The organism is Kitasatospora sp. SC0581 (assembly GCF_048159585.1).
Lineage (GTDB): Bacteria > Actinomycetota > Actinomycetes > Streptomycetales > Streptomycetaceae > Kitasatospora.
In genome coordinates this window covers 57672-115342 of the sequence record NZ_JBLRWA010000025.1, presented here as the reverse complement: position 1 = coordinate 115342, position 57671 = coordinate 57672, and the positions used below count along the sequence as shown (strand labels likewise).

Sequence of the window (57671 nt, the reverse complement as noted above, 5' to 3'; positions counted from 1 at the left end):
CGGGCTGCGCGCCGGACTGCTGTCCGACCTGGCGCTGCGCACCGCGGGCCGCTTCCCGGGCCTGCGGCCCGAGACCCCGCTGGTGGTCACCTCGCACCACGCGCTGCTGGCCACCGGCATGGAGCGCCGGCTGCAGCGGCTGATGGAGCGCCGGGTGGCGCGCGCCGCCGACCTGGTCCTCGGCGCCTCCTCCGACCTGGTCGCCCGGGCCCGCGAACTGGGCGCCACCGACGCCCGGCTGGGCCCGGTCGCGGCGCCGCCGATGCCCGAGGGCCTGCTCGGCCGCGCCGAGGCGCGCGCCGCGCTGCTCGGCGACGGCCCGGACCGTCCGCTGGTGCTGGCAGTCGGCCGGCTCGTCCCGCAGAAGGCCTTCGGGCTGCTGCTGGACGCCACCCGGGAGCTGTCCGCGCTGGACCCGGAGCCGCTCGTGCTGCTCGCCGGGGACGGCCCGGAGGCGGGCGCGCTGCGCGAGCGGGCGGCCGCGGAGAAGCTGCCGGTGCGGCTGCTCGGCTATCGGACGGACGTGCCCGACCTGCTGGCCGCCGCCGACGTGGTGGTGGTCTCCAGCCGCTGGGAGGCCCGCTCGCTGGTGGTGCAGGAGGCGATGCGGGCCGGCGTGCCGGTGGTCGCCACCGCTGTCGGCGGCATCCCCGAACTGGTCGGGGACGCCGCCGAGCTGGTGCCCCCCGGCGACCCGGCGGCGCTCGGCCGCGCGGTGCGCGCCCTGCTGGTCGACCCGGCCCGCCGCGAGCGGCAGGTGGCGGCCGGCCGGCAGCAGGCCGACACCTGGCCGGACGAGGCCGCCACCGTCGCCCAGGTGCTCAGCACCTACGACGAGCTGGTGCAGCGCGGCTAGACCGTCTCCCGGGCGGCGGACCTAGACCGTGGCCCGCTCGGCCCGGTCGGTGGCCGGCCCGTCCGGCTGGGCGGACAGGTACGCCGCGCCGCAGGCGGTCAGCCGCAGGGCGGTGTCGATCAGCGGGACGTGGCTGAAGGCCTGGGGGAAGTTGCCGACCTGGCGCTTGAGGCGCGGGTCCCACTCCTCGGCGAGCAGGCCGACGTCGTTGCGCAGCGCGAGCAGCCGGTCGAACAGCTCGCGGGCCTCCTGGACCCGGCCGATCATGGCGAGGTCGTCGGCCAGCCAGAACGAGCAGGCCAGGAAGGCGCCCTCGTGGCCGGAGAGGCCGTCCACGTTGTTGCCGGACTCGTCGTGGGTGGGGTAGCGCAGGACGAAGCCGTCCTCGGTGGACAGTTCGCGCTGGATGGCCTCGATGGTGCCGATGACGCGCTTGTCGTCGGCGGGCAGGAAGCCGACCTGGGGGATCAGCAGCAGGGAGGCGTCCAGTTCCTTGCCGCCGTAGTACTGGGTGAAGGTGTTGCGCTCCGGGTCGTAGCCCTTCTCGCAGACGTCGGCGTGGATGGTGTCGCGCAGCGCGCGCCAGCGCTCCAGGTGGCCGCCGGTGGGCTCGTCCTCGGGGGTCTGCTCCAGGAGCTTGATGGTGCGGTCGACGGCGACCCAGGCCATGACCTTGGAGTGGACGAAGTGGCGGCGGGGGCCGCGGACCTCCCAGATGCCCTCGTCGGGGTTCTGCCAGTGGTCCTCGAGGTAGTCGATGAGGCGCAGTTGGAGCTGGTGGGCGTGGTCGTTGCGGACGAGGCCGGTCATGTGGGCGAGGTGGAGGGCTTCGACGACCTCGCCGTAGACGTCGAGTTGGAGTTGTCCGGCGGCGCCGTTGCCGATGCGGACGGGCTGGGAGCCCTCGTAGCCGGGCAGCCAGTCGAGGGAGGACTCGGTGAGCTCGCGCTCGCCGGCGATGCCGTACATGATCTGGAGGTTCTCGGGGTCGCCGGCGACGGCGCGCAGGAGCCATTCGCGCCAGGCCTTGGCCTCGTCGCGGTAGCCGGTGCGCAGCAGGGAGGAGAGGGTGATGGCGGCGTCGCGCAGCCAGGTGTAGCGGTAGTCCCAGTTGCGTTCGCCGCCGATGTCCTCGGGCAGGGAAGTGGTGGGGGCGGCGACGATGCCGCCGGTGGGGGCGTAGGTGAGGCCCTTGAGGGTGATCAGGGAGCGGATCACGGCTTCGCGGTAGGGGCCCTGGTAGGTGCACTGGTCGGCCCAGTCGTGCCAGAAGTCGGCGGTGGCGTCGAGCATGCCCTCGGCGTCCGGGGCCTTGGGCGCGTCGAGGTGGGAGGCCTGCCAGGTGAGGGCGAAGGCGATCCGCTCCCCGGCGGTGACGGTGAAGTCGGCGTAGGTGGTGAGGTCGCGGCCGTAGGTCTCGGCCCTGCCGTCCAGCCAGACCGAGTCGGGGCCGGCCACGGCGACGGTGCGGTGGCCGCCGTCGGCCTGCTCGACGCGGTGCACCCAGGGCACCACCCGGCCGTAGGAGAAACGCATCCGCAGTGCGGAGCGCATCCGCACGGTGCCGGAGACGCCCTCGACGATCCGGATCACCTGGGGGACGGCGTCCTTGCCGGCCAGCGGGCGCGGCGGCATGAAGTCGATCACCCGGACGGTGCCGCCCTGGGCGTCCCACTCCTGCTCCAGGATCAGCGAGTCGCCCCGGTAGCGGCGGCGGTCGGCGGGCACGGCCGGGGCGGCGGCGGTGGGCGGGGGCACCCGCAGGTCGGCGGTCTCGGTGATGCGGACCCGTGCGGGCGAGGGGGCCGGGGCCGTCGCGGGGAGGGGGACCGAGGTGACGACGGCCTCGGCCGGGCCGATCCGCCAGAAGCCGTGTTCATCGGTGCCGAGCAGGCCGGCGAACACGGCCGGCGAGTCGAAGCGGGGAAGGCAGAGCCAGTCCACCGCCCCGTCCCTGCTGACCAGGGCAGCGGTCTGCATGTCCCCGATGAGTGCGTAGTCCTCGATACGGCCGGCCACGTGGATCTCCAGTTCGCAATGTGGTCAGGGCATCGGCGAGCGGAGGGAGCGAGCGGTCTGCGGGGCCGGAGGTCCACCCCGGGACGTCCGGCCTGCCGGGGGTGGTGGCGGGCCTTGCTGGAGTGTCCGCGGGGCTCGGTCGAGCCCCTGGAGTGGGTGGGGATGAGCGGGAATACGGGGAGGTCCGGTCGCGCATCGGGGACCGGGAGTGTCCTGACCCTCCCACGCCCTCCGCGTGCTCGTGCTGTCGGCGATGCGTCCGAGCAGCTTACGACGGACGAAAGGGGCGAAGCACGCGGACGCAGCCCGGTGTGGCGCCGCAATTCGGCGGAAATGCCGTGCATCGCGAGGGCGCGGCGCAGGATGGTCCGGAAGGATCACCTCCGCCTGGCCCGGCAGGGGGAGCCGGGATGGTCCGGACGGACACCGCGCTCTGGCCCGGTCCGGGGGGTTGTGCGACCGGTGTGAAACCTGTGGCGTGTGATGCGCCGGTCGTGCGCCCCGCGCGCGCTCCCGGCGCGGTGCGCGTGCCTCGATCGGCGTCCGGGTCGCGTCACTGATACCCTGGTATCCCGTGGACCGGCGGGATCAAACGCCCCGGACCAGCCGAACCGACGACCCAGTGAGCGCCGCGCACCGAGCCGGCCTCCCGTCACGGCGAACCCCGAGCCTCCCGCCCACGTCTGCTTCGACACGCGACCCACGGGAGCCCCCTCTTGGCACAGCCCCATTCCGGCAAGGCAGCGAACGGCCGCGCCGTGACGACCAAGCACCTCTTCGTCACCGGGGGTGTCGCCTCTTCGCTCGGAAAGGGGCTGACCGCCTCCAGCCTCGGCGCGCTGCTCAAGGCCCGCGGCCTGCGCGTGACGATGCAGAAGCTCGACCCCTACCTCAACGTGGACCCGGGCACCATGAACCCGTTCCAGCACGGTGAGGTGTTCGTCACCGACGACGGCGCCGAGACCGACCTGGACATCGGTCACTACGAGCGGTTCCTGGACACCAACCTGCACGGCTCGGCGAACGTCACCACCGGCCAGGTGTACTCGACGGTCATCGCCAAGGAGCGCCGCGGCGAGTACCTGGGCGACACCGTCCAGGTCATCCCGCACATCACCAACGAGATCAAGTCCCGGATCCGCCGGATGGCGACCGAGGACGTCGATGTCGTGATCACCGAGGTCGGCGGCACCGTCGGCGACATCGAGTCGCTGCCGTTCCTGGAGGCCGTCCGCCAGGTCCGCCACGAGGTCGGCCGGGACAACGTGTTCTTCGTGCACGTCTCCCTGCTGCCGTACATCGGCCCCTCGGGCGAGCTGAAGACCAAGCCCACCCAGCACTCCGTCGCCGCGCTGCGCAACATCGGCATCCAGCCCGACGCGATCGTGCTGCGCGCCGACCGTGAGGTCCCGCAGGCGATCAAGCGCAAGATCTCCCTAATGTGCGACGTGGACGAGGAGGCCGTGGTCGCGGCCATCGACGCCAAGTCGATCTACGACATCCCCAAGGTGCTGCACGGCGAGGGCCTGGACGCGTACGTGGTGCGCCGTCTGGACCTGCCGTTCCGCGACGTCGACTGGACCACCTGGGACGACCTGCTGCGCCGCGTCCACGAGCCGCAGCACATCGTCAAGGTCGCCCTGGTCGGCAAGTACATCGACCTGCCGGACGCGTACCTGTCGGTGACCGAGGCGCTGCGCGCCGGCGGCTTCGCCAACAACGCCCGGGTCGAGATCAAGTGGGTCACCTCGGACGACTGCGAGACCCCCGAGGGCGCCCGGGCGCAGCTCGGCGACGTCGACGCGATCTGCATCCCCGGCGGCTTCGGCGACCGCGGCGTCAACGGCAAGGTCGGCGCGATCACCTTCGCCCGCGAGAACAAGGTGCCGCTGCTGGGCCTGTGCCTGGGCCTGCAGTGCGTGGTCATCGAGGCGGCCCGCAACCTGGCCGGCCTGCCCGAGGCCAACTCCACCGAGTTCGACGCCGCCGCCAAGCACCCGGTCGTCTCCACGATGGCCGAGCAGCTGGCCATCGTCGACGGCAAGGGCGACCTGGGCGGCACCATGCGCCTGGGCCTGTACCCGGCCAAGCTCGCCGAGGGCTCGATCGTCCGTGAGGTCTACGGCGGCGAGCAGTACGTCGAGGAGCGCCACCGCCACCGCTACGAGGTCAACAACGCCTACCGCGCGGACCTGGAGAAGACCGGCCTGGAGTTCTCCGGCCTCTCTCCCAAGGGCGACCTGGTCGAGTACGTCGAGTACCCGCGCGAGGTGCACCCCTACCTGGTGGCCACCCAGGCCCACCCGGAGCTGAAGTCCCGCCCGACCCGCCCGCACCCGCTGTTCGCGGGCCTGGTCAAGGCGGCCATCGAGATCAAGACCGCGGTCTCCGAGTAGTCCTCCCCGGTCGTTCACCGAACGGCGGCTCCGCGATTCCCGCGGGGCCGCCGTTCGGCGTTAGATTGTGTCGTACTGACGAAAAGGGGAGAGCGATGGACGAGCAGAGCCGCCAGGGGATCGCCGACGTGGCCGAGGAGTGGGAGGTCCGGGCCGGCGGGACGCCCTTCCAGGGCAAGGTCACCGGGGTCCGCAGCGAGGAGGTCCGGATGCCCGACGGCAGCTGGGCCCGCCGCGACTACCAGACCCACCCCGGCTCGGTCTCGGTGCTCGCCCTGGACGACGAGCAGCGGGTGCTGGTGCTGCGCCAGTACCGCCACCCGGTGCGCCAGCGGCTGTGGGAGCTGCCCGCCGGCCTGCTCGACGTGCCCGGCGAGAACCCGTGGCACGCCGCGCAGCGCGAGCTGTACGAGGAGGCGTACTGCAAGGCCGGCACCTGGCGGATCCTCGCCGACTACTACACCTCCCCGGGCGGCACCGACGAGGCGCTGCGGATGTTCCTCGCCACCGACCTGGCGCCGGCCGAGGGCGAGCGCTACGCGGCCGAGGGCGAGGAGCAGGAGATCGAGGTCGCCTGGGTGCCGGTGCCGGAGCTGATCCGGCTGATCCAGGCCGGGAAGCTGCACAACCCGACCCTGGTCACCGGCACCCTCGCCGTGCACGCCGCGCTCACCGGCCCGGACGGGCTGGACGCGCTGCGCCCGGCGGACTCGCCCTGGCCGGCCCGCCCCTTCGAGGCCTGAGTCGGCCGCTCGGGGGACGGCCGGCCGCCGGTCGTTGAGTCGTTGGGGTGATTTGCGGATTCGTACGACCGGATGTCACCTCGGCTGAGCCGGACGGTCGAACTACGCTTCGCAGACAGGGCGCCCGTCCCGGGCCGCCTCCGCTGAACTCCGGAGGCCGGGCACCGGAAGCCGGGTGTCGGATGCCGAGCGCGGGATGACGTCGGGAGTGGCACGGGTGGCGAGGAAGACGGCGACGATGGACCCCGGCCCCGGCGCGCCCGCCGGGGCCGTCCCGGGCCTGGAGCGGCTGCCGGCCGCACCCACGCTGTTCGTCGGGCGGCGCGCCGAACTGGCCGCGCTGCGGGCGGCCGCCGCCCGCCCGGCGAGCGGGCGCTGCCCGGTGCTGGTGCTGGCCGGGCGCCCCGGCTCCGGACGGACCGTACTGGCCGCCCGCTTCGCCCGTACCGTCGCCGCCGACTACCCGGACGGCGTGCTGTTCGTCCGGCTGTCCGCCCCGGACGGCGGCCGGGTGGCGCCCGCCCGGGCCGCCCGGCTGCTGCTGGAGCAGCTCGACCCGCAGACCGCCGTGCCGCTGCCCGGGACGGGCGAGGACGGGCGGGACGAGCCGGGCTGCGTGGCGCTGCGCGAGGCGCTCGCCGGGCTGCGGGTGCTGCTCGTCCTGGACGACGTCCGGGACGCCGGGCAGGTGTGGCCGCTGCTCGCCGACGAGCCCGGCTGCCTGGTGCTCGCCACCACGGCCGGGCCGCTCACCGGGATCGAGGACATCGACCCGGTGATCCTCGGCGGGCTGGACCGGCAGGCCTCCGGCGAGCTGCTGGCCGACCTGGTCGGCGGCACCCGGATCTCCTGCGACCCGGTCGGCGGGGCGGACCTCGCCGAGGCCTGCGCCTCCCGACCGGCCGCGCTGCGGCTGATGGCGGGGTGGCTGCGCGGGAACCCGAAGATCGCGGTCACGGAGGCGGCGCGCGAGCTCAACCGGGTGGTGGGGGAGGAGACGGCGGTCACGGGGGCCGTCGCGGAGCCGGCCGCGGGCGGCGAGGCCGCCGCGGTTGCTTCGTCGAAGGAGAAGGAGAAGGAGAAGGGGAGGGCGCCGAAGAAGAGGGAGGGGGAGCGGGCGGCCAAGGCCTCCGGCGCCCCTTCGGCCGGGCCCGCCGGAGCGGCCGGGCCGGGCGGGGCCGCTCGGGGCCCCTCGGGGAAGGCGGCCCCGGGGAAGCCGGCGGAGGGCCGGGCCGGTGAGCCCGCCGCGGCCGCCGCCGCGGTGACCGAGTCGGCCGGTGACCCGGCGGCCTGGGTGAAGCCCGGCCCGGAGCCGGCCGAGCCGGTGCCCGTCCCCGACAACGATCCGCTGCTCGGCGCGTTCAGCCTGCTGTACCGCGGGCTGCCGGCCGCCCAGGCGCGGATGCTGCGCACCCTCACCCTGGCCCCGGCGCAGACCGCCGACCCGCGCACCGCCTCCGCCCTGGTCGGCTGCCCGGTGCCGGACGCGGCCGCGACGCTGGCCGCGCTGGCCGAGCGGGAGCTGCTCGGCGAGGAGGCGCCGACCGCCGACGGCACCCCGCGCTACCGGGTGCCCGGGCGGCTCTACCCCCGACTGGTCCGGCTGCGCGAGCAGGAGGACCGGCCCACCGAGACCGAGCTGGCCCGGGCCCGGCTGCTGGAGCGGCTGGTCCGGCTCACCGAGTCGGCCCGCGCGCTGCTCGACCCGGCGGCCGGCCCCGGCTCCGGCCAGGACCCGCTGCCCGCCCCGCTGCGGCTGCGCTCGGCCGCGCACGCCCGCGAGTGGCTGCTCGGCGAGCGGGAGCTGCTGCTCGGCGCGGTGGCCGACGCGATCGGCCAGGGCGACCTGGACGGATCGGCCGGGCGGCTGGTCACCGCGCTGCTGCGGGCCCTGCCGCTGACCGGAGCCGCCGCCCCCACCGACCTCTACCGGCTGCACGAGCTGGTGCTGACCGTCGCCGAGCGCAACGGCCGGCCCCGCCGGGCCTCGGCCGCGCTGCTCAACCTGGGCGACCTCCAGGCCTCGGCGGGCCGCTGGGAGCAGGCCGCCGCCCACTACCGGGCCGCCCTGGAGCACGCCCGGAGGGCCGACGACGAACCGCTCTGCGCCCGGGCCCTGGAGAGCGCCGCCAACTGCCACCGGGCGCTCGGCGACGCGGTGCGGGCCGCCGACTGGTACGGCCGGGCGCTCGGCCTGCGGCAGGCGCTCGGGGACCACGCGGCCGAGGCCCGGCTGCTCGCCCGGGTGGCCGAGGCGCACACCGCGCAGCGCCGCTTCGACGAGGCCGACCGGGAGTACCGGGCCGCGCTCGCGGTGCTGCGCCGGCTGGGCGACGAGCGGGGCCTGGAGGCCGTCGGGGGCGCCCTCGCGGACCTGCGGGAACGCGTCGACGCCGGGTGGTGATGGGCCTTTCGGAGGTATTGTCGGAAGTGCCCGGTTACGACGTCTTTGGTGGGTAAGTCGCAGGGGAAGCCTACGAATCTGCCAATGTGTTCGGAAAATTTATTCACTTTGGAAGGCTGACACGCCGCCTGGGCTTCATTACACTCGAACTCAGTCGCGCAGCGATCCCGGCCCCGGGCTGTCCCGGAGGCTTCCCCACGTGCGCGTCGCCCACCGGTCTTCTCCGGTCGGGACCCCCATGGCAAGAGGACGTGTTTAGCCGTGAAGGTCGGCATCCCCCGCGAGGTCAAGAACCACGAGTACCGCGTGGCCATCACGCCCGCCGGCGTGCATGAGCTGGTCCGCAACGGACACGAGGTCTACATCGAGGACAACGCCGGTGTCGGCTCCTCGATCCCGAACGAGGAGTACGTGGCCGCCGGCGCCACCATCCTCCCCACCGCCGACGAGGTGTGGGCCACCGCTGACCTGCTGCTGAAGGTCAAGGAGCCCATCGCCTCCGAGTACCACCGGCTGCGCAAGGGCCAGACCCTCTTCACGTACCTCCACCTGGCGGCCGACCGGGCCGGCACCGACGCGCTGATCGCCTCGGGCACCACCGCCATCGCGTACGAGACCGTGCAGCTGTCGAACGGCGCGCTGCCGCTGCTCGCCCCGATGTCCGAGGTCGCGGGCCGCCTAGCCCCGCAGGTCGGCTCGTACCACCTGATGCGTCCGGCCGGCGGCCGCGGCACCCTGCCGGGCGGCGTGCCCGGCACCCACCCGGCCAAGGCCGTCGTCATCGGTGGCGGCGTCTCCGGCTGGCACGCGGCCACCATCGCCGTCGGCATGGGTTACGAGGTGACCCTGCTGGACCGCGACATCAACAAGCTGCGCGAGGCCGACCGCATCTTCGGCACCAAGGTCAAGACCATCGTCTCGAACTCCTTCGAGCTGGAGAAGGCCGTCCTGGAGGCCGACCTGGTGGTCGGCGCCGTGCTGATCCCGGGCGCCAAGGCCCCGAAGCTGGTCACCAACGAGCTGGTCTCCCGCATGAAGCCGGGCTCCGTGCTCGTCGACATCGCCATCGACCAGGGCGGCTGCTTCGAGGACTCGCACGCCACCACGCACGACGACCCGACCTTCAAGGTCCACAACTCGGTCTTCTACTGCGTGGCCAACATGCCGGGCGCCGTCCCGAACACCTCCACCTACGCGCTGACCAACGCCACCATGCCGTACGTGCTGGAGCTGGCCAACCGCGGCTGGAAGGACGCGCTGCGCCGCGACGCCGCGCTCGCCAAGGGCCTGAACGTGCACGAGGGCCAGATCACCTTCCCGGCCGTGGCCGAGGCCTTCGGCCTGGAGTCGGTCTCCCTGGAGAGCGTGCTCGCCTGAACCCCCTGACCGCCTGGCGGTCGTTCGCCCCCGACCCGATCCCTTCGGGCCGGGGGCTTCGCCGTGCCCGTGAACGGCGGGTGGATCGGGTAGGTCGCTCTGTCGTCAATATCTGTCGGTCACGTCACCCGCCCGCAGAAACGTTGGGGCCGGTGACCCGCTCATCCCTTGACAGCAGCCCGCTCGATAGTCGACACATCCTGCCCACTACCGTGGATTGTGTTGCTGCGAACGCCTTGAACGGCCTAGAGTCGCAAACCGTCGGCATGCTGCCACGCTGACGAATCGACATAGAGTCCTGGATGCCCAAGGAGGTAAGACGACTTGTGAATGAGTCGACAATTGCTCCCGGGGGTGGTCAGCCAGGACTGGCGGCGCTCACCGCCGGCCAGCCGAGTGAGGAGCCCGGGGCCCGGCAGCCCTCCGTGGGCTCGGCCGAGGTCGGCTCGGTCGCACTCCGTACTTTCGAAGCACGCCAGAACACAGCACAGGTGACCACGGTGACCGATCACGACGCCGACTTGGCGGCCTACGGCCTGGCCTACGGCGAGTTCGCCTACGGCGCCTACGACGACCCGGACGCCGAGTACGAGCCGGACCCGGAGTACGCCGCCACGCTGGCCCCCGACGCCGCGCGCCAGCGCCGCGAGCGGGTCGGCCCGACCGGCCGTCCGCTGCCGTACTTCCCGATCCCCGCGCCGGTCGCCGAGCACGGCCCCGCCCAGATCATCGCCATGTGCAACCAGAAGGGCGGCGTCGGCAAGACCACGTCGACCATCAACCTGGGCGCGGCGCTGGCCGAGTACGGCCGCCGGGTGCTGCTCGTCGACTTCGACCCGCAGGGCGCGCTCTCGGTCGGCCTCGGCGTCAACCCGATGGAGCTCGACGTCACCGTCTACAACCTGCTCATGGAGCGGGGCCTGACGGCCGACGAGGTGCTGCTGAAGACGGCGGTCCCGGGGATGGACCTGCTGCCGTCCAACATCGACCTCTCCGCAGCCGAGGTGCAGCTGGTCAGCGAGGTGGCCCGGGAGTCCGCGCTGGCGCGCGCCCTGAAGCCGCTGCTGCCCGACTACGACTACGTCATCATCGACTGCCAGCCCTCGCTGGGCCTGCTGACGGTCAATGCGCTGACGGCCGCTCACAGCGTGATCGTCCCGCTGGAGTGCGAGTTCTTCGCGCTGCGCGGTGTCGCGCTGCTGACCGAGACCATCGAGAAGGTCTGCGAGCGGCTCAACCCCGACCTGCGCCTGGACGGCATCCTGGCCACCATGTACGACTCGCGCACCGTGCACAGCCGCGAGGTGCTGGCACGCGTCGTCGAGGCGTTCGGCGAGCACGTCTTCCACACCGTCATCGGGCGGACCGTGCGCTTCCCGGAGACCACCGTCGCCGGCGAGCCCATCACGACGTACGCGACCAACTCGGTCGGTGCCGCCGCCTACCGCCAGCTCGCCAGGGAGGTGCTCGACCGGTGCCGCCCCGCCGAGTGAGTCTCCCGGGTGCCGACGAGCTGTTCCGGACCACGGGAGGGATGGCGCTGTCGCCCTCCCTCGCGCCGCGTCCGGCCGCCGAGGCATCCAGACCGGAGACCGCGCGGACCGTCAACGGCCGACCGGACGGCGCCGAGGGCACCGAGGCCGCCCAGGGCGCCCAGGACGACCGGCAGGTGACGCCGGAGCAGCAGGCGGGCGCCTCGGTGCCGGCGCCCGCGCAGCGGTCCGGAGCGGGCGTCGGGCCCGCCGCAGGCGTCGCCGCGGCCGGGCAGGCCGTCCAGGGCGGCCGCAGTGCCGCCCCGGCGGCCCGCACCCACCAGGGCGCCGCCGAGGAGCCGTCCGGTGCCGCCGGCCGTGCCCGGCCGCGCGGCCGCGCGCCGCGCCGGCCCAGCGGGCGCGAGCGGCACGACGAGAAGATCACGGTGTACGTGTCCGCCGAGGAGCTCATGGACCTGGAGCACGCCCGGCTGGTGCTGCGCGGCGAGCACGGCCTGGCCGTGGACCGCGGGCGGATCGTCCGGGAGGCCATCGCGGTCGTCCTGGCGGACCTGGAGCAGCGGGGCGAGGCCTCGATCCTGGTGCGGCGGCTGCGCGGCCGGTAGGCGGCGCGGAAGGGCGGTCGGCGGTTGCGCCGGGCGTCGAGGGGGGCCGCGGGCCCGGCGTGGGGAGGCCGCCGGAGCCGTGTCGGGCGCCGCAGGGCGCCGCAAGGGTGGCAGGAGGCCCGCGGGAGGCGGGCCGGAGGGCCGGCGACGTCCCGAGTGCCGGAGGGCCGTGTCGGGCGCCGCAGGGGCGTTCCCGGGGCCCGGGGGGACCCACCGTGGCCTGTTCGACGGGACGGGTGCGTGCGGAGGGGCTCGTACGGGCCGGTGAGCGCCGGCGGAGCGCCGGGCGGGCGCCGGTCCGGGGCGCGGATGGCACGGCGTGTCGGTCGGCCCCCGGGCCGGACCGGAGGCGGGGACGGGTGAAGATGGACCGTCATGCCCAGAACCGCCGGACCAGCCGCCACCGTCACCGCCAGCACCACCGCCGCGAGCGCGACCGAGAACGAGTCGCGGGGCGGCTTCCGGGTACGGCTGGACAACTTCGAAGGCCCCTTCGACCTGCTGCTCAGCCTGATCGCCAAGCACCGGATGGACGTCACCGAGGTGGCGCTGGCCACCGTGACCGACGAGTTCATGGCGCACATCCGGGCGATGGGCCCCGACTGGGACCTGGACGCGGCGACCGAGTTCCTGGTGGTGGCCGCAACCCTGCTCGACCTCAAGGCCGCCCGGCTGCTGCCGGTGGCGGAGGTCGAGGACGAGGCCGACCTGGCCCTGCTGGAGGCCCGTGACCTGCTGTTCGCGCGGCTGCTCCAGTACCGGGCGTACAAGCGGGCGGCGGCGCTGTTCGGCGAACGCTGGGCGGCCGAGCTGCTGCGCCGGCCCCGGACCGCCGCCCTGGAGCCCCGGCACGCGGAGCTGCTGCCGGAGGTCGTCCTCGGCATCGGGCCGCGGCGGCTGGCCGAGCTGGCGGCCAAGGCGATGGAGCCCAGGCCCGCGCCGGTCGTGTACGTGGACCACATCCACACCCCGCCGGTGAGCGTGCGGGAGCAGGCCTCCCTGGTGGTGGGACTGCTCACCGAGCTGGGCGAGGCCTCGTTCCGGCGGCTGGTGGAGGACGCGCCGGACGACCTGGTGGTGGTCGCCCGCTTCCTGGCGCTGCTGGAGCTGTACCGGGAACGGGTGCTCGCCTTCGAGCAGCCGGAGGCGCTCGGCGAGCTGCTGGTGCGCTGGGTGGCCGAGGAGGGGCGGAGCGCGGTCGAGGTGACGGACGAGTTCGACCGGCCGGCCGGTGAGGCCGGTGGAGACGGCGGGGTCGGCGGAGACGGCGGGGTCGAGGAGGGTCGGCGGCGATGAGCGGACGGGACGAGGGCGGGCGGCCGGTGCGGCGCCCGCTGGGGATGCCGGGGCGGCCGAGGGCCGAGGAGTGGCTGGAGCCGGCCTTCGCGCTGCTGCCGGACCCGGTGGAGCCCGCGGGGCCGGTCGGGCCGGTGGAGCCGGCCGGGGCGGTCGTCGTGCACCAGAAGTCGGCCCCGCCGGCCTCCGGTGCGGAGGGGCCCGCCGACGCCGGTCTGCGGGCCGACCTGGAGGCCGTGCTGATGGTCGTCGACGAGCCGGTGGCGGAGGAGCGGCTGGCCGGGGTGCTGGAGCGGCCCCGGGCCGAGGTGGCGGCCGCGCTGCGCGAGCTGTCCGCCGAGTACACGGCCCACGGCCGCGGTTTCGACCTGCGACTGGTCGCGGGCGGCTGGCGGTTCTACAGCCGGGACACCTGTTCCGCGGCCGTCGACCGCTTCCTCCTGGACGGCCGGCAGGCCCGGCTCAGCCAGGCCGCACTGGAGACCCTGGCGGTGATCGCCTACCGGCAGCCGGTGTCCAGATCCCGGGTTTCCGCCGTCCGTGGTGTGAACTGTGACGGCGTGATGCGTACCCTGGTACAGCGAGGACTGGTGGAAGAGGCCGGATCCGAGCCCGAAACAGGTGCGATCCTGTATCGGACGACGAACTACTTCCTGGAACGGATGGGGCTCCGCGGCCTGGACGAGCTGCCGGAGCTCGCTCCCTTCCTGCCCGAGGTCGACGACGTGGAAGCGGAGTCCCTGGAGGGCACGATGATCGCGGAGGCGGTCGCCGCCGCTGCCGCGCAGGCCGCGGACGGCAGTGGCGAGGCCGGTCGGGCCGGGCCCGATCGGTAGGGGGCGGTGAGGTCGGCCGAAACGACCGCACATCCCAGACGGAACGACGTACGGACACTTTGATGCGTAGCAGTGGCAACGGCAGGAACAGCAGCGGCGGCGGTAGCGGTCGCGGCGGACAGGGCGGGGGCCGGGGCGGCGGCTCCTCCTACGGCAGCGGCAGCGGCGGCGGCGGTAGCCGCGGCGGCTCGGGCTCGCGCGGGGGTTCGTACGGCGGCAGCGGTGGCGGCTCCTCCTACGGCGGCGGCCGTGGCGGTTCGGGCTCGGGTTCGAGCGCGGGTTCGCGCGGCGGCTCGTACGGCGGCGGCAGTGGCGGCGGCTCCTACGGCGGCCGTGGCGGTTCGGGTTCGAGCGCGGGTTCGCGCGGCGGCTCGTTCGGCCGTGACGACCGGCGCGACGACCGCCGTCGGGACGACCGTCGGGACGACCGCCGCTACCCGGACCGCCCGCTGCGGCCCGAGGAGCGCCGGTACGACCGCCCCGAGTACGGCGGCGGCCCCAACGCCACCCCGGCCCGCGGCGGCTACGCCGGCCGGCGCCCCAGCCCGGCCCCGCGCCCGCGCCGTGAGGGCCAGGGCGCCCCGGGCGACCCGCGCCGTCAGCCGCAGCGCTCCCGCGAGCTCCAGGCCAAGATCGAGGACGCCGTCCTCGCCCGGCACGACAAGCCGGCCGTCAAGCTGCCCAAGACCTTCGGCGAGCCCGAGGGCGAGCGCCTCCAGAAGGTGCTGGCCCGGGCCGGCATCGGCAGCCGCCGCGCCTGCGAGGAGCTGATCGAGCAGGGCCGGGTCGAGGTCAACGGCAAGCGCGTCACCGAGCAGGGCAAGCGGGTCGACCCGCAGAACGACGAGATCAAGGTGGACGGCCTGACCGTCGCCACCCAGTCGTACCTGTTCTTCGCGCTGAACAAGCCGGCCGGCGTGGTCTCCACCATGGAGGACCCGGACGGCCGCCAGTGCCTGGGCGACTACGTGACCAACCGGGAGACCCGGCTGTTCCACGTCGGCCGCCTGGACACCGAGACCGAGGGCATCATCCTGCTCACCAACCACGGTGAGCTGGCCCACCGCCTCACCCACCCGCGCTACGGCGTGACCAAGACCTACCTGGCCGCGATCCAGGGCCCGATCCCGCGCGACCTGGGCAAGCGGCTGGCCCAGGGCGTGGAGCTGGAGGACGGCTACGCGCGCGCCGACAGCTTCAAGGTCATCTCCAACATCGGCAAGAACTACATGGTCGAGGTGACCCTGCACGAGGGCCGCAAGCACATCGTCCGCCGGATGCTGGCCGAGGCCGGCTTCCCGGTCGAGAAGCTGGTGCGCACCCACTTCGGCCCGATCGCCCTGGGCGACCAGAAGTCGGGCTGGCTGCGCCGCCTGACCAACCCGGAGGTCGGCCAGCTGATGCGCGAGGTCGGCCTGTAGGCCCCGTCCGCTCCACCGGAGCCCCCGGTCGCACGTGGTGCGGCCGGGGGCTCCGGCGTTCCCGCGGCGGGGTCGGGTCGGCGTGCGGGCGTCCGTGCGCGGACGCCCGGTGCGGATGTGCTGTGGGGATGTCCGGGGGCGGATGTCCACGTTTCGGACGGGTCGTGTGAGCCGGGACGCAACCGCTGGTCACGGCCTTGTCAGCGCCATGATCCGTGGCCGAGGATGGCCACCGGAGCGCCGCCCCGCCCGGTGGCGGGACTGCGCCAGCACGGGGTGCGCGGGTCGGGGCGGGAGCGGCCGACGGAAACGGGCGAGCAGGGGGAGAGGGCGTCGTGTCCGATGCAGCACTGGGGCGGGCCGGCGGACAGGCCCTCGGCGCGCTGGGACTGGCGGAGCCGGACGGGCAGGTCTACGCGGCCCTGGTGGCCAGCCCGCAGTCCACGGCGGAGGAGCTGGCGGAGAGCTGCGGGCTGACGTTCCAGCAGAGCGTGCGGGCCCTGGACCGGTTGGCGCAGCAGGGCATGGCCACCCGGGCGCCGGTGGACCGGCACCGCTACCTGCCCGTCCCCCCGGACGTCGCGATCGGCACCCTGATCGGCCACCGGGAGTCGGAGCTGCGCTACGCCCGGGCCGAGATGCACCGGCTGATGGACGCCTTCCGGGAGGCCTCGCGGTACACCGACCCGGCGCACTCGGTGGAGGTGCTGACCGGCGGCGAGGCGATCGCCCAGCGGCTGGAGCACATCACCGAGACCAGCCAGTACCAGGTGCGCGGCTTCGACCGCCCGCCGTACATCCAGGACCCGGTGGCGCCGTTGACCCTGCAGCGGCGGCGGCTGCGCGAGGGCGTGAAGTTCCGGACGGTCTACGACCGGGAGGCGGTGGCCTGGCCGGGGCGGCTGGAGAAGAACATCCTGGTCGGCGTCGAGGACGGCGAGGAGGCCCGGGTCCGGCCGACGCTGCCGATGAAGATGATCATCTCGGACGACCGGATGGCGATCATCCCGATCAGCGTCGGCGACAGCGTGCTGGACGCCGCGTACGTGATCCACCCCTCGGCGCTGCTCCAGGCGCTGGACACGCTGTTCGAGGCGGAGTGGGAGCGGGCCGTCCGCCTGCAGGCGGCGGTCGGCACCGAGGACGCCGGGTCGGAGCCGGAGACCGACCACCGCAAGCTGCTGGGCCTGCTGGCGGCCGGGCTCACCGACGAGTCGATCGCCCGGTCGCTCGGCTGGAGCGCCCGGACCACCCAGCGCCGCCTCCAGAGCCTGATGCGCTCGCTGGGCGCCACCACCCGCTTCCAGGCCGGGATGGCGGCCCGGGAGCGGGGGTGGCTGTAGCGGGGACGGGAGGCTCCGTCAGCTCCAGGGGCTGAGCGAGGCCCAGCGGCCGTCCGGGCCGCGCTCGACCTTCTCCAGGCCGACCACGGCGGTGCGGTTCAGCCGCCCGTAGATGTGCGGGAACAGCACGCCCGGAGTGGCACCCGGCGGCGGGGCGCCGTGCGGGGCCTCCCACTTCACCATCGGCTCCACCAGCGACTCCTCGATCAGCAGCGCCATCAGCGGGTCGGGGGTGTCGGAGAAGAAGGCGTTGGCCACCGCGAGCGCCGTCCGCTCGTCCGCCGAGCAGTGGATGAACCCGTCGGTGAGCAGCGACGCGGTGGCGTACGGGCGGCCGGGGTCGGACAGCCAGTCGTCCAGGGGGGCGAGGTGGAGGATCATGGTTCCTTTTCTACCCGTTGTCTCCGGATTGGTCCTGGGGTGCCGCCCGCGGCGGTCAGAGCCCGGCCACCTTGGCGGAGGCGGACACCTCGTACACCAGGGTGAGGGTGCGCCGGGCGCCGGGGGCGAGCGGGACGTCCCAGCGGACGATGCCCTCGGCGTCGAAGGAGTCCGGCGCCGGGGAGCACTCCTCCTTGCGCAGCCGCACCTCGACCGCCGACACCTCGGAGACCGGCACCCGCTCGCGCACCGTGACGACCCGCTCGTCGCGCTCCTCCGGGCCGGAGAAGCGGGACAGGTGCAGCCGGACCGTCCGGGTGGTGGTCTGGCGGCCGGTGAGGCCGGCGGTGGCCTGGCGCTCCTCGCTCTCCCGCACCACCCGGTAGCCGTCCGAACTGCCGAAGGACAGCTCGGCCTCGGCGCCGGCGGCGGTGAAGCGCAGCTCGCCGCGGCCGGTGAAGCCGCTGCCGCGGACCAGCTCGACCGGGCCGGACAGCAGCGGGTGCCCGGCCGCGTTGCGGAACCGGACCACCTGGGTGACCAGCGGGGACAGCTCCGGGGCGCAGGCGTACTCGCTGCCCGCCGGGCCGGTGAAGGCGCCCAGCGGCACCCGGTGCGCGCGGCCGTCGGAGGGCACGGTCGCGGGGGCGGGGGCGGGCAGCACCCGGACCTCGCCGCCGTCGTCCACGCCCGGCACCCGGGAGGCCGGGCCCAGGACGGCGACCGCCTCCTCGCGCAGCTCGACCTCGACCGTGCGGCGCTCCTCGTCGGTGCGCTCGCGCAGCACCAGGACGTCCTCGGCCACCGCGGGCGGGGCGGTGGCGAGGGCGGAGCGGGCGGTGGAGAAGGTGAGCCGGGCGTTCGTCCAGTCCTCGCCGGTGCGCTGCCAGACCACCGCCTCCGATTCCAGGCGCAGCTCGCCGCCGTCCAGGGTCGCCCGGTAGGAGGGCCGCCACAGCGCGCAGGGCACCAGGTGGGAGACGGTCAGCTCGGCGGGGCCGGGCCGGGCCGCCTCGACGGTGAGCTCCAGGTGGGCGGTCAGCTCGGCCGGGTCCTCCTCGGCCTCGTCCAGGGCGGTCAGGGCCTGCGAGCGCTCCTCCTCCAGGCGGCGCAGCCGGGAGTGGGTGGCGCGCAGCTCCTCGCCGTAGCGCTCGCGCTCGGCGTCCACCCGGTCGAGCTCCCGGGCCCAGCGGTTGGGTTCGAGCTCGCCGAGGCCCGCCGCCTCGCCGATCTCGCGCAGCAGGTCCGCGGAGAGCTGGGCGAGCAGGGCCAGCCGGGCCTCCAGCCGGGCCCGGGCCTGGTCGGCCAGCCGGCTCTCGGCGTCCAGCCGGTGCAGCCGGTGGCGCAGGTCGGAGTCCTCCGGGCCTGGCGGCAGCGGGGCGCGCGGGGCCCAGCCGCGCACCAGCCGGGACTCCAGCACCCGGACGCCGTCGGTGCCGGACTCGACGCGCAGGGTGCGGTCGACGGCGAGGGCCGTGAGCGGGCCGAGGCGCAGCCGCTGCACGCCCGCGGCGAGCGCGACCGTCGTGCCGCGCTCGACCTGGCCGCGGTCCTCCAGGCAGGTCACGGCGGTGACGGGGAGGGGAAGGGTAACGGGGAGGGGACGGGTCTCGACGGTCATCGCTCAGTTCCTCCGGTTTCCGCCGACGATGGCCTTTCCGGCCGGGATCTTGATCAGGTAGCCGCCGTCCAGCTCGGTGCGTCCGCCCGGCGGCAGGTCGACCCGCCAGAGCCGGGTGCTGGGCGGGCAGTCCGGCGTGGAGACGGTCGGGGCGTGCCAGTCGGCCCGCTCCTCGATCCGGATCTCGGCGTCGGAGCCGACCGGCACCCGCTCGCGGACCTCCACCGTGACGGCGCGTCCGAGCCGGTTGGCCAGCTGGACGTGCACCCGGTGGTCGAGGACGGTGCTGTTGCCCTTCAGCATGCCGGTGGTGGACTCGTGCAGCTCGGTGCGGCGCGCCACCTCGATGCTCTCGGCGACACCGATGCCCAGCCGACGGGTGCCGCCGGGGGCCAGCGTGGGCAGGGCGGCGGTGAGCAGGAACTCGTCGTCCACGGTGACCTCGGCCGGGCCGGCCAGGACGGCCTGGTCGGTGCGGTTGGCGAGCACCAGGGTCGCGTACACCTTCTCCTCGACGGCGGGGACGGTGACGTACTCGGGGCGGACGGCGAGCGGGATCTCACCGACGGTGACGGTGTGCCAGGTGCCGTCGGACGGGATGTCGGCGGGGGCGGCGGCGTCGAAGCGGTGGTCGAAGGAGCCGGCCGACTCGCGGGGTGGGACGGCGTGCCGGGGGAGGGCGAGGGTGCGGAGCTGCGCGGTGCTGCCGGCGCCGGGTGCTGTCCAGGCGGGCTCCTCGTACTCGAATCGCTCGAACTGTGCGGGCCGTGTGATGTGGCCGGTCCGTTCGGGGCGGGGGTGCAGGGTGCCGCGCCGGGTGGCGGGCTCCTCGGGGCCGGCCAGGACGAGGTCGGGGTAGTCGAGCAGGGTGGCGTCCAGGGCGAGGCCGGGTGGCGGCGGGGGCGGGGCGGCGTGGCCGACGCGGCGGCGGGCCTCCCCGGGCGGGAAGCCGCCCGGGCCCTGCGGCGGCGGCGCGGCGGCGGCGACCGGGTAAGGGGTGGGCGGCGGGGCGCCGTAGCCGGCGAAGCCGCCGGGGGCGATCGGGGAGCCCGGCTCGATCGGGGCGCCCGGTGGCGCGGGCATCGGCTGGTCGGCGTTCAGCAGGCCGCCTCCGCCGTACGGGACGGTGGGAGCGAACTGCTCCTCGGCCGCGAAGGCCTCGGCCCGGGAGCCGCCCGGACGGACGCCGCCGAGGCGGGCGGAGCGGGGCGCCACGGCGGCCGACACCGCGATCGGGGTCTCGCGTCGCGGGGCGGGGCGGTCGGCGCCGGCCGCGTCGTAGCCGGTGAAGAGGTCGGCCAGGCCGGCCGGGGGCTCGCGCCAGCCGGAGGGCGGCGGGGCGGGTTGGCTGCGGCCGATCCGCAGCGAGGCGAGCCGGGGCAGGTCGGTGCGGCGGTCGAGGTCGGCGGTGGACAGGGCGAGGCGCACGCCCGTCCAGTCCTCGCCGGTGCGCTGGGCGACGGCGGCGCGCAGGACCAGGTGGGCCGTGTCGGCGCCGGTCCGGTAGGACAGCCGGTAGGCCGGGACCCAGCGGGCGGCGGGGACGCCGTACTCCAGTTCCAGCTCCATGGCCTGGTCGTGGTCGTGGTCGTGGCCCTGGTCCTGGTCGGGGTGGGTGCTCGCAGTGGTGAGGGTGAGCAGGACGGTGGTGCTGGTGCCGACCGGTTCGGTCCGGTCGGCGGTGGACGCCCGCTCCAGCCGGTCGGCGGCCAGGTCGCGCTCGTGGTCGGCGAGTTCCAGCTGCCGGGTGAGCTCCTCGGCGCGCTCCTGGAGCCGGGCCAGCCGCTCCTCGACGAAGTCGGCGAGCTCCAGCCAGGCGTCGGCGGGCGTGCGGCGCAGCGGTTCGTCGCGTCGGCGCTGCGGGGGGACGGCGCGCAGCGCGGCGGTCTCCGCGACCGAGGCCTGGACCAGCCGCAGGCGCTCGCCGAGCGCGCTGCGGCGCTCGTTGGCCTCGTTCAAGTCCCGCTTGAGATCCGGGAGTTCGTCCGGTTCACGGAGTTCGGCGAGCAGCTCCAACCGGGCCTCGGTGACGGCGGCGCCGGCCGGTCCGGCGAGCACCCGGGCGCGCAGCGAGCGGCCGTCCAGGGCGGCGGGCAGGCCGGTCAGCCGCAGCCGTCCGCCGGGCGGGACCGGGACGGTCGCCCGCCGGCGGCACACCGCGCCCTCGGCGTACACGACGACGGAGTCCAGGACCGACGGGTGGGCCGGTACGGCCGGCGGTTTCGACTGTCCGCTCCGACCGCTGTGCTGATCGTCCATGCGCAACCCCTTCGTTCGCGTGTCGCCCGCCGCGTGGCGCTCGTCGTGCCGTCCTGCTGTTCCCGCGGTGCTCGCCCGTGCCTTCCCCTTTCCCGGGCGGCCAGTCTGCCCGGCTTCGGGGCGGACGTCGCAGGATTTCCGGGTGCGGCGCGTGCACTGTGTGGGACGGGGGCGGGCGCGTGGCGGTTGCCGGTGCCGGAAGCTGCCGGGGCCGCCCCCGTGGTTGCCGGGTGGCGGGTGGGGACTTGGGCGGGGCGGATGAGGGAGGATGGGGCGCGGGTGCTCCCGGACGGTTCCGGCACCTGTCGAGAATCGTGATGAGGAGAGCGACCCGCCATGCGCACTGCCGTCGTCGTCGGCACCGGACTGATCGGCACCTCCGCCGCGCTCGCCCTGACCGCTCGCGGGCTGACCGTCCACCTGGAGGACGCCGACCCGGACGCGGCCCGCACCGCCGAGTCGCTCGGCGCGGGCATCACCGACCCGGTCGACGGCCCGGTGGACCTGGCGATCATCGCCGTGCCGCCCGCGCTGGTCGGCAAGGTGCTCGCCGACTGCCAGCGCCGCAACCTGGCCCACTGGTACACCGACGTCGCCAGCGTGAAGGCCGGCCCGGGCAGCGAGGTCGCCGAGCTCGGCTGCGACACCGTCCACTACATCGGTAGTCACCCGATGGCCGGCCGCGAGCGCTCCGGCCCGCTGGCCGCCCGCGCCGACATCTTCGAGGGCCGCCCCTGGGTGCTCACCCCGACCGCGGACACCGACACCGAGACGCTCAATGCCGCGCTGGAGCTGGTCGCGCTCTGCGGCGCGGTGCCGATCGTGATGGACGCCGCCGAGCACGACCGGGCGGTCGCCCTGGTCTCGCACGCCCCGCAGCTGGTCTCCTCGCTGGTCGCGGCCCGCCTGGAGAACGCCGACGAGACCGCCATAAGGCTCTCCGGCCAGGGCGTGCGCGACGTCACCAGGATCGCCGCCTCCAACCCCGGTATGTGGGTCGACATCCTCTCCGCCAACGCCGGCGCGGTCGCCGACGTGCTGGAGGGGGTCGCCCGCGACCTCGGCGAGACCGTCACCGCGCTGCGCGCCATGCAGGCCGACGAGGAGGGCGAGCGCCGGGTGGGCGCGGCCGGGATCGAGGCGGTCATGCGGCGCGGCAACACCGGCCAGGCCCGCATCCCCGGCAAGCACGGCGCGCCGCCCACCCGCTACGAGACCCTGGCGGTCGTCCTGGGCGACCAGCCGGGCGAGCTGGGCCGGCTGTTCGGGGAGGTCGGCGAGGCCGGGGTCAACATCGAGGACGTCGTCATCGAGCATTCGACCGGGCAGCAGGTCGGCTTCGTCCAGCTGTCGGTGGCGCCGACGGCGGTGAAGCGGCTGACCAAGGCGCTGCGGGCGAGCGGCTGGAGCGTACGGGACTGAGGGCGGGGCGTGCGGGGCTGAGGTGCGGGGCCGGTCGGGGCGGGCCGGAGGGGCCTGGCGGTCGGGCCTGGTTTCGGGCTTGGTCTCGGGCTTGGTCCCGGGCCCGGAGGTCGGCCGACCGGCGGCGGAGCGGGTCACGGCGGCGGTCCATTAACCTTGAGGGAGACATCCCCGGCCGTCCGCCTGCCCAGGCTCCGGCTCCCATGCTCAGAGAGAGGTTCGCCCGTGGACACTGCCGACCGAGCGCACGCCCCGGTCGTCGTCGCCATCGACGGACCTTCCGGCTCCGGCAAGTCGACCGTCTCGCGGGCGGTCGCCGCCCGGCTGGGCCTGAGCTTCCTGGACACCGGCGCCATGTACCGGGCGATGACCTGGTGGATGCTGGTCAACGAGGTCGACGTCGAGGACCCGGAGGCGGTGGCCGTCGCGTGCGGCAAGCCCGTCATCGTGTCGGGGACGGACGCCGACGGCCCCACCATCACGGTGGACGGTCAGGACGTGTCCGGTCCGATCCGCGGCCCCGAGGTGACCGCCAAGGTCAGCGCCGTGTCCGCGGTGCCGGCCGTACGGTCCCGGCTGGTGGAGCTGCAGCGCGGCTGCGCCGAGGTCGCCGAGCGCGGCATCGTCGCCGAGGGCCGGGACATGGGGACCGTGGTGTTCCCGCAGGCCACCGTCAAGGTCTTCCTGACCGCCTCCGTGGAGGCCCGGGCCGCGCGCCGGGCGGCCGAGCTGCGGGCCAAGGGCGTGGACGAGGCGACCATCACCGCGATGGCCGCCGACCTCGCGCGCCGCGACGCCGCCGACTCCTCGCGGGAGACGGCCCCGCTGGCCCAGGCCGCGGACGCGGTGCTGGTGGACACCAGCGAGCTCACCCTGGAGCAGGTGATCGACCGGATCGCCGGGCTGGTGGAGGAGCGGGCCGGGCTGTCGTCGGTCTGACCGACCGATCGGCCGATGGTCCGACCGACTGATCGGCTGATCGGCCGACCGGACATCGGACCGGCGCTGATCGACCGGGTACCGGAGCGGCCGTGGAGGCCGGTCCGACCCACTGAACGAACCGCGGGCCGTCGAGGCGCCGCGGCGGAAACCATCGCGCTGCCCCGAGCGGGGCAGGTACGCACGGCACGCCCCTGGGAAGGGCCGGGCCGGGAAACGGAACAGACGAACATGACCGCAGAGCACGACACCGCCGATCACGGCGGGCTGGACGCCGCCGACTACGCCGAGTTCATGGCCCTCGCGGCCGAGGAGGGCATCGACCTCGACGGCTTCGACGCCGAGGACGGCGGCGCGCACCTCCGGCTGCCGGTGCTGGCCGTGGTCGGCCGCCCGAACGTCGGCAAGTCGACCCTGGTGAACCGCATCATCGGCCGCCGCGAGGCCGTCGTCGAGGACAAGCCGGGCGTCACCCGCGACCGGGTCACGTACGAGGCCAGCTGGAACGGCCGCCGCTTCAAGGTGGTCGACACCGGCGGCTGGGAGATCGACGTCCTCGGCATCGACGCCATGGTGGCCGCCCAGGCCGAGCTCGGCATCGAGCAGGCCGACGCGGTGCTGTTCGTGGTGGACGCCAAGGTCGGCGCCACCGACACCGACGAGGCCCTGATCAAGATCATCCGCCGGGCCGGCAAGCCGACCGTCCTGTGCGCCAACAAGGTCGACGGCCCCTCCACCGAGGCCGAGGCCGCCTACCTGTGGTCGCTGGGCCTGGGCGAGCCGTACCCGGTCTCCGCCCTGCACGGCCGCGGCTCCGGCGACCTGCTGGACGCCGTCATGGACGCGCTGCCCGAGGCCCCGCCGCAGACCTTCGGCGACGCCGCCCCCGGCGGCCCGCGCCGCATCGCGCTGATCGGCCGGCCCAACGTCGGCAAGTCCAGCCTGCTGAACAAGGTCGCCGGCGAGGAGCGGGTCGTCGTCAACGAGCTGGCCGGCACCACCCGCGACCCGGTCGACGAGATGATCGACCTCGGCGGCAAGACCTGGAAGTTCGTGGACACCGCCGGTATCCGCCGCCGGGTCCACCTGACCGCCGGCGCCGACTTCTACGCCTCGCTGCGCACCTCCTCCGCGCTGGAGAAGGCCGAGGTCGCGGTCGTCCTGATCGACGCCAGCGAGACCCTCGCCGAGCAGGACACCCGGATCATCTCGATGGCCGTCGAGGCCGGGCGCGCCGTCGTCGTCGCCTACAACAAGTGGGACCAGCTCGACGAGGAGCGCCGCTACTACCTGGAGCGCGAGATCGAGCGCGACCTCGTCCAGGTGCAGTGGGCCCCGCGGGTCAACGTCTCGGCCAAGACCGGCCGGCACATGGAGAAGCTCGTCCCGGCGATCGAGACCGCGCTGGAGGGCTGGGAGACCCGCATCCCGACCGCGCGCCTGAACGCCTTCCTCGGCGAGCTGGTCGCCGCCCACCCGCACCCGATCCGCGGCGGCAAGCAGCCGCGTGTCCTGTTCGGCACCCAGGCGGGCACCCGTCCGCCGCGCTTCGTGTTGTTCGCCTCGGGCTTCCTGGAGGCCGGCTACCGGCGCTTCATCGAGCGCCGGCTGCGCGAGGAGTTCGGGTTCGTCGGGACGCCGATCTCGATCTCGGTGCGGGTCCGGGAGAAGCGCAAGAAGAAGTAGTAGGAGCAGCAGCAGTCGGTAGGACCGGTGGGTCCGCCGACCGACGGCCGGAGGGCCTCGCCACGGTGGTGGCGAGGCCCTCCGGCGTGTCCGGGGTGGGTTTCCCGGTCGGGGCCGGGCCGGGGTGCGGTCCGGGGTGCGGGCCGGGTGTCAGCGGTGGTCGACGGTGGGGCCCGGGGGGAGGGAGAGCATCTGGCGGTGGCGGCCGCCGCTGGACGGCGCGGGGGCGAGACCGGTGGCCGTACCCATCACCGGGGAGGGCGCGGGCGGCGCCGGCGGTGCGGGCGCGGGCACCGGCATCGGGTGCGGAGCCGCGCCCAGGTAGCCGGCCGCGACCCAGCCCTGACCGTCGGTGAACTGGGCGGCGGGGACGGCGGGTTGGTCCTGGACGGAGGCCGGGGCGGCGGGGCCGAGGCCGTCGCCGGTGGGGGACTCGGGGTGGTGGCCGTGGTGGTGGCCAGTGCTGTGGGTGCCGGGGTGGGCGCTGCTGGTGTGACGGCCGGTGTGGCTTCCGGCGTGCGTGCCGGGGTGGCCTCCGCCGGTGTGGGAGTTGCTGTGCGGGGTGGCGTGGGCGCCGGTGTGGCCCCCGCTGTGGCTGTGCTGCTGGCCGCCGGTGGGGCCGGAGCCGTGGTGCTGGGAGCCCGGCATGAACTGGGGGAGGCCCGGCGTCTGGCCCGGGAGGGTGTGGAAGGTCTGCTGCTGGGGCGGGTACGGGCGCTGCTCGCCGTGCAGCGGGTAGCTGTCGCGGACCGCGAAGCCGGTGAACTTCAGGTCCTCCTCGTTCGAGCGGTCACCGGGCAGGGCGCGGAAGAGGCGCCGGTACTCGGAGTACAGCTCGTCGTAGATCGGCGTCGCGGAGTGCGGGTGCTCGGCGTCGTACGAGGGGCGCATGCCCGGGATCGAGCGCGAGGCGCTGGCGGACCGGCCGGGGGACGCGGAGACGTCGTAGCTGTACACGTAGGGGCCAACGAGCGAGAGGGGCGGGGGATGCGGGCCCTGGGGGCGGGGGTGCGCCTACACGCCGGAGTGCGCAACGGGTGCGCGCGCCGGGCGGGGTGTGGGCACGCCGGGGCGGACGCGGGCACGGCGGAGTGAAGCGGGGCGCGCAGGGTGCGGGCGGGGTGCGGCGGGGTGTTCCCGGGCATGGCGCGCGGCGGGGTGTCGCGGGCGTGCGCCCGCCGGACGGCTGCCGTGGGGCGGGAGGCGGCCGTCCGGCGGGTTGGGGCGCGGAGCCGGATCAGGTGCCGGCGAGCGGGAGGGAGGCGGCGACCACCTGGCCCAGCGCCACCGCCCGTTCCAGCGCCTGGCGCAGCAGGTCCTCGCGGGGCTGCCGGCCGACCATGCCGGCCGGCACGGCGTACATCGTCACCTCGGAGAGCTGGCTCGCGGCCATCCGCCAGGCGTCGGTGACCTGGAGCGGCTGGTGCGCCTGCCACCAGCCGGTGCTGCCGCCGGCCGCGGCGGGCTGGAGGATCGCGTGCAGCTTGCCCATCGCGACCAGGACGGACCAGCCGGGCAGCTGGTCCGGGGTCTCGTCCAGGTCGGTGACGGGCTGGAAGCCGGCGTCCTGGAGCAGGTCGAGGAACTCGTCCTCGCCCGAGGTGCTGCCGGGGCGGCCGACCGGTCCGGTCGGCTCGACCACCAGCGAGGCGTGCCCGACCTTGCCGTGCAGGACCAGCCCGCAGGTGATGCCGAGGATGGCGGCCTGGCCGGGGGCGGCCGGCTGGGTCGGGGCCGGGCCGACGGGCGCGGCCGGGGCCGGCGCGGGGGCGCTCGGCACGGCGGCGGGGACGGCGAGGTCCGGGCCGCCGGGCTGGGTCTGGCTGATGCTGCGGACGGCGCCCGCCAGCTGCTCCTCGGAGACCGGGACGACCTGGGAGGGGATGCAGCGGGCGTGCGCGAAGGCGAGGACGGCGGTCTCGTCGCCGACGAACAGCACGGTGCTGGTGGGCTCCACGTGCGTGTCGCCGGGGGTCCGGCAGGAGGTGCACTCGTAGCCGTCGGGGGCGCGGTCGCCACCTAGCAGGCGGTCGGCTTCGTCGTCGCCGATCTCGGACCGGACCTCGTCGCTGACGTCGAGCATGCGCGGCACAGGGTCTCCTCGGATGGGTGTGGATGGGGTGCTGGGGCGGACACGGAGAGGTCGCCATGCCCAACGGGCCCTTGTGTCAGGCGTCACGGGTGCCCCCGGAGGCTGACGTGAATTGCCTCGGATCCGACCGCACCGCGTGTTCTCGTGGTCGCAATCTGTCGATGTCGGTGCCGGGACTGCCGGAATCAAACAGTGAGGTGAGTCACGGAGTCCGGATGTTTGATCTAGAAATCGACGGTTAAAGCGGACAATTCGGGCATGATTGCATGGTCGTTACCGCCGGTAACCCTTGGCTGAGCTGGGCAGACCGTCGAAGTTTTGGATTCCCCGTCGACCGGCTCGTAGCTTCTTGGACGGCGCAACGAGCGCCACCCGGGTTCACCCCCGACGCACAGCCCCCCGGTCCGCCGGGCGTGGCAGGTGCCCGCCGACGCGATCGCTCGAACACGTCGTCGGCGAGCGGCTGGGTGGCCGGGGCGGCAAGCGGCACGTCCGACACGTGCCCGGCCGCCCGACGGACGCAGCGAGTGATCACGGCCCTTCCCGGGGTCTGGTTCCGCATGCCCGCCCGGGGCTGTCGAGAGGAACCTCATGACCTTCCGTAACGAGACCGCCGCTGCCACCACCTCCACCGCCACCAAGCGCAACCGCGTTCGGATGGCTGTCGTGGCGGGCGCCGCTGTCGCGGCCCTGCCGGTGGCCGGCCTCGTCACGGCCACCTCGGCCTCCGCCGCCTCCGTCTCCACCTGGGACGCCGTCGCCCAGTGCGAGAGCGGCGGCAACTGGGCCATCAACACCGGAAACGGTTTCTACGGCGGTCTGCAGTTCACCTCCAGCACCTGGGCCGCGTTCGGTGGCACCGCCTACGCGTCGCAGGCCAACCAGGCCACCAAGGCGCAGCAGATCGCCGTCGCGGAGAAGGTCCTCGCCTCGCAGGGCCCGGGCGCCTGGCCCGTCTGCTCCGTCAAGGCCGGCCTGACCAAGGGCGGCGCCCCGGCCGCCGTCGACACCTCGGCGGGCTCCGCCGCCGGCTCGACCGCCGCCAAGCCGGCGCAGACCCCGAAGCCCGCCGCCAAGCCGGCCGAGGCCCCGAAGGCCGCGCCCAAGGCCCAGGCCGCGCCGAAGGCTCAGGCCGCGCCGAAGAACGACGCCGCCGCGCCGAAGGCTGCCGCCCCGAAGGCCGACGCCCAGAAGTCCGCGCCGAAGGCCGACCAGGGCGCCAAGTCCTGGAACCGCTCGAACGACGCCAAGCCGGCCGCCAAGGGCGACTACACCGTCAAGGCCGGTGACACCCTGAGCTCCATCGCCGCCGCGCAGGGCCTGGACTGGCACGACCTGTACCAGAACAACGCCAAGGTCATCGGTGGCAACCCGGACCTGATCTTCCCGGGCCAGACCCTCAGCATCTGAGGTCTCCCCAGCTGAGGCCTCCTCGAGCACGTGAGGCCCCGTGCGCAGCCGGCGTCGGCTGCCCGGGGCTCACCGTGCCGGTGCCCGACCGGGTGCCGATGTGCCGATCTGTTCATGCGCCGATCTGTCGGTGCGTCGGCTGTCGGTGCGTCGACGTACGGATGTGCGTACCGATGTGCACGGCTTTCACGGCCGCTTCTCCGCCGCGCGGGTTCCTCCGCCGGTCGGGGGAGCGGCCGTCGGTGTTCCTGCGGGCGGGAGTCGGGGTCGCGCGGGGGTGTGCCCGCCGTCGGCGGCGGCCGGGCTGGGCGCGGGTCGGCCCGGGTGGGCGCGGTGCGGGAGGATGGTGGGGTGATCCAGGGCGAGCTGTTCGGTGATCCGGGCGGGTCCCCGGGTGCGCGCGAGCGCTCCGAGCCGGCCCCCGGCGCCGTCCTGCTGCCCGGTTGGCTGGACCTCGACGCGCAGCGGCGCCTGGTCGCCGCCTGTCGGGAGTGGGCCCGCCCGCCGGCCGGTCTGCACGCCGTGCGGATGCCCACCGGCGGGATGATGTCCGTCCGGATGGTGAGCCTCGGCCTGCACTGGTACCCGTACGGCTACCGGGAGGTCGCCGAGGACGGCGCGCCCGTCAAGCCGTTCCCGCGGCTGCTCGGGGACCTGGCGCGCAGGGCCGTCGCCGAGGCGTACGGGGCCGCGCTGGGGGAGGTCGCGGGGGCGGCGTCGTACGCGCCGGACATCGCGATCGTCAACCACTACGCGCACGGCGCGAAGATGGGCCTCCACCAGGACCGCGACGAGCGGGCGGACGCGCCGGTGGTCTCGCTCTCGCTGGGCGACGGCTGCGTCTTCCGGCTCGGGAACACCGAGACCAGGACCCGGCCGTGGACGGACCTGGAGCTGCGCAGCGGCGACCTGCTGGTGTTCGGCGGCCCGGCCCGGTTCGCGTACCACGGGGTGGTGCGGACGCTGCCGGGGATGGCCGATCCGGCGCTGGGGCTGCTCGGGCGGCTCAACATCACGGTGCGGGAGTCGGGGCTGGGGGCGTAGCCGGAGGTCGTGCGGCCGGTGGGGGCCTCCTGGCCGACCGGGCCGTCCCGTCCGTCACCTGCTCGTCGGCTCGCCTACTCGTTCGAGTGAACTGGGCGTTCCGGACCGCTGCGCGGGAATGACCCGGGTCGCCAAAGGATTCGATTGAGCTGGAGAATTGTTCGGAGTCCGGAGAGGAAACGTGCCCATGGGTACCCCCGTCGACGACCTTGTCGATCTGCTCGACCTTGAGCAGATCGAACTCAACATCTTCCGTGGGCGCAGCCCCGAGGAGGCGCTGCAACGGACGTTCGGCGGCCAGGTCGCCGGGCAGGCGCTGGTCGCGGCGGGGCGCACGGTGGACGACGAGCGCCCGGTCCACTCGCTGCACGCCTACTTCCTGCGCCCCGGGGTCCCCGGCGTGCCGATCGTCTACCAGGTCGACCGGATCCGTGACGGCCGGTCCTTCACCACCCGCCGGGTGCTCGGCATCCAGGGCGGCCGGTCGATCTTCGCCCTCACCGCCGACTTCCACAGACCCGAGGAGGCCGGCATCGAGCACCAGTACCCGATGCCGCCCGTCGCCGCCCCCGAGGAGCTGCCCAGTGCCCTGGACGAGGTCGGCTCCCGGCTCGGCGAGCTGCCCCCGTTCATCAGCCGCCGCCAGCCCTTCGACATCCGCTACGTCGACCGGCTGCGCTGGACGAAGGAGGAGCTGGAGGGCGTCGAGGCGCGCAGCGGCGTCTGGCTGCGCACCAACGGCCCGCTGCCGGACGACCCGCTGATCCACGTCTGCGCCCTCACCTACGCCAGCGACATGACGCTGCTGGACGCCGTCCGCGCCCCGGTCGAGCCGCTGTGGGGCGAGCGGAGCTTCGACATGGCCTCGCTCGACCACGCGATGTGGTTCCACCAGCCGTTCCGGGCGGACGACTGGCTGCTGTACCAGCAGGAGTCCCCGATCGCGCACGGCGCGCGCGGCCTGGCCCGCGGGCAGATCTTCGACCGGCACGGCCGGCTGGTGGTGTCCGTGGTGCAGGAGGGGCTGTTCCGTCCGCTGAAGCGCCGCGAGGGGTAGGTGTGTGGCCGGAGTGGTGCCCCGTGTTGTGCCCGGTGTCGGCGCGTTGCCGCCGTGTTGCGGTTTCGGCGACATCGGGCCGACGGGAATGATCCGTCCGCGCGGACGGTGTTGTGGATGACGGAGGACGGGCGGCCCGAACAGCGGGCCGTCCACGGACCGACCGGGAGGGTGGACCGATGACGGAGACGGCCGCGGAGGACTGGAAGCACTGGAGCGACGGCCGGGCGGCGTCGGTGAGCGCGCAGCACGGCCAGCTCGCACTCACCGGCACGCACTGGCTGGAGCCCGAGCCCGCCGAGATCCCCGGCCTGCCCGGGCGTTGGTGGGCCGACGCCGAGGGCGTCCGGGTCCGGGCGGCGGCGTCCGACGGCATCACGATCGACGGCGCCGACGCACCGGTGGACGGCGAGGCGCTGCTGCGCCCGGACAGCGACCCGGCCGCCGACACCGCCGTCCTGGGAGACCTGCTGCTCGTCCCGATCGAGCGCGAGGGCGAGCTGGCCCTGCGGGTCTTCGACCCGGCCGCACCCCGTCGGACGGCGTTCGCGGGCATCTCCGCCTTCCCGTACGCGCCCGAGTGGGCCGTGCCCGCCGTCTTCACCCCGTTCGAGGACGACGACGCCCGGTCGGTCGTCGTCCCGAACGCCGACGGCCGGGAGCGCCCGCTGGCCGTCTCCGGGCAGATCGCCTTCACGGTGGCGGGCGAGCACCGCACCCTGACCGTCAGCCGGTCGGGCGATCGGCTCAGCGGCGTGATCGCGGACACGACCAGCGGCATCGACACCTACCGCTTCCGCTTCATCACCCTGCCCGCGCCCGACGCCGAGGGTCGTACGGTCCTCGACCTCAACCGGGCCTACCTGCCGCCGTGCGCCTTCTCGGACCACTTCATCTGCCCGTTCCCGCCGCCGGGCAACCGGCTGGACTTCGCGGTGGAGGCGGGGGAGAGGCAGGTGCTGAGCCGGTAGCGGGGGCCTCGCGGGTGGGGCCGGGGCGTCGCGGGCGGGGGCGGGCTTTCGCTGGGGCGGCCCCGGTGCGGGGCCGTCCGGGGGCGGAGCGGAGCATGAGGGACTATGTCGAACAATCAACATTCCACGCCGTCCCCCGCGCCCGCCCCGTCCCCCGCATCCTCCGCCGCCGATCCCGAACCCGAACCGGAACCCGGTCCGGGGGACGGACCCGGGCCGGAGGCGGCCGCCGGCTCCCCCTGGTACCGGCGGGCCTTCGCCGACCTCAGCCCGCTGCGCGACCACCCCGACTACCGCCGGGTCTGGGCCGGACAGGCCGTCTCCTCCATAGGCCAGCAGATGACGGCCGTCGCCGTCTCCGTCCAGGTCTACGACCTGACCGGCTCCGCCTTCGCGACCGGCCTGGTCGGCATCTTCTCCCTCGTCCCGCTGGTCGCCTTCGGCCTCTACGGCGGCGCGATCGCCGACACCGTCGACCGGCGCCGGCTGGGCCTGCTCGGCTCGGCCGGTCTGGCGGTCGTCTCCGCCGCCCTGGCCGCGCAGGCGCTGGCCGGCCTCGGCCTGGTCGCCGTCCTGTACGCCGCCGTCGCCGTCCAGGCCGGCTTCTTCGCGATCAGCTCGCCCGCCCGCTCCGCGATGATCCCCCGCCTGGTGCCCAGCCACCAGCTCCCGGCGGCGAACGCCCTGAACACCGTCAGCATGAACCTCGGCCTCACCGTCGGCCCGATGCTCGGCGGCGTCCTCATCGGCGCCTACGGATCCCAGGCCGCCTACCTGGTCGACACCGTCGCCTTCACCGGCACCCTCTACGCGATGTGGCGCCTGCCCGCCATGCGGCCGCTCGGCGAGCGCAAGGGCCGCGCCTCCGTCCTCGACGGCCTCCGCTTCCTGCGCGAGCAGCCCAACCTGCGCACCAGCTTCCTCGCTGACCTGGCCGCGATGGTCTTCGGCATGCCGCGCGCCCTCTTCCCGGCCATCGCGGTCACCTTCTACGGCGGCGACGCCGGCACCGTCGGCCTGCTGGTCTCCGCCCCGGCCGTCGGCGCCCTGATCGGCGCGCTCTTCTCCGGCTGGGTCGGCCGCGTCCACCGCCAGGGCGTCGCCGTCCTTGCCGCCGTCGCCGCCTGGGGCCTGGCCATCGCGGCCTTCGGCGCCCTCCACAACCTCTGGCTCGGCCTCCTGCTGCTCGCGGTCGCGGGCTGCGCCGACACCGTCAGCATGATCTTCCGCAACACGATGATGCAGGTCGCGGCCCCGGACGAGATGCGCGGCCGCCTCCAGGGGATCTTCATCGTGGTCGTCGCCGGCGGCCCCCGCCTCGGCGACTTCGAGTCCGGCACCGTCGCCGCCCTCACCAACCCCGCCACCTCCGTGATCACCGGCGGCCTCGCCTGCGTCGCCGCCGTCCTCCTCCTCGCCGCCCGCCGCCCCGCCTTCCTCACCTACGACGCCCGCCACCCCACCCCCTGACCCACCCCACCCCCCGAACCTGGCAGCGAGCACCCCCCGACGTGCTGTATTGTTTTCCACGTCGCCGGGACAACCGGAGACAAGGTCGAGAAGCCCACAGCAGAGCCCCCCAGGCCCCGCTGCAGGCACCGAGACCACGGGACGTGGCGCAGCTTGGTAGCGCACTTGACTGGGGGTCAAGGGGTCGCAGGTTCAAATCCTGTCGTCCCGACAGTGATGTCGGTTGTGAGAGCGGGTACTTGGGAAACCGGGTGCCCGCTCTTTCTGTTGTGGTGTCGGCTGGTGGTCGCACGGTGGTCTCTGGGCCACATCGGCCAGGGCGCGGTTGGTTCTTCTGTTCGCGCCTGCTGGTAGGCGGGCAGTTGCCGGTGCAGGAGCGGGCGCTGGCGCCAGGGGTGCTGGGCGCGGCAGACGGGGTGTCCGAGGACGGCATGGTCGGCGCCATCCGGGATCCAGGCGACGGCGTCGACGGCCGCGCGGGCGGCGAGTCTGGTGAGGTCGGCGTAGATGTTCGCGGTGGTGGACAGGGTGAGGTGGCGCAGGTCGTGCAGGGCGATCCGGGGGACGTCGGCTTTGTCAGCAGGTGGAAGCGGCCGAGGACGGTCTTGAGATTCAGGGGCGGCCAGGGTAGTGGAAGACATAGCCGCCGGCGGGGTGATCTGGGCGAACGCGCGTGACCCTGCCCGCTCGTCGAGGGCATCGGTGACACGGTCGGACAGGGCAACCCAAGTGCGACTGCCCGGTCTTTGGAGCGGTGAGCAGGAGCTGGTCGTTGTCGATCGAGGAGAGCCTCGCGCGGATGGACAGGGTGCGCTCGGGCAGGTGGACGTCGTCCCAGCACAGGGCCAGGACCTCCCCCTCGCGCACGTCGGTGCCGATCATCAGCTAGGTGAGGTCGGCATGCAGCGGGGCGACGAGATGGGTGAAGCGCAGGAAACGAGCCGCCTGCTCCTCGGTCCACAGGCGCCGTTCGCGGCGGGCCTGGAGATGAGCGGGGGTGCGGGCCAGGCGTTCAGTGTCGACGGCGGTGTCGACGGCGGTGGCGAGGGCGCTGGCGAGCGTGGACATGATCCGGTGGACGGTGACTCTGCCTCGGCGCCGGCGCCGGCGCCGGCGCAGCCGGTCGGTGACGGATGCGGGCAGGTGCTGGCGGGTGAGGTCGTCGATGGGGATGGAGTCGAGGGCGTTCCGCGGTGGCTGGCGGGTACACGTTGGCCAAGGCCCAGGGGGTCGTCGAGGGCAGGGGCGAGAGACGTGGTGTCCTCCTGGAACGTGCTCAGCCGTGGTGTGTTGCACGCATCGAAGAGAAGGCCGGTGTAGCCCTCCCAGGACCGTGCCGCAAAGGAAAGCAACTGATGGCGGTGGCGGGGAATCAGTGGCGTGGGCGGATGGGTCCTCGTCGCGGCTGTCGTGCGAGGGTGGGCGCCCGTAGCTGCCGGCCGGGGCCGAGGGTATCGACTGGTTCAGCTCCTTGGAGACGCTGGTCAGTGCATCAGTCGGGGGGCGATCTGGGATCACGCGCAATTCACCTCCGCCTTTGAGGGCCTTTCGGGTGAACGAACAGCGCGGGCTGTATACCGTCTGACGTGCAGAGATGGCAGTGGTCGGGCGACTGGGGGTATTGCGCGGCTGGGCCTTCGCCCGGGATGAGAATGATCTCTTGATGTACGTATCGCCGCTGAGAATTGTGTACTGACAGCCGCTTCTGCACGTAGGATCGACGGTACTGTTTGCGGCCCGACAGGCTTCCCACTGAGGACATGCCCCCAACCCGCACGAATCATTGGTGGTCTGGTCTGGGGGAGTCCCTTCGTGCCCATGCTCCTGCTGAAGTTGTCGGCGCAGGATCTGCTCACTCTGAACTCGCGTCGCCGGATGGTGCCGCATCTTGCCGAACGGTGGCGAAAGTTCCGGGAGCACGAGGCTTCGGAGACGGAGCGGTTGGCGTGGGCGGAGAGTCTGATCTGTCTGGCGAACGATCTGGTCGCCGCTGATCGTGGCAATGTGCAGATGGTCGTCGAGTGCGCAGCGACTGCTGACGAGGACATCAAGGGGAGCAGTCCCAGGCTCGTGGACGTCGTCCTGGTGGGCCGCCACCCGCGGGAGAATCGGCCGTCCGTCCAGCTGGTGGAGCTGAAGCGTTGGTCGACCGTGACCAGGGTCGAGCGGGCCGTTGCGGACCAGATCTACGTCGCGGGCCTGGCGAAGCCCAAGAAGCACCCTGCGCTGCAACTGCGCGAGTACTACCACGCGTTCACCGGCAGCCGGGGCCCCTTCCGAACGGTCGACATCGAGTGCGGCGGCTTTGCCTACCTGCACAACGCCACTGAGGACTCTGTCCGTCCGCTGATCGACGTGGACGCACCGACGGGTGTCTATGCGAAGGTGTACACCGGTGATCGCCGCCGCCAGTTGCTGACCGACTTGCAGGGACACTTTGCCGCCGACGGCGGCAGCACCGAGGCCGAGCTGCTACTCCAGGGCATCGGCGTGCGCAATGAACCGCTGCTCGACGTGATGATGTTGTCCCGGGGCACGGACACGGTCTTCACCCTGCGGGGGCGGCAGAAGGAGGTGGCTGATCAGATCCTGGAGACAGCTGCCAAGGTACTGCCCTCCTCGAAGCAGTCCGCGTTGGTTCCGGACGAGCGACGAGTAGTTTTCCTGGTGACCGGTGGCGCCGGCACCGGAAAGAGCGCTATCGGCCTGCAGATCAAGGCGGAGCTGGAGGCCGCTGGCCGGAACGTCAACTATGCCAGCGGGAGCAGGGCCTTCAACGCGGCGATGCAGGAGCACGTCGGTGTCGGTGACCGGGAGTTCAAGGAGACGTTCACCTACTTCTTCGACTACGTCACGACGCCCGACCCGCTGCTCGATGTTCTGATCTGCGATGAGGCACACCGACTCCGTGACCGCTCCGAGAACCGGTTCTGGCCGCCGGAGAAGCAGGGATCTCGGCCGCAGGTGGATGAACTCCTCGATGCGTCCCGGCTGACGGTGTTCTTCCTCGACGAAGGCCAGGTCGTTCGTCCGAAGGAGGTCGGTACGGTCGACCTGATCCAGCAGGCGGCCGATCGGCGCGGAGCCAAGGTGGTGCGGTACGGCCTCCGCGAGCAGTTCCGATGCGGTGGCAGTGACGCGTACGTCCGCTGGGTGCACGCGCTGCTCGGCTTGTCGGATGACGAACCTGAGCACTGGACGCCGGACGGCTTGATGCATGTCGAGGTGGTGGACACGCCGGACGCGCTCAGGGACATCATCCTCGGCGAGGAGAGCGCCGGGGCATCCGCGCGTATGGTTGCCGGCTACTGCTGGCCTTGGACCGAGCCCGTGGGCCGGGAGAAGCGACTGGAGCGGGATGTCAGGATCGGTGACTGGCACGAGCCGTGGAACGCGAAGAGCGACAGCTTCTGCGCGGACGGCGCCCCGCCCGGTGTCAGGTGGTCGATGCACGAGAACGGCATCGGCCAGATCGGCTGTGTGTACACCGCACAGGGCCTCGAGTGGGACTGGTGCGGAGTGATCATGGGCGATGACATGGTGCGCCGGAACGACCAGTGGGAGTTCCGCCGAGGCAAGGAGACGGAGAAGTCGGCGCAAGGTGTAAGACGGGTGAGAGTTCCAGGATCTCTTGATCCGAAGGTCAGTGCGAGCAGCGTCGGTGACGAGGAGTTCGCCCGCCTGATTCGGCACGCCTACCACGTGCTGATGACCCGGGCCAGCCGGGCGACGGTGCTCTATTCCACGGACGAGGAGACTCGGGCCTACCTCAAGGGCCTTGTCGGGGAGACCGAGATCCACGGATTGCGGCCGACTCGGGAGAGCTTGCCAAGGCATCACGCCCGTCCGAAGCGGGGACGGAAGAAGCCCAAGAACGACCTTCGCTTGTTCTGACGGAAGGCGTGGAAAGGTGGAAGTGGCGGGCTCGCCGGGCCCGCCACTGACCTGCGTCAGAAGAGCAGGTGCGCCACCGAGGTCAGCGCCGCCACCAACATGTTGGAGGCGACTCCGACGACGATGTCGGTGAGGATCTTGCGGATCCGTCCACGACGCGCAGGCTTGTACTCGATCGAGGTCATGCGGCCATCCCCAGGTAGTGATATCGGAAATGGCAGGGGGCACCCTACCGGGCAACCACGCTCACGTCAGATGTTGACCACCTGACGGGCACAACCATTCGTCAATCGCCGCCTGTCGAGGGCGCATGGAACCTAGGCCTCGTACCCTCCGGGAAGGTGCGCAGCGCAACGATGCTACCGCGTGGGACGCGTTGGCGTCGGGGGTCAGTGAGCGGAACCTGGCAGGACGCATGCCGGTCCGCCGCCATGCCCCGCAGGGGCAGAGGCAAAGGGCTCACCGTCGGCGCGCGAAGCTGTCGCGTCAGCGCTGCCGTGGGATGGGCAGGGGGCTCATGGCGGTGCCAGATCAATGACCTTTCCTTGCAGTGGAGTTCAGCGGATTCCCACTCAAGGCGGATCACGCCGTCGGCCAGGGAGCAAGCGCAGGCGACGAGAACGAGCTTGTGTCCGGTGAGAGGCGTGCGAGATCTGGATGAGGCTCGTCCTCATCCGGGGAATGCTGGGAACGAGCACGGTCGGACCGGAAGCGGGCGTATGTGCGTTGCCGGACGGCCGGTCATCGGCCCGCAGGCAGGGACTCCACTGGTCGCAGGCCTGCACCGGCAGTGGCACGGCGAACAGGTGTTCCGAGGCGAACCCCGGGAGCCCGTCGGCCCGGTGCGGTGAGTGGCCGATCAGCCGCGACGGCCGTGCGCCACCTCGATCTGCTCCACCTGTTGGCCGGCCACCAGGTTCCGCAGTTTGGCGCGTGTCTCCGGGTCCGTCGAGTAGACGACGGTGCCGATCATTCCGCGGGTCAGCAGCACCTTGTAGGTGTTGCGGATCAGGCGGTCGATGTCGGCGTCGGTGGTGGACTTGCGGAAGACGGGGTCCTTGGACGCCGTCCGGTCGGTGATCCACCGGTCGGTGCGCCAGACGAGGTCCGGCCCGAGGATGACGCCGCTCCAGTCGTACTCGAAGCCCTGCGCGGTGTACACGCAGCCGACCTGGCCGAAACCGGCCGGATCGGTGGCCCACAACGCGGCCGGCGGGGCGCCGGCGATCGACCGGTCGCCGTACACGTTCCACGGACGGGCCCAGTCACCGATGCGCACGTCGAGGGGGAGCGGGTCCCCCGGGGCGACCTTCGTCGTCCACTTCCAGCAGTACCCGGCCGACATGCGGGCGCCGTATCCCTCCGCGCGCCGGGCGTCGAGGAACGCCTCCAGCTCCTGGGGACTGTCCACGACCTCCAGGACGACCTTGCCGTCGGGCTCCCAGCCGACCGGGCCGCCGGGTTCGAGGGCCAGCAGGCGTACCACCCAGTGCAGGTAGGCGTCGCTGCCGCCGCAGCGGAACTGGCTGTCCAGCTCCACCACCTGGCAGTCCAGGCCCTTCACGGCAGCGGCGGCCCGGATCTGGGCCACCGTGCCCATCTCGCCCGGCCGGACGACCTGGTGCTCGTCCAGCAGGAACACGGGCACCCGGGCGGCGTCGATCAGCTCCTCGATCTGGGGCTTGCCGGTGCGCTGGGCGGCCTGGGTGTAGCGGTTCGCCGACGTCTCCCGGATCCGGTGGGCCTCGTCGCAGATCAGTACGTCCAGCCCGTTGCGCTCGGCGGTCATGAAGCTGTTGAAGTACTTGAACAGGTCCTGGACCGCACGCTTCCGTGCGCCGGCGATCCGGCGCATGGTGGTGGTGAACGAGCTGGACCCGGTCGCGTGCAGGGCCGTGACGCCGCGCCGGTACAGATCACCCAGGAGGGACAGCGCGATGACGCTCTTCCCGGTACCCGGGCCACCCGTGATGACGACGACCTCCTTGTGATCAGACTGCTGCGCCTGGCGGACCGCGCGCAGCACCAGCTCGTAGGCGACCCGCTGCTCGTCCAGCAGCACGAACTGCTCGCGCTCGCGAACCTCGTCGGCGGCGACCGCCATCAGCTGCTTGGAAGGGGCCACCTTGCCCGCGAGCAACTGGTCCGCCGCCTCCGCGCCGGAGACCGGCTTCAGCTTCGACTGGAGGTACTGGATGAACTCCCCGCGGCGCTCGGCGGTGAAGAGCCGGCCGCGCTCGTCCTGCGAGACCTCGTAGAGGCCCTGGACGCCGAACTCCGTCGCGTTGTGGAGGAAAGCGACGCCAGAGAGCCGCTCGGGATGCGCGGCGAGCGCGCCGTTGAAGGAGATCAGGTAGTCGCAGTAGCCGCGGACCTGCTCGATCGGGTTCAGCACCGGCCGGGTGTAGGCGTCCACCCGGCAGAGCAGCGGCTCGCCGTCCTCCGGAAGCGCGCTGCTCCACTGCTTGAGCTCGACCACCACGTACGACGGCTCGCCCGTGGTCGGGTGGACGCCGGCGAGTATGACGTCCGCTCGCTTGCTGTTGAGCGGCAGCGAGTACTCGAGGAGTACTTCGACCATGCCGAGCCCGGCGTCCAGGAGGGCGTTGGTCAGAGCCGGGATGCTCCGTTCCCAGGAGCGCACCTCGGATGAGCTGGGTTTGTGGCCGTGCTTGTGAACGAACTGGTCGATGAGGCGCACGAACAGTGATCCGGCCAGGCTCTCGGCAGCGACCGCGGACGCGGAGTCGCGGAACAGCAAGGAATGCTCCCAGGCAGCACGAAGTGACTCGTGCGGGTGGGGGCATGTCCCTGGAAGGAAGCCCGGCGGGCCGCGCTGATGACAAGGTCAAACCTACAACGGAGAGTCTCAGCACGTACCCGGACACCTGAGCCTTCGCCGACGCAAGGCGGACCGGAACGGGCGATGGGGACGGCTTGGGCCACGACAGCTGCGACGGGGCGGGGAGGCGCTGGGGCGGGGAAGTTTGGGGACCTACAGGGGATCACGCGTCGACCACCATTGCCTCTGAGGCGTCTTTCGGTGAACGAACGCGGGCTGTCTACCGTCTGACGTGCAGCGATGGCTATCGTCGGGCGCTGGGGGTCAAGGGGTCGTTGGTGGGCGGATTCCGGCGGGGGCTGTAGGGGACGACCAGCGAGTCGTCGTTGGGCGGGTTCGGGTTGGCGATCGTGTCGGCGACCTTGGTGAACTGCTTGTGTTTCTGTCTGCGGCGCCGGGGCGGGGGCTCGGGTGGGTCAGAGGTGGGGGGTGCGGGTGAAGTGGTGGGTGGCGGTGGTGAAGAGGAGGGTGCACCAGGCGGTGGTGGTGAGGGTGGGGAGGGTGGGGGAGGGGGCGGCGGAGAGGCGGGTGACGGCGGAGGCGGGGAGCCAGGGGGAGATGTCCCAGCCCTTGGTGGCGGCGAGGGCGGTGAGGGCGGACTCGGCGACCAGGGTCCACCCCAGGACTGTTCCCAGGGCTGCCGCGGTCGACCGCAGGAGCAGGCCGGCGGCGGAGCCCAGGACCGTGTAGGCGGGCATTGCCGCGAGCAGGCGCAGGGTGGTGGGGGGCTCCGTCCCAGTGGGGTGGGGAGCCGTGGCGTGCGGCGGTCAGGGTGGTGGTCGCCGCGCAGGTGGCCCAGACGGTGGCGGCGACCAGCAGGGACAGGAGGGCCAGCCCGGCGAGCTTGCCGGTGGCGAGTGCGCCGCGGGCCGGCTGGCGGACCAGCAGGTTTCGCCAGGTGCCCTCGCGGTACTCCTGGCAGAAGGCGTTGGCGGCCACGCACATCATGACCAGGCCGATCAGGGGTGTGGCGGTACGGGCGGCGCCGAGCAGGTCCACCGGGCCGGGGTCGTCCCGGAGGGCGGCGGTGCCGGCGGCGACCGCGGCGGTGGCCGCCGCGACGGAGCCGAGGAGCGGCCAGAGCAGCCGCGGCCGGAGCAGTTTGACCAGCTCGCTGCGGAACGCCTGGTGCACGTGGGTCAGCACGGGACGGCCGTCCTCTCGGTCGGGGCGGTCGGGTCGGTCGGCGCGGGCCCGGTGCCGGTGACCAGGGCGAGGAAGGCCTGCTCCACGGAGGTCCGTCGGACGGCCAGGTGGGCGAGGGTCGCGCCGCCCGCCGCCGCGATCCGGTTCAGTTCGGCGGCCGCGTCGGCGGGGGCCTCGACCAGCAGCAGCCCCTCCTCGTGGCGGTTGGGGTACCCGGCCCCGCTCAGCAGGTCGTGGAGGGCCGCGCCGTCGGCGGCGGACTCCGGGGCCAGTTCGACGACGGCCGTCCGGGAGGCGGTCAGCTCCGCCCTGCCGCCCTGGAACAGCACCCGGCCTCGGTGCATCAGGACGAAGCGGTCGCAGATCGCGTCCAGTTCGTTGAGCTGGTGGCTGGAGACCAGCACGGTGGCGCCGGCGTCCGCCAGGGACCGCAGCAGCTGCCGGAGTTGGAGGATGCCGATCGGGTCGAGCCCGTTCATCGGCTCGTCCAGGACGAGCAGCCGGGGCTCGGGGAGCAGGGCCGCGGCGATGCCGAGCCGTTGGCGCATGCCGAGCGAGTACCCGCCCACCGGTCGGCCGGCGTGGGCGGTGAGGCCGACCTGCTCCAGCACCTCGTCGACCCGGCCGCGGGGGATGCCGCCGAGTTCGGCGAGCACCCGCAGGTTGGTGCGGGCGTCGAGCCGCCGGTAGAGCGCGGGCTGTTCGATCAGCGCGCCGACCGTGTGGAGGTAGCGCTCCGGCCGGTCCAGCGGGTGTCCGAGGACGGTGCCGGTGCCCGCGTCGGGGCGGTCCAGGCCCAGTAGGACGCGCATGGTGGTGGTCTTGCCGGAGCCGTTGGGCCCGATCAGCGCGGTCAGCGAGCCGGCGGGGACGGTCAGGTCGACGCCGTCGAGGGCGGTGAGGGTGCCGTAGCGGCGGCGCAGTCCGCGGACCTCGACCGCCGGGCCGGCCGTCCGGGCGCTGGGAGGGGCGGAGGGAGGGGCGGTGGGAGGGGCGGTGGGAGGGGTCATGGTGTGGCGGGCTCCGTGCTGGCCGGGTGGGTCGGGGAGTCGGCGATGGTGAGGAGGGTGCCGGTCGGGTCGAGGCGGTGCAGCGCGGCGGTGGCCGTCTCGCCGTCGAGCCGGAGGTCGTGGCGGACGGCGCCGTGGTCCAGGACGACCAGCCGGCTCACCAACTCGTCGGCCCAGCCGAGGTCGTGGGTGCAGAGCAGGACGGTGCGCCCCTGGTCGCGCCAGTCGGCGGCGGCGGCCCGGAGCGCGCCGGCCGCGCCGGTGTCGAGGCCGTTGGTCGGCTCGTCGAGCAGGAGCAGCCGGGGCCGGTGCACGGTGGCGACGAGCAGGCCGAGCTGCTTGCGCATGCCGAGTGAGAGCTCCCGGACGAGGGCGTCCGGGCGGTCCTCCAGGGCGGTGCCGGCCAGCGCGGCGAGGGCCTCCCGCACCGGGGCGCCGTACAGCCTGGCCGCCAGGACCAGCTGCTCACGGACGGTCAGGTAGTCGTAGAGCGGCGGTTCGGCGGGGGCGTAGCCGCGCTCGGCCCGGACGGCGAGCGCGGTGGCCGGCCGGCCGGCGACGGCGACCCGGCCCGAGGTGGGCTCCTCCAGCCCGGCCAGCAGCCGCAGCAGGGCGGTCTTGCCCGACCCGTTGTGGCCGACCAGGGCGACGAACTCGCCCTCCCCGACGGTGAGTCCGACCTCGGCGAGGGCGGTGTGCCCGGCGTACCGGACACTGGCGGATTCGACGGCGATCACGGGCGCACCTTCCGGATTCGGAGATCACTTCGGGCCGCGAACCGCAGGACGGCCAGCAGCAGGGCCAGGTCGAGCAGGCAGGCCGCTGCCTCGACGGCCCCGCCGGTGCCGGTGGCCGAGCGGAGTACCGGCCCGGCCGCCGCGGGGGCGGCCAGCACCGCGGCCAGCAGGCCCTCCACGGTCTCGGCCGCGCCGGAACGGGCGGCCCGGCCGTCGGCGAAGCCCTCGGCGGCCGGGGTCAGGAAGGCGGCGGCCACCAGCGCGCAGCTGCCGGCCAGCAGCGCGACCGGGAGGGCGAGCAGCGCGCCCGCGGTCACGCTCCCGCCGCCGACCAGCAGCAGCCCGAGGTACAGCGGTACGACCGGTACGGCCGCGACGGCGCAGCAGGAGGCCACCTTCCCGGCCAGGATCCGGCCGAACGGCACCGGCGCCTGGCGGAGCAGGTCGAGCGACCGCTGCTCGGCCTCGACCCCCGCCACCTGGGCCACCACGGTGGACAGCGCCAGGAACACGGCGAGCGCCAGCGGAACGCTCCAGGCGCCCAGCGGGAGCCGCCACGGCGGTTCGCCGCCGTGGCCGAGCCGGACCCCCGCGCCGAGCGCCGCCAGGGCGAGGCCGACCAGGGCCGTCCGGAACAGCGCGCCGGTGCTGGCGACGGGGCGGCGGCGCAGCGCCAGCAGGTCCTTGGCCGCGGGCAGCAGCACCGGCGGCACCCGGTCGAGCAGGGTGCTGGAGGTGTGTGCGGCGGCCGCGGGCCCGCCGGGGACGGCGGGGCGGAGCGCGCCGCGGGCGGCGGCCCGGCGCAGCAGGAGGTGGGCGAGGCCGCCGAGCAGCAGCAGGGTCGAGCACCAGCCGAGCAGGGCCGTCCCGAGCCGGTCGGGGTCGAGCAGGCGGTCCCAGAGGTCCGGGCGGAGGCGGGCCACGGCGGAGCGCAGCGCCGCCCCGTACTCCTCGGGTTCGGCCCGGCCGGACAGGTGGAGGCGGTCGGCGAGCGGTCCGAGGACGAGCCCGAGGGCGGACAGCCCCGGCAGCAGGACGCCGAGCGCGGCGAGCGGCAGGGCCCGGCGCGGGCCCAGCATCAGTGCGGCGGTCGCGGCCACGTGGCCGAGCGCTCCGGCCAGCGCGGATCCGGCGACGGCGGTGAGCGCGGCGGGCAGCAGGGCCCGGCCCGCGGGGGAGGCGGCCAGCCAGGGGCCGGCCGCCAGGCCCGCGACCGTCACGGAGCCGACGGCCCCGGCCAGGGCGGGCAGCCAGAGGCGGGCCAGGAACACGGACTGCTGCGGCACCCGCCAGGAGAGCAGGACGGCGCGGTCGGGCGGATCGAGCAGCAGCCGGGCCTGGTTGGGCCGCGCCGAGAGCAGGTGGCCGGCGACCAGCACGACCGCCACCGACCAGCAGGCGCCGGACACGACGGTGCCGTCCTCGGGGCCGACCGGGAAGACCCGGCCGAGCGCCGAGCCGATCCCCCAGAGCAGGGCCGCGACGGTGGCCAGGCCGACGCCGACGGCCAGCGCGAGCACGGCCCGGGCCGGCGGGGCGAGGGTGCGCAGCCCCGGGAGGCGGTTGCGCCGGCGCCGCAGGTCGGCGTCGACCAGGGCCAGCCCGGCGGTCCAGGCGAGCCGGCGGCCGTCCATCAGTCCCGCCGGCCGGTGAGCAGGGCGACCGCGCTGGCCGCGACGACCAGGACGCAGAAGCCGGCGGCCGTCCCGTTGAGTCCGGCGGCGGCGGGCAGCCGGAAGCCCGCCACCCCGAGCGGCATGCAGACCAGGGCCGAGAAGCCGAACAGCAGCCAGCGGCCGGTGGAGGCCAGGGCGACCACCGCGCCGAGGGCGAGCAGCAGGACGGCGGCCGCCAGCCAGCCCCAGTTGAGCAGGTCCTGGGTCTGCACCACCGTCGACCGGGCGGCGTCGACGACCCGGTCGGCCCGGTCGACCGCGGCCAGGGTGTCCGGCCGGCTCGTCCAGTACCAGACCGTCCGGACCCCGGCCAGGACGGCGGCGGCCACGGCCAGCAGGCCGGCCACGGCCGCACCGGTCGGCTTGATCTGCGATACCACGGTGATGTCGGCTCCTCGGTCGTGCGGGGTCGTGCGGGGTCGTGCGGGGTCGTGCGGGGTCGTGCGGGGTCGTGCGGGGTCGTACGAGTCGTACGGGGGTCGTTCTCTCAAGCGGTGCGAGCGGCGCGGGCGGCGCCGGGCCCGGTCCCGGCCCGGCGCGGGCTCAGCGCGGGATCAGGCAGAGCGCGAGGAGCACCGCCGCGGGCGCGAGCGCGGCCGCCGCGCTGCGGGCGGGGCTCAGGCCGGTGCTGCGGCGCAGGACCTCGGTGAAGGCCGCGAACAGCACGACCAGGCCGAGGTCGGCGCTTCCCAGCGCGTCCACCAGTCCGTCCCAGGAGGGGCGGCCGACCAGGGCGGCGCCCGCGCCGAGCAGCAGCAGCTTGCCCACGAAGTAGAGGGCGGCCACCGTGCCGACGGTCGCGCGGTCCCGGGCGAAGCCGTCGCGGGCGCCGGCCAGTCGGCAGGCGCCGGCACCGGCGGCGCCGGCGAGCAGGACGGCCAGCAGCACGCCGATCGCGCCGAGCACCGATCCGAACAGCCAGCCCGCCCAGACGCCGGCCTTCACCGCGCCCGGTGCCGCGTCGGGGATCTTCTCCAGGACGGCCGCGCGGTAGCGGTCCAGGAGGCCGAGACCGGCCAGGGGTTGGACGAGGACGGCGAGCGCCAGGGCGGCGCGGTGGCGCAGGCGCCCGGCCCGGCCGTCGTCCCGGCCGTCGTCCCGGCCTTCGGGCGCGGCCTCCGGATCGAGCAGGGGACGGTGGTCCGTCGTGGTGGTCAAGGTCATCGGGGGCTCACCCACGTTTCCACGCCCGCGGCCACGGCGAGCGCGGCCAGCGAGGTTCCGAAGAGGACAGCGGCGTCGACCACGTGCTGGCTGAACGGGGCGCCCCGTCCGGACACCAGGCGGCGGGACAGCCCGAGCGCCGGGGCCAGGCCGGCCGCGACGGCGAGGCCGAGGGCCGGCAGTTCGAGCACCGCGTGCGGTCCGACGGCCCGCAGCAGTTGGCCGCCGCCCAGCGCGTACGCGTGCCCGATCAGCACGCCGACACCGAGGCCGGAGAGCAGCGAGAAGGCGACCGTGGTCAGGCCGAGGGTGGCGACTCCGCTGAAGGCCAGCGCGGCCACCTTGGCGTTGTTGAGGAAGACCTCGAGCCACAGGCCCGGACCGGCGGGTTTGGGTTCCACGCGGACGGCGGACTCGATGCCGCCCGAGCAGGAGATCCCGATCGCCATGCAGGCGAACCAGAGCAACTGCCCGGCGGCCACGGCCCAGCGCTGCCGGGCCCAGGCGGCTGCGAGCCCTCCGCAGACTCCCGCGATCATGTCGTCCCTCCCCAAGTCGTCTGCTGCACAAGGCCGGTGGGCCGGACCCCGCCGGTGCGGCGGGGTCCGGCCGGCGCCCGGGTCAGGCGATGATGGCGCGGCGGCCGCCGGCGGTGATCGCCTTCTTGAGCATCCACATGGCCACGCCGCCGGCGGCGGTGACGCCACCGAACAGCGAGAGGGCGGCGGCGACGTCGGTGCTGGCCTCGATGGCGGTCAGCACGCGGTCGGCGCTCTTTTACTCCAGACCGAAGTAGCCGGTCAGCACGTCAGGGGTGGTGGCGGCCAGCAGGAGCGGGGCGCTCAGACCGGCAACGGCCGCGCCGGCGGCGGCGATGCGCTTTTCCGGGGTCGAGAAAACGGACATGTTAATCTCCAGTTCGCCACTTTTAGGGAGTGGTTGGGAATATCCGGCAGCCACCGGTCGCTTCGGGACTGCGCCTGATCATCGAATCCGACCCCGTGCTGACGGTGGTGGCGGACTGTCCGGTGGACCGGGCGGTCGAGCGGGCCCGCGCGCTCCAGCCCGACCTGGTCCTGCTGGACCTCGGCCGCCAGGCCGACGCGGCCCTCGACACCCTGCTCTCGCTGATCTACCTGCCCCGGGCGCCCCGGGTGGCCATGCTGGCCACGGAGGAGGACGGCGGCCTGCTGAACCGGGCGCTGCGGCACGGCGCGGTCGGCTGCCTCCGGCGGAACGCCCCGAGCGGCCTGCTGCTGGACGCCGTCCGGGTGCTCACCTCGGGCGGTACCGTGGTCTTCCCGCAACTCCGGTCGGCCGCACCGGCGGTGGCGCCCGAGCCGCCCGACCGGCAGGTCCCGGCCCGGCTCAACGCCCGTGAGCTGGAGATCCTGGTCTGCCTGGGCGAGGGTCTGTCCAACGCGGACATCGCCGAGCGGCTGTACCTCCGCCCGGCGACCGTCAAGGACTACGTCAGCGAGCTGCTCGCCAAACTGGGCGTCCGCAACCGGACCCAGGCCGCCGTCCTGGCCGAGCGGTACGGACTGCTCAGGGCCCACGCCGCGGCGTGAGGAAGGGGCCCCGTGCGGGGCCCGGCGCACGACTCGGGGGCCCCGCAGGCGGGTTCGGGGCCGGCCGGGCGGCTCTCCCCGGGCCGGACGGCCGGCTGCCCTACGGGTTCTTCACCTCGGCGGTCCGTTCCGTCGCGTCCGGCTCGGCCGGTTCCTCGGTGGCGCGCGTGCCGTCCAGGCGGATGCCGCGCATCGAGGCCCACATCACCAGGGCGCTGCCGCAGACCACGCCGCAGTCGGCGAGGTTGAAGACCGGCCAGTGCGGCAGTTGGATCCAGTCCACGACGCGTCCCTCCCACGGGGAGGGGTCCCGGAACAGCCGGTCGATGAGGTTGCCGGCCGCGCCGGCGATGACCAGCCCGAAGGAGACCGCCCAGAGGGGGGTGCGGATCCGGGGCGACACCACCAGCATGAGGACGATGACCAGCATCTTCACCGTGGTGAAGAACCAGGTCTCCCCCGCGCCGATGGAGAACGCCCCGCCCGAATTGAAGACCAGCGTGAATTTCAGAAGCCCGCCGAGGGTCGATGTCGGATCGGTCCCCGAGAAATGTGTCAGCGCTATCTGTTTGGTGATGAAATCCGACGCCAGCAGTGCGATTGCCACGGCTGTCATGGTTCCCAGTCGTCGAGGCGTGTCACCGGACAAGGAAGCTCCTCGCGCAACCCGTAGGCGTAGTAAGCCAGTCATGGCCGCATTGTAGGTGACGGCGGCTTGCGCACGAGTGTCCACAAGTACGGGAGCGCACCGTCAGAACGGGAGCATACCTGCGCCGTTGCCGGGCGCCGGCCCCGCCGTCGCCGGGTGTCGGCGGGCCCCGATGGTCACCCGAAGACTCCGGCGAGGCGGGTCAGTCCCTCCCTGATCGCCTCGGCGGGGTGTCCGGTGAACGACAGCCGCAGGGTCGCCGGGTCGGGCCGGTCGGCGAAGAACGGCGCGCCGGGTACGTAGGCGACGTCGTGGGCGGCGGCCCGGGGCAGCAGGGCGGTGGCGTCGTGCCCGTCCGGCAGGCGCACCCACACGAACATCCCGCCGTCCGGCCGGTTCCAGGTGCTTCCGTGGGGGAGCGCGTGGGGCAGGCCGTCGAGCAGCGCGTCACGGCGTTCCCGGTAGGCGGCGCGGACCCGCGTCAGGTGCGCGTCGAGGTCGGCATGGGTGAGGTACCGGGCGGCGGCGGCCTGGTCGACGGTGGAGGAGTGCAGGTCGGTGGTCTGCTTCACCGTCGTACAGGCGCGGCGCAGTTCGGCCGGAGCGCGCAGCCAGCCGAGGCGCATGCCCGGGGACATGGTCTTGGAGAGGCTGCCGAGCAGCACCGTGCGGTCGGCCGCGGCGTCGAGCGAGGCGATCCACGGCAGCGGAGCGCCGTCGAACCGCAACTCGCCGTAGGGGTCGTCCTCGACGATCCACAGGCCGTGGTGGGCCGCGACCTCCGCGACGGCTCGGCGGCGCTCGACGGAGAGCGTACGGCCGGTCGGGTTCTGGAAGTTGGGGACGAGGTAGAGGAGTCTGGGCCGCTCCGAGGCGACGAGGCGGGCCAGCGCCACCGGGTCGACGCCGTCCTCGTCGGAGGGGACCGGGACGACGCGGGCTCCCGCGAAGGCGAAGCACTGCAGGGCCGCCAGATAGGTGGGGTTCTCCACGAGGACGGTGTCGCCGGGGGCCAGCAGCGCCGTCGAGACCAGCGTCAGTGCCTGCTGGGAGCCCGAGGTGACCAGCAGGTCGTCCGCCGGGGTGGGCAGGCCGCGGGAGCCCAGCCGCTCCGCGACGGCCACCCGCAGCGCCGGGTCGCCCTCGGTGGTCGAGTACTGGAGGACGCGGTGCGGGGCCGTGGCCAGCACGTGGTCGTACGCGGCCCGCAGGCCGGCGACGTCGAAGAGCTCCGGGGCGGGCAGGCCGCCGGCGAAGGAGATCACCTCCGGCCGCGCCGTGAGTTCGAGGATCTCCCGCACGGACGAGGCGTGGGCGGCGGTGTGGCGGGCGACGGGAACGGGGGCGGCGGCTGGGCTCGTCATGCCCGCAGGATACGGACGATCGGGGCGGTGTCGCGGGTGCGGGAGTCCCACGGGTGCCCAAACATGTCCCGTCGATTTCTTGCCGAGATCGCTCAGACGTCCGTGGTGACGGCGGGTTCCGCGACCGGCCGTGCCGGACCGTGATCTTCCGGAAACCACCAGGTGGGACCGGGACGGACGTTGACCTGCGGTCTTCCGCCAGATGGGCCGAAAACGCGTGGTCGGCCGTCGAACGGGCTTGTCGGGCGGTGCGGTGCGTATGTCAGTCTCTGGGGGCCGTGTGCCGTGTTCCACAGTGTTCTGACGGGGAATTCCGAATCTCTCTTTCCTTTCCCTGGTTCTCCGGGATGCGTTCCGTCATGCCGTCGGTCGGTTCGAAGTGATAACAGGGGGCGTCATGTCTGATCTCCGCCATGGGCATTCCGAGGCCTCCGTGAATTCCGCGGGAAATCGGTCGGTGCCGGAGGAACCCATCGCGTTGGTCGGAATCTCCTGCCGCCTTCCGGGCGCCGCTGGACCCCGGCAGTTGTGGGACCTCCTGCGGGACGGCCGCAGCGCCGTCACCGAAACTCCCGACGACCGCCGGGGCGGCCCCGGGGGGCCCGGGGACGACGAGCCGTCCGCCCTGCGGTGGGGGGCGTTCCTGGAGGACGTGGACCGGTTCGACGCGGGGTTCTTCGGGATCGGCCCGCGCGAGGCCGCCGCGATGGATCCGCAGCAGCGCCTGGCCCTGGAGCTGAGCTGGGAGGCCTTCGAGGACGCGGGAATCCGCCCGGAGACCTGGCGCTCCCAGGACACCGCCGTCTTCCTCGGCGTGGCGTCCGGCGACTACGGCCTCCTGCTCGACCGTCGGGGACCGGCCGCCCGGACCCCGCACACCGTCGCCGGCACCCAGCGCGGCATGACGGCCAACCGCGTCTCGTACGCCCTCGGCCTGCACGGCCCCAGCCTCACCGTCGACGCCGGCCAGGCGTCGTCGCTGGCCGCCGTCCACCTGGCCTGCGAGAGCCTGCGGCGCGGCGACTCCGCGCTCGCCGCGGCGGGCGGGGTGCACCTCAACCTGCTGCCCGACACGGCGCACGCGATGGCCGGGCTCGGCGCGCTCTCGCCCGACGGCCGCTGCTTCACCTTCGACGAGCGGGCGAACGGCTACGTCCGCGGCGAGGGCGGGGCGATGGTGGTGCTCAAGCCCCTGAACCGGGCCCTCGCCGACGGGGACCCGGTGTACGGCGTCCTGCTCGGCAGCGCCCTGAACAACGACGGCGGCGGAGAGGGACTGACGGTGCCGGCCCGGGCCGGGCAGGAGGAGGTGCTGCGGCGGGCCTGCGCGAGGGCGGGTGTCGACCCCGCGCACGTCCAGTACGTCGAACTGCACGGGACGGGCACCAGGGTCGGCGACCCGGTCGAGGCCGCCGCGCTGGGCGCCGTGTTCGGCGCGGCCCGGACGGCCGGCCAAAGCCCCCTGTACGTCGGCTCGGTGAAGACGAACGTCGGCCACCTGGAGGCCGCGGCGGGCGTGGTCGGCCTGGTCAAGGTGGCACTGTCGCTCCAGCACGCGACGCTGCCGCCGAGCCTCGGCTTCCGCACCCCCAACCCGCTGATCGACATGGACGCCCTGCGGCTGCGCATGGTGACGGACCGCCTGCCGTGGACCGGGGCGGACGGCACCCGCCTCGCGGGCGTCAGCTCCTTCGGTCTCGGCGGGACCAACTGCCATGTCGTGCTGTCCCAGCCGCCCGCCCCCGCCGCGGACACCCGGGCGCCGGCGGACGGCGGTTCCGGCGTGGTGCCGTGGGTCCTGTCCGGTGCCACAGCGGAGGCGCTGCGGGCCCAGGCCGACCGCCTCCGGTCGTACGTGGCCGAGGAGCCCGACGCCGAACCCGCCGACGTGGCCCTCGCGTTGGCCACCACGCGCGCGACCCGGGAGCACCGCGCGGTCGTCGTCGCGGCCGACCGCGAGGAGTTCCTCCAGGCCCTGACCGCCGCCGCCGAACCCGGCGGAGTCGACCCGGCACTGGTCCGGGGCAGCGTCGCCGAGGACGGCGAGGTCACCTTCGTCTACCCGGGCCAGGGATCCCAATGGGACGGCATGGCAAGGGAGTTGCTCGACACCTCGGCCGTCTTCCGGGAGCGGATGGAGCAGTGCGACCGGGCGCTGCGGCCGCACGTCGACTGGTCGCTGCTCGACGTCCTGCGCGGGACGCCCGACGCCCCGCCCCTGGAACGGGTCGACGTCGTCCAGCCCGTGCTGTGGGCCATGATGCTCGCGCTGACCGAGGTGTGGGGCTCCTTCGGGGTGCGTCCCGACGCGGTGGTGGGGCACTCGCAGGGCGAGATCGCCGCCGCGTGCGTCGCGGGCGCCCTCAGCGTCGAGGACGGCGCGAGGATCGTGGCGCTGCGCAGCCGCGCGCTCGGCCGGCTGGCGGGCACCGGCGCCATGGCCACCGTCTCCCTGCCCGTGGCGCAGGTCCGCGACCGGCTCGAACGGGGCTGGGACGGGGTGGAGATCGCCGCGGTCAACGGTCCGGTGTCCACGGTGGTCTCCGGTCCGCCCGGGAGCGTCGACCGGCTGCTGGCGGAGTACGAGGCCGAGGGCGTCTGGGTGCGCGCGATCCCGGTCGACTACGCCTCGCACTCCGGCGACGTGGAGGTCCTGCGGGACGCGCTGCTGACGGAACTCGCCGGGATCACCCCGCGCCGGTCGCGGATCCCGTTCTGCTCCACCGTCACCGGTGAGATCACCGACACCACGGAGCTGGACGCCGGCTACTGGTACCGCAACCTGCGCCGGCCGGTCCGGATGGAGACCGCCACCCGGCACCTGCTGGAGGCCGGGCACCGGACGTTCGTCGAGGTCAGCCCGCACCCGGTGCTCACCGTCGCGCTCCAGCAGACCGTCGGTGCCGCGGCGGCGGTCACCGGGACGCTCCGGCGGGGCGAGGGCGGTCCGCGCCGTCTGCTGGACTCCGTCGCCCGGCTCCACGTGCGCGGTGCGCGGGTCGACTGGCGGCCCGCGCTCCGGACGGGCAGCGGGCGCCGGCTCCGGCTGCCCACCTACCCGTTCCAGCGGCAGTCGTACTGGCTCGACGGCGAGGACCGGCGCGAAACCGCGGCGGTGGACGGGCGCGAGACCGTGGTGGCGGACCGGCGTGTGCCGTTCGGCGCGGAGACCGGGGCCCCCGCACCCGGGCCGTCGCGGCCCGGCCACGGCGAACTGACGGGCCTCGTACGGGAACACGCCGCGGCCGTGCTCGGCCACCCGGAGCCCGGGCTGGTCGACACCTCCCGCCGCTTCAAGGACCTCGGCTTCAACTCGCTGGACGCCGTCAACCTCCTGGAACGGCTGGCCGCCGCCACCGGCGTCCCGCTCCCGCCCACCCTGATCTTCGACCACCCCACGCCCGCCCTCCTGGCGGAGTGGCTGCGCACGGAGCTCGCGGGCGAACGCACCGACACCGGCACCGCACCCCTCCGCACCCCCCACGACGACGAGCCGATCGCGATCGTGGGGATGGGGTGCCGCTACCCGGGCGGGGTGAGCTCGCCGGAGGACCTGTGGCGGCTGGTGTCGGAGGGGCGGGACGCGATCTCCGGCCTCCCGGAGGGGCGGGGGTGGGACCTGGAGCACCTCTACGACCCCGATCCCGACGCGGGGGAAGGCGGGCGGACGTACACGCGTGGCGGGGGTTTCCTGCACGACGCGGACCTGTTCGACGCGGGGTTCTTCGGCGTTCCGCCGCGCGAGGCGGAGGCGATGGACCCGCAGCAGCGGCTGCTGCTGGAGGTGTCGTGGGAGGCGTTGGAGCGGGCGGGGATCCGTCCCGACACCCTGAAGGGCAGTGCGACCGGCGTCTTCACCGGAGTGATGACCAGCGGCTACCGGCCCGCCCCCGCCCGGATCCCGGTGGAGTTCGAAGGACACGTCCTGACCGGCAACGAGAGCAGTGTCGCGTCCGGCCGGGTGTCCTACGTGCTGGGGCTGGAGGGCCCGGCCCTGTCGGTGGACACGGCGTGCTCGTCGTCGCTGGTGGCGCTGCACCTGGCGGTGCAGTCGCTGCGGCGGGGTGAGTGCTCGATGGCGCTGGCCGGCGGCGTCACCGTCATGGCGGCCCCGGCCACCCTCATCGAGTTCGCCCGGCACCGGGGCCTGTCCCCGGACGGCCGGTGCCGGGCCTTCGGTGAGGGGGCCGAGGGGACGGGGTTCGGTGAGGGCTGCGGCGTGCTGGTGCTGGAGCGGTTGTCGGATGCGCGGCGGGCTGGGCGCCGGGTGTTGGGGGTGGTGCGGGGTTCGGCGGTGAACCAGGACGGTGCGTCGAACGGGTTGACGGCGCCGAGTGGTCGGGCGCAGGTGCGGGTGGTGCGCGGGGCCTTGGAGGACGCGGGGTTGTCGGCGGGTGACGTCGACGCGGTGGAGGCGCACGGGACGGGGACGCGGTTGGGCGATCCGATCGAGGCGCAGGCCTTGCTGTCCGCCTACGGGGTGGAGCGCGAAGTGCCGTTGTGGCTGGGGTCGGTGAAGTCGAACATCGGTCATACGCAGGCCGCCGCGGGTGTGGCGGGTGTGATGAAGATGGTGTTGGCGATGCGGCACGGGGTGCTGCCGCGGACGTTGCACGCGGAGGTGCCGTCGTCGCATGTGGACTGGTCCTCGGGCGGGGTGGAGCTGCTGAGCGAGGCGCGGGAGTGGCCTGAGCTGGGCCGGCCGCGGCGGGCGGGTGTGTCCTCGTTCGGGATCAGTGGGACGAACGCGCATGTGATCGTGGAAGGGGTCGCTGAAGAAGCAATTACCTCTCCCGATGGCCCTGTTGATGATGTGGTGCCGTGGGTGGTGTCCGGCCGGTCGGTGGAGGCGTTGCGGGCACAGGCGGGCCGGCTGGCGGAGCACCTGGCGGAGCACCCGGAGGTCGGCGCGGGCAGCGTCGGTTGGTCGCTGGTCGCGCAGCGCTCGCTGTTCGAGCAGCGTGCCGTCGTGACGGGCGCCGACCGTGAAGAACTGCTCGCGGGGCTGCGCGTCCTGGCCGAGAGCGGTACGGCGGACAACGTCACCGTCACGCCCCCCACCACACCCCCCGACGGCTCGAACGGGCTCGCGCTGCTCTTCACCGGCCAGGGCGCGCAACGCCTCGGCATGGGCCGCAGTCTGCACCGGGACTTCCCCGTCTTCGCGAAGGCGTTCGACGAGGCGTGTGCGCAGTTGGACGCGCACCTGCCCGTCCCCCTGAAGGACGTCGTCTTCGGTACGGACGCCGACCTCCTGGACCGCACCCTGTACGCCCAGTCGGCCCTGTTCGCCCTGGAGACCGCGCAGTTCAGGCTCCTGGAGCACTATGGCATCAGGCCCGACCACCTGCTCGGACACTCGGTCGGCGAGGTGGCCGCCGCCCATGTCGCGGGCGTGCTCGACCTGCCGGACGCCGCGCTCATGGTGGCGACGCGGGGACGGCTGATGCAGGCCGCCCGCGGCGACGGCGCCATGATCGCCGTGGAGGCCACCGAGCAGGAGGTCCTGACGGTCCTCGGAGAGCGCGAGGACCTGGCGGGGATCGCCGCCGTCAACGGCCCGCGGTCCGTGGTGGTCTCGGGTGATGCCGCGGTCGCCACCGAGGTCGCGGACCACTTCGCGGCGCTGGGGCGCCGGACCAGGCGGCTGCGGGTCAGCCACGCCTTCCACTCTCCCCACATGGACAGCGCGCTGGAGGAGTTCCGCACCGTCCTCGAAGGCCTGACCTTCCGCGCCCCCGTCCTCTCCGTCGTGTCCAACGTGACCGGGCGGGAGGCCACCGCCGAGCAGCTCTGCTCCCCTGACTACTGGGTGTCCCACATCCGCCGCGCCGTCCGGTTCGGCGACGGGGTCGAGCACCTCGCCGGGCTCGGCGTGGGGACCTACCTTGAACTCGGCCCCGACGGTGTCCTGACCGGTCTGGTCCCGGACTGCCTGCCGGCCGGGACCGACGCGGTCACCCTGCCGCTGCTGCGGGCCCGGCGCCCGGAGTCCGGCTCCCTGCTCACCGCGGTCGCCCAGGCCGCCTTCATCGGCCACCTGCCCGACTGGTCCCCGCTCTTCCCGGGCGCGCGGCCGGTGGAGCTGCCGACGTACGCCTTCCAGCACCGGTCCTACTGGCTGACGCAGGACACCGCCGTCGCGGACGTGGCCTCGGCGGGTCTCGAGACCGTGGGGCACCCGCTGCTGGGCGCGGCGGTCGAGCGGCCCGACGGGAGGGGCTGGGTGTTCACCGGCCGCCTCTCGCCCACGACCCACCCCTGGACGGAGGACCACGTCATCGGCGAGGAGGTGCTGCTGCCCGGTGTGGCGCTGCTCGACGTCGCCCTCGCGGCGGGCGCCCGGGCCGGCTGCCGGCGGCTGGACGAACTCACCCTGGAAGCCCCGCTGTCCCTCCACCCCGACGCTCCGACCGACCTGCGCGTGGTGCTGGACCCCGAGGAGGAGGGGCGCTGGTCACTGGCCGTGTTCTCGCGCTCCGACGACACCTGGCGGCGCCACGCCACCGGCGTGCTGGCCGCCGCCGGGGCCGAAAGCAGCGGGAGCGCGCTGACGGACTGGCCGCCGAAGGACGCGACCCCTCTCGACGTGGCCGACGCGTACCAGGCCCTGGCCGCCCGCGGCTACGACTACGGGCCGACCTTCCAGGGCCTGCGCGCCGCCTGGCGCGACGGCGACGTGCTGTACGCGGAGGTCGGGCTCCCGGCCGGCGTGGAGCCCTCCGGTTTCGGGGTGCACCCGGCCGTGCTGGACGCGGCGCTGCACCTGCTCGTCCTGGAGGGCGACCAGGCGGCCGGGCTCCGGCTGCCGTTCGCCTGGTCCGGTGCCGAACTGCACGCCACCGGTGCCACCGCGCTGCGGGTACGGCTGACGCCCACCGGCACCGACACCGTGGCCCTGGCCGTCTGCGACGCCGCCGGGGCGCCGGTCGCCACCGTCGAGGCGCTGACCCTGCGCCCCTACTCGGCGGCGGGCGGGGGCCGTACGCCGCTGTTCGCCGTGGACTGGGTGCCCGTGCCGGACCCGGCCGCCGGCACCGCTCCGGCCGGCCCGGCCCCGGACCTGCCGACGGACCGCTGGGCCGTCCTCGGCACGCGCGGCCCCGACCTGCCGGGCGTGACCCGCCACGCCGACCTCACCACGCTGGCCGGTGCGGTCGAGGACCTGGAGGTGGCCGTCCTCCCGTGGACGGCGAGCGCGCCGGAGCACGCGGTGCCGTCCGCGGCCCATGACGCCGCCCGGGAGGCCCTGGGCCTGCTGAAGAGCTGGCTGGCCGAGGAGCACCGGACCTCCGCGCCGCTGGTGGTCCTCACCCGGAACGCGGTGGCCGTCGAAGCGGCCGAAGGCGTGGCGGACCTCGCCGCATCCGTGCTGTGGGGCCTGCTGCGCACCGCCCAGACCGAACACCCGGGCCGCTTCGTCCTGCTCGACGCCGACGCCGACCCGACCCCCGGGCTGGTGGCCGCCGCGCTCGCCACCGGAGAGCCCCAACTGGCGCTGCGCAAGGGCACCTTGAAGGCCGCCCGGCTGGCCCGGCAGACACCCCGTGAGCTGCTCGCACCCCCGGAGGGCGCGCCGGCCTGGCGGATGGAACCGGGCGCCAGCGGCTCCCTCGACGCGCTGTCCCTCCGGGCCCGCCCCGAGGCGCTCGCCCCCCTGCTGCCGGGCGAGGTGCGCGTCGCCGTCCGCGCCGCGGGCCTCAACTTCCGTGACGCGCTGAACGCCCTGGGGCTCTACCCCGGCGACGCGGGCCCGCTCGGCATCGAGGGGGCCGGCGTGGTCACCGAGGTCGGCCCCGGGGTGACCGGGTTCGCGCCCGGCGACCGGGTCATGGGCCTGCTGCCCGGTGCCTTCGGACCGGTGGTCGCCACCGACAGCAGGATGCTCGTCACCGTCCCGGACGGCTGGACCTTCGCCCAGGCGGCGGCCGTTCCCGTCGTCTTCCTGACCGCCTACTACGCGCTGACCGACCTGGCCGCCCTGGCCCCGGGCCAGTCGCTGCTGGTCCACGCGGCGGCGGGCGGCGTCGGCATGGCCGCGGTCCAGCTCGCCCACCACCTCGGCGCGCGGGTCTTCGGCACCGCGAGCCCCGGCAAGTGGGACACGCTGCGCTCCATGGGCCTGCCGGACGAGCGCATCGCCTCGTCCCGGGACCTCCTCTTCGAGCAGGGCTTCCGCCGGGTGCTCGGCGAGGACGGCGGCTTCGACGTCGTCCTCAACGCGCTGGCCCACGAGTACGTGGACGCCTCGCTGCGCCTGCTGCGCCCCGGCGGCCGGTTCCTGGAGATGGGCAAGACCGACGTCAGGGACCCCGCGTCCCTCCCCGACGTCTCCTACCAGGCGTTCGACCTCATGGTGGTCGACGCGGACCGCATCCAGGAGATGCTCACCGAGCTCGTGCGCCTCTTCGAGGCCGGCGCGCTCACCCACCTCCCGCTCACCGTCCGGGACGTCCGCCGGGGCAGGGAGGCCTTCC

At 74.0% G+C, this 57671-nt stretch carries 42 protein-coding genes, 1 tRNA gene and 2 pseudogenes (2 of these 45 cut by a window edge); 24 read left to right on the top strand and 21 right to left on the bottom strand.

Annotated features, from left to right (window positions below):
• Positions 1–856, top strand: partial view of a glycosyltransferase family 4 protein gene (locus tag ACLWS4_RS28945; protein WP_375875573.1) — the 3' portion only. It extends 323 nt beyond the left edge of the window; only the last 856 of its 1179 coding nucleotides appear in the window; its start codon lies off the left edge, out of view; its stop codon occupies positions 854–856.
• A 21-nt stretch (positions 857–877) separates the two neighbouring features.
• On the opposite strand, the gene ACLWS4_RS28940 is transcribed toward ACLWS4_RS28945, so the two are convergent.
• Complete coding sequence (locus ACLWS4_RS28940) at positions 878–2875, bottom strand: glycoside hydrolase family 15 protein (RefSeq protein ID WP_416875661.1); 1998 nt, start codon at positions 2873–2875, stop codon at positions 878–880.
• Positions 2876–3591: 716 nt separating this feature from the next.
• Here ACLWS4_RS28940 and ACLWS4_RS28935 point away from each other — a divergent pair.
• The 10 genes from ACLWS4_RS28935 to ACLWS4_RS28890 all read left to right on the top strand — a co-directional run bounded on the left by ACLWS4_RS28935 (position 3592) and on the right by ACLWS4_RS28890 (position 16789).
• Positions 3592–5271 (top strand): CTP synthase, encoded by a 1680-nt coding sequence (locus tag ACLWS4_RS28935; protein ID WP_375875575.1) that lies wholly within the window; start codon positions 3592–3594, stop codon positions 5269–5271.
• A 95-nt stretch (positions 5272–5366) separates the two neighbouring features.
• A complete protein-coding gene (locus ACLWS4_RS28930) occupies positions 5367–6014 on the top strand; it encodes an NUDIX domain-containing protein (protein ID WP_049658738.1) in 648 nt (215 codons plus the stop codon).
• Positions 6015–6231: 217 nt separating this feature from the next.
• Complete coding sequence (locus tag ACLWS4_RS28925) at positions 6232–8418, top strand: tetratricopeptide repeat protein (RefSeq protein ID WP_416875660.1); 2187 nt, start codon at positions 6232–6234, stop codon at positions 8416–8418.
• A 261-nt stretch (positions 8419–8679) separates the two neighbouring features.
• Positions 8680–9795 (top strand): alanine dehydrogenase, encoded by a 1116-nt coding sequence (gene ald / locus ACLWS4_RS28920; protein ID WP_049659955.1) that lies wholly within the window; start codon positions 8680–8682, stop codon positions 9793–9795.
• Positions 9796–10220: 425 nt separating this feature from the next.
• On the top strand, positions 10221–11288 hold the full coding sequence (locus ACLWS4_RS28915; RefSeq protein ID WP_369808367.1) for a ParA family protein: 1068 nt from the start codon (positions 10221–10223) through the stop codon (positions 11286–11288).
• A gap of 41 nt (positions 11289–11329) precedes the next feature.
• Positions 11330–11893 carry a hypothetical protein gene (locus tag ACLWS4_RS28910; protein WP_074004691.1) on the top strand — a complete coding sequence of 188 codons (564 nt, stop codon included), beginning with the start codon at positions 11330–11332 and terminating at the stop codon, positions 11891–11893.
• A 375-nt stretch (positions 11894–12268) separates the two neighbouring features.
• On the top strand, positions 12269–13189 hold the full coding sequence (locus ACLWS4_RS28905; RefSeq protein ID WP_416875659.1) for a segregation and condensation protein A: 921 nt from the start codon (positions 12269–12271) through the stop codon (positions 13187–13189).
• A gap of 242 nt (positions 13190–13431) precedes the next feature.
• Positions 13432–14025, top strand: a complete 594-nt coding sequence (scpB, locus tag ACLWS4_RS28900; protein ID WP_416875666.1) for an SMC-Scp complex subunit ScpB — start codon at positions 13432–13434, stop codon at positions 14023–14025.
• 62 nt (positions 14026–14087) lie between these two features.
• Positions 14088–15446, top strand: coding sequence for a pseudouridine synthase (locus ACLWS4_RS28895; RefSeq protein WP_416875658.1), 1359 nt, complete (start codon positions 14088–14090; stop codon positions 15444–15446).
• A gap of 335 nt (positions 15447–15781) precedes the next feature.
• A complete protein-coding gene (locus ACLWS4_RS28890) occupies positions 15782–16789 on the top strand; it encodes a helix-turn-helix domain-containing protein (RefSeq protein WP_049659479.1) in 1008 nt (335 codons plus the stop codon).
• A gap of 18 nt (positions 16790–16807) precedes the next feature.
• Here ACLWS4_RS28890 and ACLWS4_RS28885 read toward each other — a convergent pair whose 3' ends face one another.
• The 3 genes from ACLWS4_RS28885 to ACLWS4_RS28875 are packed head-to-tail and all read right to left on the bottom strand — an operon-like array spanning position 16808 to position 21050.
• A complete protein-coding gene (locus ACLWS4_RS28885; RefSeq protein WP_049659481.1) occupies positions 16808–17170 on the bottom strand; it encodes a DUF952 domain-containing protein in 363 nt (120 codons plus the stop codon).
• 55 nt (positions 17171–17225) lie between these two features.
• The gene (locus tag ACLWS4_RS28880) at positions 17226–18791 is read right to left on the bottom strand and encodes a mucoidy inhibitor MuiA family protein (RefSeq protein WP_380779494.1); all 1566 of its coding nucleotides are present in this window, start codon (positions 18789–18791) and stop codon (positions 17226–17228) included.
• Positions 18792–18794: 3 nt separating this feature from the next.
• Entirely contained in the window at positions 18795–21050 is a 2256-nt protein-coding gene (locus tag ACLWS4_RS28875) for a DUF4139 domain-containing protein (RefSeq protein ID WP_416875657.1), read from the bottom strand.
• A gap of 336 nt (positions 21051–21386) precedes the next feature.
• Between ACLWS4_RS28875 and ACLWS4_RS28870 the strand changes: the two genes are divergently transcribed.
• The 3 genes from ACLWS4_RS28870 to der all read left to right on the top strand — a co-directional run bounded on the left by ACLWS4_RS28870 (position 21387) and on the right by der (position 25097).
• Positions 21387–22472, top strand: a complete 1086-nt coding sequence (locus tag ACLWS4_RS28870; RefSeq protein ID WP_049658411.1) for a prephenate dehydrogenase — start codon at positions 21387–21389, stop codon at positions 22470–22472.
• 225 nt (positions 22473–22697) lie between these two features.
• On the top strand, positions 22698–23411 hold the full coding sequence (gene cmk, locus ACLWS4_RS28865; protein ID WP_416875656.1) for a (d)CMP kinase: 714 nt from the start codon (positions 22698–22700) through the stop codon (positions 23409–23411).
• A 231-nt stretch (positions 23412–23642) separates the two neighbouring features.
• Positions 23643–25097, top strand: a complete 1455-nt coding sequence (der, locus tag ACLWS4_RS28860; RefSeq protein WP_416875655.1) for a ribosome biogenesis GTPase Der — start codon at positions 23643–23645, stop codon at positions 25095–25097.
• 150 nt (positions 25098–25247) lie between these two features.
• Here the strand turns inward: der and ACLWS4_RS28855 are convergent, their stop codons facing one another.
• Positions 25248–26054 (bottom strand): hypothetical protein, encoded by an 807-nt coding sequence (locus tag ACLWS4_RS28855; protein ID WP_416875654.1) that lies wholly within the window; start codon positions 26052–26054, stop codon positions 25248–25250.
• Between the two features lie 280 nt (positions 26055–26334).
• A complete protein-coding gene (locus ACLWS4_RS28850) occupies positions 26335–27189 on the bottom strand; it encodes a hypothetical protein (RefSeq protein WP_074004696.1) in 855 nt (284 codons plus the stop codon).
• A 591-nt stretch (positions 27190–27780) separates the two neighbouring features.
• Here ACLWS4_RS28850 and ACLWS4_RS28845 point away from each other — a divergent pair.
• The 6 genes from ACLWS4_RS28845 (at position 27781) to ACLWS4_RS28820 (ending at position 33352) form a co-directional block, all read left to right on the top strand.
• On the top strand, positions 27781–28599 hold the full coding sequence (locus ACLWS4_RS28845) for a transglycosylase family protein (protein WP_117490113.1): 819 nt from the start codon (positions 27781–27783) through the stop codon (positions 28597–28599).
• Between the two features lie 354 nt (positions 28600–28953).
• Positions 28954–29643, top strand: coding sequence for an alpha-ketoglutarate-dependent dioxygenase AlkB family protein (locus ACLWS4_RS28840; protein ID WP_416875665.1), 690 nt, complete (start codon positions 28954–28956; stop codon positions 29641–29643).
• Positions 29644–29830: 187 nt separating this feature from the next.
• Entirely contained in the window at positions 29831–30700 is an 870-nt protein-coding gene (locus tag ACLWS4_RS28835) for an acyl-CoA thioesterase (RefSeq protein WP_049658849.1), read from the top strand.
• 179 nt (positions 30701–30879) lie between these two features.
• Positions 30880–31671 carry a DUF1684 domain-containing protein gene (locus ACLWS4_RS28830; protein ID WP_416875653.1) on the top strand — a complete coding sequence of 264 codons (792 nt, stop codon included), beginning with the start codon at positions 30880–30882 and terminating at the stop codon, positions 31669–31671.
• A gap of 105 nt (positions 31672–31776) precedes the next feature.
• Positions 31777–33141, top strand: coding sequence for an MFS transporter (locus ACLWS4_RS28825; RefSeq protein WP_082346162.1), 1365 nt, complete (start codon positions 31777–31779; stop codon positions 33139–33141).
• A gap of 137 nt (positions 33142–33278) precedes the next feature.
• A tRNA-Pro gene (locus ACLWS4_RS28820) sits at positions 33279–33352 on the top strand.
• A gap of 674 nt (positions 33353–34026) precedes the next feature.
• On the opposite strand, the gene ACLWS4_RS28815 is transcribed toward ACLWS4_RS28820, so the two are convergent.
• A complete protein-coding gene (locus ACLWS4_RS28815) occupies positions 34027–34209 on the bottom strand; it encodes a hypothetical protein (RefSeq protein WP_416875652.1) in 183 nt (60 codons plus the stop codon).
• Between the two features lie 750 nt (positions 34210–34959).
• On the opposite strand from ACLWS4_RS28815, the gene ACLWS4_RS28810 reads away from it, so the two are divergent.
• Entirely contained in the window at positions 34960–37035 is a 2076-nt protein-coding gene (locus ACLWS4_RS28810; protein WP_387967053.1) for a DUF2075 domain-containing protein, read from the top strand.
• Between the two features lie 56 nt (positions 37036–37091).
• Here the strand turns inward: ACLWS4_RS28810 and ACLWS4_RS28805 are convergent, their stop codons facing one another.
• Positions 37092–37220, bottom strand: coding sequence for a DUF6408 family protein (locus ACLWS4_RS28805; RefSeq protein WP_387967051.1), 129 nt, complete (start codon positions 37218–37220; stop codon positions 37092–37094).
• A gap of 543 nt (positions 37221–37763) precedes the next feature.
• Here ACLWS4_RS28805 and ACLWS4_RS28800 point away from each other — a divergent pair.
• Positions 37764–37886, top strand: a pseudogene (locus tag ACLWS4_RS28800) (restriction endonuclease); the annotation flags it as partial.
• Positions 37887–37894: 8 nt separating this feature from the next.
• Here the strand turns inward: ACLWS4_RS28800 and ACLWS4_RS28795 are convergent.
• The 11 genes and pseudogenes from ACLWS4_RS28795 to ACLWS4_RS28745 all read right to left on the bottom strand — a co-directional run bounded on the left by ACLWS4_RS28795 (position 37895) and on the right by ACLWS4_RS28745 (position 46516).
• Entirely contained in the window at positions 37895–39796 is a 1902-nt protein-coding gene (locus ACLWS4_RS28795) for a DNA/RNA helicase domain-containing protein (RefSeq protein ID WP_416875651.1), read from the bottom strand.
• Positions 39797–40293: 497 nt separating this feature from the next.
• Entirely contained in the window at positions 40294–40575 is a 282-nt protein-coding gene (locus tag ACLWS4_RS28790; protein ID WP_416875667.1) for a hypothetical protein, read from the bottom strand.
• Between the two features lie 91 nt (positions 40576–40666).
• Positions 40667–41011: pseudogene (locus tag ACLWS4_RS28785) on the bottom strand (ABC transporter permease); the annotation flags it as partial.
• Between the two features lie 5 nt (positions 41012–41016).
• Positions 41017–42033 carry an ABC transporter ATP-binding protein gene (locus ACLWS4_RS28780; protein ID WP_416875650.1) on the bottom strand — a complete coding sequence of 339 codons (1017 nt, stop codon included), beginning with the start codon at positions 42031–42033 and terminating at the stop codon, positions 41017–41019.
• Positions 42030–42770, bottom strand: coding sequence for an ABC transporter ATP-binding protein (locus ACLWS4_RS28775; protein WP_416875649.1), 741 nt, complete (start codon positions 42768–42770; stop codon positions 42030–42032). Before ACLWS4_RS28775 ends, ACLWS4_RS28780 begins: the two co-directional genes overlap by 4 nt.
• Positions 42767–44404, bottom strand: coding sequence for a hypothetical protein (locus ACLWS4_RS28770; RefSeq protein ID WP_416875648.1), 1638 nt, complete (start codon positions 44402–44404; stop codon positions 42767–42769). The genes ACLWS4_RS28775 and ACLWS4_RS28770 overlap by 4 nt, the downstream gene beginning before the upstream one ends.
• The gene (locus ACLWS4_RS28765) at positions 44404–44826 is read right to left on the bottom strand and encodes a hypothetical protein (RefSeq protein ID WP_074004720.1); all 423 of its coding nucleotides are present in this window, start codon (positions 44824–44826) and stop codon (positions 44404–44406) included. Before ACLWS4_RS28765 ends, ACLWS4_RS28770 begins: the two co-directional genes overlap by 1 nt.
• Positions 44827–44989: 163 nt before the next feature.
• Positions 44990–45610, bottom strand: a complete 621-nt coding sequence (locus tag ACLWS4_RS28760; protein WP_416875647.1) for a hypothetical protein — start codon at positions 45608–45610, stop codon at positions 44990–44992.
• The gene (locus ACLWS4_RS28755) at positions 45607–46149 is read right to left on the bottom strand and encodes a stage II sporulation protein M (RefSeq protein ID WP_416875646.1); all 543 of its coding nucleotides are present in this window, start codon (positions 46147–46149) and stop codon (positions 45607–45609) included. Before ACLWS4_RS28755 ends, ACLWS4_RS28760 begins: the two co-directional genes overlap by 4 nt.
• 82 nt (positions 46150–46231) lie before the next feature.
• Complete coding sequence (locus ACLWS4_RS28750) at positions 46232–46372, bottom strand: hypothetical protein (protein WP_416875645.1); 141 nt, start codon at positions 46370–46372, stop codon at positions 46232–46234.
• Between the two features lie 15 nt (positions 46373–46387).
• Positions 46388–46516 (bottom strand): hypothetical protein, encoded by a 129-nt coding sequence (locus tag ACLWS4_RS28745; protein WP_416875644.1) that lies wholly within the window; start codon positions 46514–46516, stop codon positions 46388–46390.
• Positions 46517–46611: 95 nt separating this feature from the next.
• On the opposite strand from ACLWS4_RS28745, the gene ACLWS4_RS28740 reads away from it, so the two are divergent.
• Positions 46612–47181 (top strand): DNA-binding response regulator, encoded by a 570-nt coding sequence (locus ACLWS4_RS28740; protein WP_416875643.1) that lies wholly within the window; start codon positions 46612–46614, stop codon positions 47179–47181.
• Between the two features lie 100 nt (positions 47182–47281).
• On the opposite strand, the gene lspA is transcribed toward ACLWS4_RS28740, so the two are convergent.
• On the bottom strand, positions 47282–47788 hold the full coding sequence (gene lspA, locus ACLWS4_RS28735; protein ID WP_198959458.1) for a signal peptidase II: 507 nt from the start codon (positions 47786–47788) through the stop codon (positions 47282–47284).
• A gap of 218 nt (positions 47789–48006) precedes the next feature.
• Complete coding sequence (locus ACLWS4_RS28730) at positions 48007–49194, bottom strand: PLP-dependent aminotransferase family protein (RefSeq protein ID WP_416875642.1); 1188 nt, start codon at positions 49192–49194, stop codon at positions 48007–48009.
• Positions 49195–49651: 457 nt separating this feature from the next.
• Between ACLWS4_RS28730 and ACLWS4_RS28725 the strand changes: the two genes are divergently transcribed.
• Positions 49652–57671 carry the 5' portion of a beta-ketoacyl synthase N-terminal-like domain-containing protein gene (locus tag ACLWS4_RS28725; RefSeq protein WP_416875641.1) on the top strand. It continues 1400 nt past the right edge of the window, so only the first 8020 of its 9420 coding nucleotides appear in the window; the start codon lies at positions 49652–49654; its stop codon lies beyond the right edge, outside the window.

Coding starts and splice junctions, on each gene's coding strand:
- ACLWS4_RS28930 (WP_049658738.1), top strand. CDS start 5,367: ATGGACGAGCAGAGCCGCCAGGGGATCGCCGACGTGGCCGAGGAGTGG.
- ACLWS4_RS28910 (WP_074004691.1), top strand. CDS start 11,330: ATGGCGCTGTCGCCCTCCCTCGCGCCGCGTCCGGCCGCCGAGGCATCC.
- ACLWS4_RS28905 (WP_416875659.1), top strand. CDS start 12,269: ATGCCCAGAACCGCCGGACCAGCCGCCACCGTCACCGCCAGCACCACC.
- scpB (WP_416875666.1), top strand. CDS start 13,432: ATGGTCGTCGACGAGCCGGTGGCGGAGGAGCGGCTGGCCGGGGTGCTG.
- ACLWS4_RS28895 (WP_416875658.1), top strand. CDS start 14,088: ATGCGTAGCAGTGGCAACGGCAGGAACAGCAGCGGCGGCGGTAGCGGT.
- ACLWS4_RS28885 (WP_049659481.1), bottom strand. CDS start 17,170: ATGATCCTCCACCTCGCCCCCCTGGACGACTGGCTGTCCGACCCCGGC.
- ACLWS4_RS28880 (WP_380779494.1), bottom strand. CDS start 18,791: ATGACCGTCGAGACCCGTCCCCTCCCCGTTACCCTTCCCCTCCCCGTC.
- ACLWS4_RS28875 (WP_416875657.1), bottom strand. CDS start 21,050: ATGGACGATCAGCACAGCGGTCGGAGCGGACAGTCGAAACCGCCGGCC.
- ACLWS4_RS28870 (WP_049658411.1), top strand. CDS start 21,387: ATGCGCACTGCCGTCGTCGTCGGCACCGGACTGATCGGCACCTCCGCC.
- der (WP_416875655.1), top strand. CDS start 23,643: ATGACCGCAGAGCACGACACCGCCGATCACGGCGGGCTGGACGCCGCC.
- ACLWS4_RS28845 (WP_117490113.1), top strand. CDS start 27,781: ATGACCTTCCGTAACGAGACCGCCGCTGCCACCACCTCCACCGCCACC.
- ACLWS4_RS28835 (WP_049658849.1), top strand. CDS start 29,831: ATGGGTACCCCCGTCGACGACCTTGTCGATCTGCTCGACCTTGAGCAG.
- ACLWS4_RS28830 (WP_416875653.1), top strand. CDS start 30,880: ATGACGGAGACGGCCGCGGAGGACTGGAAGCACTGGAGCGACGGCCGG.
- ACLWS4_RS28825 (WP_082346162.1), top strand. CDS start 31,777: ATGTCGAACAATCAACATTCCACGCCGTCCCCCGCGCCCGCCCCGTCC.
- ACLWS4_RS28815 (WP_416875652.1), bottom strand. CDS start 34,209: ATGTCCACGCTCGCCAGCGCCCTCGCCACCGCCGTCGACACCGCCGTC.
- ACLWS4_RS28810 (WP_387967053.1), top strand. CDS start 34,960: ATGCTCCTGCTGAAGTTGTCGGCGCAGGATCTGCTCACTCTGAACTCG.
- ACLWS4_RS28805 (WP_387967051.1), bottom strand. CDS start 37,220: ATGACCTCGATCGAGTACAAGCCTGCGCGTCGTGGACGGATCCGCAAG.
- ACLWS4_RS28790 (WP_416875667.1), bottom strand. CDS start 40,575: ATGCCCGCCTACACGGTCCTGGGCTCCGCCGCCGGCCTGCTCCTGCGG.
- ACLWS4_RS28780 (WP_416875650.1), bottom strand. CDS start 42,033: ATGACCCCTCCCACCGCCCCTCCCACCGCCCCTCCCTCCGCCCCTCCC.
- ACLWS4_RS28770 (WP_416875648.1), bottom strand. CDS start 44,404: ATGGACGGCCGCCGGCTCGCCTGGACCGCCGGGCTGGCCCTGGTCGAC.
- ACLWS4_RS28760 (WP_416875647.1), bottom strand. CDS start 45,610: ATGACCTTGACCACCACGACGGACCACCGTCCCCTGCTCGATCCGGAG.
- ACLWS4_RS28755 (WP_416875646.1), bottom strand. CDS start 46,149: ATGATCGCGGGAGTCTGCGGAGGGCTCGCAGCCGCCTGGGCCCGGCAG.
- ACLWS4_RS28745 (WP_416875644.1), bottom strand. CDS start 46,516: ATGTCCGTTTTCTCGACCCCGGAAAAGCGCATCGCCGCCGCCGGCGCG.
- ACLWS4_RS28730 (WP_416875642.1), bottom strand. CDS start 49,194: ATGACGAGCCCAGCCGCCGCCCCCGTTCCCGTCGCCCGCCACACCGCC.